Origin of the sequence: Intrasporangium sp., assembly GCF_051961875.1 — a bacterium.
Lineage (GTDB): Bacteria > Actinomycetota > Actinomycetes > Actinomycetales > Dermatophilaceae > Intrasporangium_A.
On sequence record NZ_JBQCCV010000125.1, the window covers coordinates 1 to 57671 of the forward strand.

Annotated in this window: 53 protein-coding genes and 1 pseudogene (1 of these 54 running past the window's edge); 40 read left to right on the forward strand and 14 right to left on the reverse strand. The window is 71.8% G+C overall.

Annotated elements, in window-relative coordinates; genetic code table 11:
- The 4 genes and pseudogenes from ACTHJJ_RS07110 to ACTHJJ_RS07125 form a co-directional block, all read left to right on the forward strand.
- Positions 1-479, forward strand: a pseudogene (locus tag ACTHJJ_RS07110) (DNA polymerase III subunit alpha); the annotation flags it as partial.
- 36 nt (positions 480-515) lie between these two features.
- A complete protein-coding gene (locus ACTHJJ_RS07115) occupies positions 516-1280 on the forward strand; it encodes a class I SAM-dependent methyltransferase (RefSeq protein ID WP_440302241.1) in 765 nt (254 codons plus the stop codon).
- Positions 1281-1316: 36 nt separating this feature from the next.
- On the forward strand, positions 1317-2570 hold the full coding sequence (gene dinB, locus ACTHJJ_RS07120; RefSeq protein ID WP_440302242.1) for a DNA polymerase IV: 1254 nt from the start codon (positions 1317-1319) through the stop codon (positions 2568-2570).
- An 82-nt stretch (positions 2571-2652) separates the two neighbouring features.
- The gene (locus ACTHJJ_RS07125) at positions 2653-3051 is read left to right on the forward strand and encodes a DUF3040 domain-containing protein (RefSeq protein ID WP_440302243.1); all 399 of its coding nucleotides are present in this window, start codon (positions 2653-2655) and stop codon (positions 3049-3051) included.
- Between the two features lie 37 nt (positions 3052-3088).
- Here the strand turns inward: ACTHJJ_RS07125 and ACTHJJ_RS07130 are convergent, their stop codons facing one another.
- Both ACTHJJ_RS07130 and ACTHJJ_RS07135 read right to left on the reverse strand, forming a co-directional pair.
- Positions 3089-3556 carry a DUF456 domain-containing protein gene (locus tag ACTHJJ_RS07130; RefSeq protein WP_440302244.1) on the reverse strand — a complete coding sequence of 156 codons (468 nt, stop codon included), beginning with the start codon at positions 3554-3556 and terminating at the stop codon, positions 3089-3091.
- 19 nt (positions 3557-3575) lie between these two features.
- A complete protein-coding gene (locus ACTHJJ_RS07135) occupies positions 3576-3800 on the reverse strand; it encodes a DUF7455 domain-containing protein (RefSeq protein WP_440302245.1) in 225 nt (74 codons plus the stop codon).
- A gap of 361 nt (positions 3801-4161) precedes the next feature.
- Between ACTHJJ_RS07135 and ACTHJJ_RS07140 the strand changes: the two genes are divergently transcribed.
- From ACTHJJ_RS07140 to ACTHJJ_RS07170, 7 genes are all read left to right on the forward strand, one after another.
- Positions 4162-6282: a DNA gyrase/topoisomerase IV subunit B gene (locus ACTHJJ_RS07140; RefSeq protein ID WP_440302246.1), complete on the forward strand. Its 2121-nt coding sequence runs from the start codon at positions 4162-4164 to the stop codon at positions 6280-6282.
- Positions 6283-6410: 128 nt separating this feature from the next.
- Positions 6411-7544, forward strand: coding sequence for an AAA family ATPase (locus tag ACTHJJ_RS07145; protein WP_440302247.1), 1134 nt, complete (start codon positions 6411-6413; stop codon positions 7542-7544).
- Positions 7545-7556: 12 nt separating this feature from the next.
- Positions 7557-8441, forward strand: coding sequence for a DUF58 domain-containing protein (locus ACTHJJ_RS07150; RefSeq protein ID WP_440302248.1), 885 nt, complete (start codon positions 7557-7559; stop codon positions 8439-8441).
- Positions 8431-8907: a hypothetical protein gene (locus tag ACTHJJ_RS07155; RefSeq protein WP_440302249.1), complete on the forward strand. Its 477-nt coding sequence runs from the start codon at positions 8431-8433 to the stop codon at positions 8905-8907. The genes ACTHJJ_RS07150 and ACTHJJ_RS07155 overlap by 11 nt, the downstream gene beginning before the upstream one ends.
- Before the next feature lie 2 nt (positions 8908-8909).
- A complete protein-coding gene (locus ACTHJJ_RS07160) occupies positions 8910-9872 on the forward strand; it encodes a VWA domain-containing protein (protein ID WP_440302250.1) in 963 nt (320 codons plus the stop codon).
- Complete coding sequence (locus ACTHJJ_RS07165) at positions 9869-10876, forward strand: vWA domain-containing protein (RefSeq protein WP_440302251.1); 1008 nt, start codon at positions 9869-9871, stop codon at positions 10874-10876. The genes ACTHJJ_RS07160 and ACTHJJ_RS07165 overlap by 4 nt, the downstream gene beginning before the upstream one ends.
- Positions 10873-11751: a tetratricopeptide repeat protein gene (locus ACTHJJ_RS07170; protein ID WP_440302252.1), complete on the forward strand. Its 879-nt coding sequence runs from the start codon at positions 10873-10875 to the stop codon at positions 11749-11751. Before ACTHJJ_RS07165 ends, ACTHJJ_RS07170 begins: the two co-directional genes overlap by 4 nt.
- 6 nt (positions 11752-11757) lie before the next feature.
- Here ACTHJJ_RS07170 and ACTHJJ_RS07175 read toward each other — a convergent pair whose 3' ends face one another.
- Positions 11758-12750 (reverse strand): sucrase ferredoxin, encoded by a 993-nt coding sequence (locus ACTHJJ_RS07175; RefSeq protein ID WP_440302253.1) that lies wholly within the window; start codon positions 12748-12750, stop codon positions 11758-11760.
- On the reverse strand, positions 12747-15200 hold the full coding sequence (locus ACTHJJ_RS07180) for a DNA gyrase/topoisomerase IV subunit A (RefSeq protein ID WP_440302254.1): 2454 nt from the start codon (positions 15198-15200) through the stop codon (positions 12747-12749). The genes ACTHJJ_RS07175 and ACTHJJ_RS07180 overlap by 4 nt, the downstream gene beginning before the upstream one ends.
- A 195-nt stretch (positions 15201-15395) precedes the next feature.
- Here ACTHJJ_RS07180 and ACTHJJ_RS07185 point away from each other — a divergent pair, with 195 nt between their 5' ends.
- Positions 15396-15842: a CBS domain-containing protein gene (locus ACTHJJ_RS07185; protein WP_440302255.1), complete on the forward strand. Its 447-nt coding sequence runs from the start codon at positions 15396-15398 to the stop codon at positions 15840-15842.
- A 6-nt stretch (positions 15843-15848) separates the two neighbouring features.
- Here ACTHJJ_RS07185 and ACTHJJ_RS07190 read toward each other — a convergent pair whose 3' ends face one another.
- On the reverse strand, positions 15849-16457 hold the full coding sequence (locus tag ACTHJJ_RS07190) for a nitroreductase family protein (RefSeq protein ID WP_440302256.1): 609 nt from the start codon (positions 16455-16457) through the stop codon (positions 15849-15851).
- Positions 16458-16511: 54 nt separating this feature from the next.
- Between ACTHJJ_RS07190 and ACTHJJ_RS07195 the strand changes: the two genes are divergently transcribed.
- From ACTHJJ_RS07195 to ACTHJJ_RS07210, 4 genes are read left to right on the forward strand one after another with little or no spacing between them, the layout of a single operon-like run.
- The gene (locus ACTHJJ_RS07195) at positions 16512-19208 is read left to right on the forward strand and encodes a bifunctional acetate--CoA ligase family protein/GNAT family N-acetyltransferase (protein WP_440302257.1); all 2697 of its coding nucleotides are present in this window, start codon (positions 16512-16514) and stop codon (positions 19206-19208) included.
- Between the two features lie 23 nt (positions 19209-19231).
- On the forward strand, positions 19232-19834 hold the full coding sequence (locus tag ACTHJJ_RS07200) for a DUF5998 family protein (RefSeq protein ID WP_440302258.1): 603 nt from the start codon (positions 19232-19234) through the stop codon (positions 19832-19834).
- The gene (locus ACTHJJ_RS07205; protein WP_440302259.1) at positions 19831-20985 is read left to right on the forward strand and encodes an alkaline phosphatase family protein; all 1155 of its coding nucleotides are present in this window, start codon (positions 19831-19833) and stop codon (positions 20983-20985) included. The genes ACTHJJ_RS07200 and ACTHJJ_RS07205 overlap by 4 nt, the downstream gene beginning before the upstream one ends.
- Before the next feature lie 11 nt (positions 20986-20996).
- Positions 20997-21701, forward strand: coding sequence for a thymidine kinase (locus ACTHJJ_RS07210; RefSeq protein ID WP_440302260.1), 705 nt, complete (start codon positions 20997-20999; stop codon positions 21699-21701).
- Between the two features lie 39 nt (positions 21702-21740).
- On the opposite strand, the gene sepH is transcribed toward ACTHJJ_RS07210, so the two are convergent.
- A complete protein-coding gene (gene sepH, locus ACTHJJ_RS07215) occupies positions 21741-23069 on the reverse strand; it encodes a septation protein SepH (protein WP_440302261.1) in 1329 nt (442 codons plus the stop codon).
- 98 nt (positions 23070-23167) lie between these two features.
- Here sepH and ACTHJJ_RS07220 point away from each other — a divergent pair, with 98 nt between their 5' ends.
- The 7 genes from ACTHJJ_RS07220 (at position 23168) to ACTHJJ_RS07250 (ending at position 27963) form a co-directional block, all read left to right on the forward strand.
- The gene (locus tag ACTHJJ_RS07220; RefSeq protein WP_440302262.1) at positions 23168-24247 is read left to right on the forward strand and encodes a ferrochelatase; all 1080 of its coding nucleotides are present in this window, start codon (positions 23168-23170) and stop codon (positions 24245-24247) included.
- 20 nt (positions 24248-24267) lie between these two features.
- Positions 24268-25098, forward strand: coding sequence for an inositol monophosphatase family protein (locus tag ACTHJJ_RS07225; RefSeq protein ID WP_440302263.1), 831 nt, complete (start codon positions 24268-24270; stop codon positions 25096-25098).
- Between the two features lie 162 nt (positions 25099-25260).
- Positions 25261-25560, forward strand: a complete 300-nt coding sequence (locus ACTHJJ_RS07230) for a DUF4193 domain-containing protein (RefSeq protein WP_034713644.1) — start codon at positions 25261-25263, stop codon at positions 25558-25560.
- A gap of 65 nt (positions 25561-25625) precedes the next feature.
- Entirely contained in the window at positions 25626-26078 is a 453-nt protein-coding gene (gene dut, locus ACTHJJ_RS07235; RefSeq protein WP_440302264.1) for a dUTP diphosphatase, read from the forward strand.
- A gap of 21 nt (positions 26079-26099) precedes the next feature.
- On the forward strand, positions 26100-26837 hold the full coding sequence (locus ACTHJJ_RS07240; RefSeq protein WP_440302265.1) for a DUF3710 domain-containing protein: 738 nt from the start codon (positions 26100-26102) through the stop codon (positions 26835-26837).
- 3 nt (positions 26838-26840) lie between these two features.
- Positions 26841-27233, forward strand: coding sequence for an OB-fold nucleic acid binding domain-containing protein (locus tag ACTHJJ_RS07245; RefSeq protein ID WP_440302266.1), 393 nt, complete (start codon positions 26841-26843; stop codon positions 27231-27233).
- The gene (locus ACTHJJ_RS07250; RefSeq protein WP_440302267.1) at positions 27223-27963 is read left to right on the forward strand and encodes a DUF3159 domain-containing protein; all 741 of its coding nucleotides are present in this window, start codon (positions 27223-27225) and stop codon (positions 27961-27963) included. The genes ACTHJJ_RS07245 and ACTHJJ_RS07250 overlap by 11 nt, the downstream gene beginning before the upstream one ends.
- 45 nt (positions 27964-28008) lie before the next feature.
- Here ACTHJJ_RS07250 and ACTHJJ_RS07255 read toward each other — a convergent pair whose 3' ends face one another.
- The gene (locus ACTHJJ_RS07255; protein WP_440302268.1) at positions 28009-28692 is read right to left on the reverse strand and encodes a potassium channel family protein; all 684 of its coding nucleotides are present in this window, start codon (positions 28690-28692) and stop codon (positions 28009-28011) included.
- Positions 28693-28706: 14 nt separating this feature from the next.
- Positions 28707-29369, reverse strand: coding sequence for a potassium channel family protein (locus ACTHJJ_RS07260; protein ID WP_440302269.1), 663 nt, complete (start codon positions 29367-29369; stop codon positions 28707-28709).
- Positions 29370-29493: 124 nt separating this feature from the next.
- Here ACTHJJ_RS07260 and ACTHJJ_RS07265 point away from each other — a divergent pair, with 124 nt between their 5' ends.
- The 14 genes from ACTHJJ_RS07265 to ACTHJJ_RS07330 all read left to right on the forward strand — a co-directional run bounded on the left by ACTHJJ_RS07265 (position 29494) and on the right by ACTHJJ_RS07330 (position 46250).
- Positions 29494-31455 carry an APC family permease gene (locus ACTHJJ_RS07265; RefSeq protein ID WP_440302359.1) on the forward strand — a complete coding sequence of 654 codons (1962 nt, stop codon included), beginning with the start codon at positions 29494-29496 and terminating at the stop codon, positions 31453-31455.
- Positions 31452-32708 (forward strand): class I SAM-dependent RNA methyltransferase, encoded by a 1257-nt coding sequence (locus ACTHJJ_RS07270; protein WP_440302270.1) that lies wholly within the window; start codon positions 31452-31454, stop codon positions 32706-32708. The genes ACTHJJ_RS07265 and ACTHJJ_RS07270 overlap by 4 nt, the downstream gene beginning before the upstream one ends.
- Before the next feature lie 64 nt (positions 32709-32772).
- Positions 32773-33177, forward strand: coding sequence for an acyl-CoA thioesterase (locus ACTHJJ_RS07275; protein ID WP_440302271.1), 405 nt, complete (start codon positions 32773-32775; stop codon positions 33175-33177).
- Between the two features lie 149 nt (positions 33178-33326).
- Entirely contained in the window at positions 33327-36149 is a 2823-nt protein-coding gene (gene acnA / locus ACTHJJ_RS07280) for an aconitate hydratase AcnA (RefSeq protein WP_440302272.1), read from the forward strand.
- A gap of 158 nt (positions 36150-36307) precedes the next feature.
- Positions 36308-36790 carry a metallophosphoesterase family protein gene (locus ACTHJJ_RS07285; protein WP_440302360.1) on the forward strand — a complete coding sequence of 161 codons (483 nt, stop codon included), beginning with the start codon at positions 36308-36310 and terminating at the stop codon, positions 36788-36790.
- Between the two features lie 107 nt (positions 36791-36897).
- A complete protein-coding gene (locus ACTHJJ_RS07290; protein WP_440302273.1) occupies positions 36898-38007 on the forward strand; it encodes a peptidase C39 family protein in 1110 nt (369 codons plus the stop codon).
- Between the two features lie 19 nt (positions 38008-38026).
- Positions 38027-38395, forward strand: coding sequence for a hypothetical protein (locus ACTHJJ_RS07295; protein WP_440302274.1), 369 nt, complete (start codon positions 38027-38029; stop codon positions 38393-38395).
- Positions 38396-38504: 109 nt separating this feature from the next.
- Positions 38505-40373 carry a 1-deoxy-D-xylulose-5-phosphate synthase gene (dxs, locus tag ACTHJJ_RS07300; RefSeq protein ID WP_440302361.1) on the forward strand — a complete coding sequence of 623 codons (1869 nt, stop codon included), beginning with the start codon at positions 38505-38507 and terminating at the stop codon, positions 40371-40373.
- A 188-nt stretch (positions 40374-40561) separates the two neighbouring features.
- Complete coding sequence (locus tag ACTHJJ_RS07305) at positions 40562-41782, forward strand: substrate-binding domain-containing protein (RefSeq protein WP_440302275.1); 1221 nt, start codon at positions 40562-40564, stop codon at positions 41780-41782.
- Positions 41779-42513: an ABC transporter ATP-binding protein gene (locus tag ACTHJJ_RS07310; RefSeq protein ID WP_440302276.1), complete on the forward strand. Its 735-nt coding sequence runs from the start codon at positions 41779-41781 to the stop codon at positions 42511-42513. The genes ACTHJJ_RS07305 and ACTHJJ_RS07310 overlap by 4 nt, the downstream gene beginning before the upstream one ends.
- Positions 42510-43238, forward strand: a complete 729-nt coding sequence (locus ACTHJJ_RS07315) for an ABC transporter ATP-binding protein (protein ID WP_440302277.1) — start codon at positions 42510-42512, stop codon at positions 43236-43238. Before ACTHJJ_RS07310 ends, ACTHJJ_RS07315 begins: the two co-directional genes overlap by 4 nt.
- Positions 43235-44122 carry a branched-chain amino acid ABC transporter permease gene (locus ACTHJJ_RS07320; RefSeq protein ID WP_440302278.1) on the forward strand — a complete coding sequence of 296 codons (888 nt, stop codon included), beginning with the start codon at positions 43235-43237 and terminating at the stop codon, positions 44120-44122. The genes ACTHJJ_RS07315 and ACTHJJ_RS07320 overlap by 4 nt, the downstream gene beginning before the upstream one ends.
- A gap of 68 nt (positions 44123-44190) precedes the next feature.
- Positions 44191-45312 (forward strand): branched-chain amino acid ABC transporter permease, encoded by a 1122-nt coding sequence (locus ACTHJJ_RS07325; protein WP_440302279.1) that lies wholly within the window; start codon positions 44191-44193, stop codon positions 45310-45312.
- Positions 45312-46250 (forward strand): alpha/beta fold hydrolase, encoded by a 939-nt coding sequence (locus ACTHJJ_RS07330; RefSeq protein ID WP_440302280.1) that lies wholly within the window; start codon positions 45312-45314, stop codon positions 46248-46250. Before ACTHJJ_RS07325 ends, ACTHJJ_RS07330 begins: the two co-directional genes overlap by 1 nt.
- Here ACTHJJ_RS07330 and ACTHJJ_RS07335 read toward each other — a convergent pair.
- The 5 genes from ACTHJJ_RS07335 to ACTHJJ_RS07355 form a co-directional block, all read right to left on the reverse strand.
- Positions 46237-48072: a helix-turn-helix domain-containing protein gene (locus tag ACTHJJ_RS07335; protein ID WP_440302281.1), complete on the reverse strand. Its 1836-nt coding sequence runs from the start codon at positions 48070-48072 to the stop codon at positions 46237-46239. The two genes, ACTHJJ_RS07330 and ACTHJJ_RS07335, sit on opposite strands and share 14 nt — an antisense overlap.
- 59 nt (positions 48073-48131) lie before the next feature.
- Complete coding sequence (locus ACTHJJ_RS07340) at positions 48132-48920, reverse strand: 3-hydroxybutyrate dehydrogenase (RefSeq protein ID WP_440302282.1); 789 nt, start codon at positions 48918-48920, stop codon at positions 48132-48134.
- Between the two features lie 306 nt (positions 48921-49226).
- Positions 49227-50759, reverse strand: coding sequence for a helix-turn-helix domain-containing protein (locus ACTHJJ_RS07345; RefSeq protein WP_440302283.1), 1533 nt, complete (start codon positions 50757-50759; stop codon positions 49227-49229).
- A 51-nt stretch (positions 50760-50810) separates the two neighbouring features.
- Entirely contained in the window at positions 50811-52067 is a 1257-nt protein-coding gene (locus tag ACTHJJ_RS07350; protein ID WP_440302284.1) for an HRDC domain-containing protein, read from the reverse strand.
- Positions 52064-52648, reverse strand: coding sequence for a DUF3000 domain-containing protein (locus ACTHJJ_RS07355; RefSeq protein ID WP_440302285.1), 585 nt, complete (start codon positions 52646-52648; stop codon positions 52064-52066). Before ACTHJJ_RS07355 ends, ACTHJJ_RS07350 begins: the two co-directional genes overlap by 4 nt.
- 92 nt (positions 52649-52740) lie before the next feature.
- On the opposite strand from ACTHJJ_RS07355, the gene hemE reads away from it, so the two are divergent.
- Together hemE and murJ are read left to right on the forward strand one after the other, a co-directional pair.
- Positions 52741-53790 (forward strand): uroporphyrinogen decarboxylase, encoded by a 1050-nt coding sequence (hemE, locus tag ACTHJJ_RS07360; RefSeq protein WP_440302286.1) that lies wholly within the window; start codon positions 52741-52743, stop codon positions 53788-53790.
- Positions 53790-55463, forward strand: a complete 1674-nt coding sequence (gene murJ / locus ACTHJJ_RS07365; RefSeq protein ID WP_440302287.1) for a murein biosynthesis integral membrane protein MurJ — start codon at positions 53790-53792, stop codon at positions 55461-55463. Before hemE ends, murJ begins: the two co-directional genes overlap by 1 nt.
- Before the next feature lie 2 nt (positions 55464-55465).
- On the opposite strand, the gene ACTHJJ_RS07370 is transcribed toward murJ, so the two are convergent.
- Positions 55466-56437 carry a DUF4349 domain-containing protein gene (locus ACTHJJ_RS07370; protein WP_440302288.1) on the reverse strand — a complete coding sequence of 324 codons (972 nt, stop codon included), beginning with the start codon at positions 56435-56437 and terminating at the stop codon, positions 55466-55468.
- Positions 56438-56604: 167 nt separating this feature from the next.
- Between ACTHJJ_RS07370 and hemG the strand changes: the two genes are divergently transcribed.
- Positions 56605-57671, forward strand: partial view of a protoporphyrinogen oxidase gene (gene hemG, locus ACTHJJ_RS07375; protein ID WP_440302289.1) — the 5' portion only. It continues 319 nt past the right edge of the window; 1067 of the gene's 1386 nt are visible here — the first part of the coding sequence; it begins with the start codon at positions 56605-56607; the stop codon falls past the right edge of the window.

Below are 57671 nucleotides of genomic sequence, written 5' to 3' on the forward strand. Positions count from 1 at the left end.
GCGGCGTCTTCCTCACCCTCGACGACGCGACCGGTCCCATCGACCTGACCTTCTTCGAGGACGTCCAGGGCCCGTATGCCGCGACCGTGTTCCACTCGTGGCTGCTCCTCTGCCGCGGGGTGGTCCGCCGGACCGGCCCCAAGGGCCTGTCCATCCGGGCCACCGGCGCCTGGGAGCTGAGCGCCCTCCAGGAGGCGTGGTCACGGGGCGGGCCGACCGCACTCCATGCCGCCCTGGCCGAGGCCGAGCGGTCGGCACAGGACCGAGCCGCCGTGCTCGCCGACGCGGACGCGCACCGCACCGGCCGGCGCGTCCTCGTCCATGCCTCGGGTTATCGGCAGTCGCCCTACGCCGACGTCCGGCCGGCAGGGGCCGGCGTCCGCGGCGCCCGGCCCGTCGGCGACCTCGTGCCGGCCGGCTCGCAGGGCGCCGCTCCGCGCAAGCTGTGGCATGCCAGCCCGGGAAGCGCAGGGCACTAGGGTGAGAGCGCACCAGTCTCACCCGAGGAGGACGTCGTGGCGCAGGACCAGCGAGGTCAGCACCGGTCCGTGGCCCGTACGTCAGCGGTCGTCGCGGCGACCGAGCGGCTCGCGGCGAGCTGCACCGACCGCCTCGGCCGCCCGCTCAACGTCCTCGACCTCGGTGGCGGCACGGGCGGCGTCGCCGTTCCCCTCGCCGTCTCCGGCCACCGGGTCACCGTTGTCGACCCCAGCCCCAACGCCCTCGCCGCGCTCGGTGACCGTGCCCGCGACGCCGGCGTCTCCAGCCGGGTGCGGGGCGTCCAGGGCGACGGCGACTCCCTCGAGGCGGTCCTGTCCGGCGAGACCTTCGACCTCGTGTGCTGCCACGGCACGCTCGAGTTCGTCGACGACCCCGCCGCCACCCTCCGGGCGACCGCGGCGGCCCTCGAGCCCGGGGGCCTGCTCTCCCTCATCGTCGCCGGCCGCCTCGCCGTCGTCTTCGCCAAGGCGATCGCCGGCGAGTTCGCCCAGGCGAGGGCGGCCATCGTCGACCCGGAGGGGCGCTGGGGCGGGCAGGACCCGCTGCCGCGTCGCTTCGACCTCGACCGGCTCACCGAGCTGCTCACCACGGCCGGCTTCACGGTCGAGCAGGCCCGGGGCGCCGGCATCCTGTCGCACCTCGTGCCGGCCTCCCTCATCGACTCGGACGGCGATCGGGCCGCGCTCGACGAGCTCGACGACCTCCTCGTCAGCGGCCCGGGCCGGGAGATCCTCGGCACCCTCGGCAGTGCCCTGCACGTCATCGCCCGTCGCGACTGAGACCCGGCCGAGCCGGGTCGACCGGGAGACCCTTCCATGAGCCGACGCCAGTTCAGCGTGCCGGCCCGGAGCGAGCCCGGGCCGCCCGACGACACCGGGTGCACGATCCTCCACGTCGACATGGACGCGTTCTACGCATCCGCCTCGCTCCTGTCACGGCCGGACCTCCGCGGGCGGCCGGTCATCATCGGCGGCTCCGGCAGGTCGGTCGTGCTGTCCGCGACATACGAGGCCCGCGCCTTCGGCGTGACCTCGGCGATGCCGATGGCGCGGGCGCGGCGGCTCTGCCCGCAGGCGGTCGTCATCCCACCCGACCACCGCCGCTACGCCGCGATCTCGGACGCGATCATGGCGACCTTCTCGACCTTCACCGAGCACGTCGAGCCGCTCTCGCTCGACGAGGCGTTCCTCGACGTGTCCGGGGCGGTGCGGCGCCTCGGCCCGCCTGCCGGGATCGCCCAGATGCTGCGCGACACCATCGTCGACGAGCAGGGCATCACGTGCTCCGTCGGCGTCGGCACGACGAAGTTCGTCGCGAAGCTCGCCTCGGGCCTGGCCAAGCCGGACGGCCTGCTCGTCGTGCCCCGCGACGAGACCGTTGCGTTCCTCCACCAGCTGCCCGTCGGCGCCATCTGGGGCGTCGGGGACCGCACCGAGGAGCAGCTGCACCGGCTCGGGCTGCGCACGGTCGCCGACCTCGCCCACACCCCGGTCGAGACGCTCCAGAAGGCTCTCGGCGACGTCGCCGGCCGCCACCTGCACGAGCTGGCCTGGGGGCGTGACAGCCGTCCGGTCGAGCGCCAGCGACGGGAGAAGTCCATCGGCGCCGACGAGACCTTCGCCCACGACGTCGACGACCCGGAGGTGGTGCATCGCGAGCTCCTGCGCCTGTCCGACCGGACGGCCGCCCGGGCCCGGTCGGCGGGGATGAGCGGGCGGACCGTCTCGATCAAGGTCCGGTTCGCCGACTTCACGACGATCACCCGGGCCAAGACCCTGCGGAACCACACCGACGTCTCCCGGGAGATCCACGCCACCGCGGTCGAGCTGTTCGACCGGCTCGGCCTGCAACGTGCACGCATCCGGCTCGTCGGGGTCCGCCTCGAGGGGCTGGCACCCTCGAGCGGCACCCCCATCCAGGCGACGCTCGACGAGCCGGAGCGGGGGTGGCGCGAGGCCGACCGCGCGGTCGACCGAGCCAGCGCGCGCTTCGGGGCCGGCTCGGTGCGACCGGCGAGCCTCATGCCGGAGACCTCAGGTTCACAGGACGGCCAACCGGACCTATCCTGAAGGGGAGTCCACGTATGATTCGGGTACCTAGGGGATCAGACCGGACCTCAGAGTCGGACGCACACCAACAGGGAGGTGCCAGGTGGCACTCTCGGAACACGAGGAGGCACTCCTTCAACAGATGGAGGAGGCGCTCTACGCCGAGGACCCGCATTTCGCTTCGCGGATCCAGAAGACGAAGTCGCGTCATCTCGGTCGCGGACGCGTCGTCATCGGTGTCGTGGCTGGTGTGGCCGGGCTCGCTCTGGTCATCGTCTCCGCCATGAGCTCGCTCATCTGGCTCGGGGCCATCGGCTTCGCCGTCATGGTGGCCGGTATCGCCTACGCCGTCACTCCCTCCCGGACCGCGCTGCGGTCGGTCGCGTCCAACGGCACGGTGCCGCGCCAGGCCCGAGGCAAGGGCAAGCAGTCACCCACCCACGGCAGTTTCATGGAGCGGCTCGAAGAGCGATGGGAGAAGCGTCGCCGCGACCAGTGGTGACCGACCGACCTGACTGACCCGGATCAACTGACCCGGATCAACGCACGAGCACGACGCCGATCACCCACGTCGTCATGATGGCGAAGGCCGTCAGCAGCTCGATCCCGATGCTGAGCCCGATGGCCCGCACCGCGTGCTTCGTCGCGCCCCAGGCTTGGGCGTGGCCGCCCAGCTGCACGCGCGACATGAGGTAGATCGAGCCGACGAAGAACAGCGGCGCGCCCAGGACCGGGACCACGAAGAAGCCGGCCATCCCCGCGACGAGCGCGAGGACGGCGACCTTCATCCCGATCCCAGCCTCCCGGAGGCGACGCCCCGGGACGGTGTACTGGGTCACGAGCCCAGCGGCATACAACAGCGTCGTGACGGCGAGCACGACCCACGCCGTCCGGCCCTGCTCGGCCAGCGCCCAGACCGCACTCGCGGCCCAGACCAGGAACAGGCCGGGCAGGACCGGCACGACGATCCCGATGGTCCCCACCACCATGGCGAGGCCCACCGCCACCGTGACGGGGGTCAGCGCCTCACCGCTCGTCGACCGGTGCGCTTCCCGGGGTCTCGGACAGCCGGGCGCTCTCGTCGTGGATCTCGACGGCCTGGCCCTGCAGGGCGGGCAGGTGCTCGCGACCGTGGTGAGCGCAGAAGAGCAGCTCGCCACCGGATACGAGGCGAGCACGAATGTAGGCCTGCGCGCCACACCGGTCACAGCGGTCCGCCGCGGTCAGCTCGGGTGCCAGTGCTGTGTTCATCTCGTTCTCGCCTTCTCTCTTCCCTCGGGGCCTACCCGCGAGGGAGACCCTTCCATGTACATCTGACGCCCGAGGGGACTCTCACGTTGGCCGAACGGCCGTCCGATCCTGCGCCATCGCACGTCGTGGACGTTCCAACAGTGAAACACGTTCAATCCTTCCCGGGGCGCAGGCTCGTCGGTTGAGACGCCCTGACACCCGGATCGTTACCCAGTGGGGCGGTCCCCACCCCGACGATGACCGCCCCTCGGTGGGAGCGCTGCCGCGAGCCTTCTCATGCCTGTCGCCGTGGCTCGTTAGCATGCTGTCGCCGGCCGGTGCGCGAGCCCGTCCGGGAAGCGCACGAAAGAGGAAACGACCCTTGGCATCCGCCGCCCGCCCCGCCTCGACCAACGGCGACTACACCGCCCGCCACCTGCAGGTCCTCGAGGGACTCGAAGCCGTCCGCAAGCGACCCGGCATGTACATCGGGTCCACCGACCAGCGTGGCCTCATGCACTGCCTCTGGGAGATCATCGACAACGCCGTCGACGAGGCCCTCACCGACGTCTGCACGGAGATCGAGGTCGTGCTCGGAGCCGACGGCTCGATCGTGGTGCACGACAACGGCCGCGGCATCCCCGTCGACATCGAGCCGCGGACCGGCCTCTCCGGTGTCGAGGTGGTCTTCACGAAGCTCCACGCGGGTGGCAAGTTCGGCGGCGGCTCGTATGCCGCATCTGGTGGCCTGCACGGTGTCGGCGCCTCGGTCGTCAACGCCCTGTCCGCGCGTCTCGACGTCGAGGTCGACCGCGACGGCAAGACCTACGGCATGAGCTTCCGCCGCGGCGAGCCGGGCAGCTTCCAGGACCCGGTCGGGGTCCACTCGCCGGACGCCCCCTTCACCCCCTTCGAGACGAAGCGGGCCCTGCCCGTCGTCGGCAAGGTCAAGAAGGGCGTCACCGGCTCGCGGGTCCGGTTCTGGCCCGACCGGCAGATCTTCCTCAAGGACGCCGAGCTCGACTATGACGCCCTGGCTGCCCGCGTGCGGCAGACCTCCTTCCTGGTGCCGGGGTTGCGGCTCGTGCTGCGCGACGAGCGGCCCGGTCGGCCCGCTGACGCGCCCGCCGAGGAGGTCTTCCAGCACGACGGTGGGATCACCGAGTACGTCGACTACCTCGCCCCGGACCCGGGCATCACCGACGTCTGGCGCCTCTCGGGCTCGGGCCACTTCACCGAGACCGTGCCGGTCCTCGACGAGCGTGGCCACATGACCCCGACGGAGGTCGAGCGCGAGTGCGGCGTCGACGTCGCGCTCCGCTGGGGGCAGGGCTACGACACGAGGGTCCAGTCCTTCGTCAACATCATCTCCACCCCCAAGGGCGGCACCCACGTCACCGGCTTCGAGCAGGCACTGGTCAAGGTCTTCCGCAAGCAGCTCGAGGTCAACGCCCGCCGGCTCAAGGTCGGCGGCGACAAGCCGGAGAAGGACGACATCCTCGCCGGCCTGACCGCCGTGGTCACGGTCCGTCTCGCCGAGCCGCAGTTCGAGGGGCAGACCAAGGAGGTGCTCGGCACGTCCGCGGTGCGCAACATCGTCGGCAGGGTCATCGAGAAGGAGCTCACCGCGCGGATCACCTCGAGCAAGCGCGGCGACAAGGACCAGTCGACCCGGCTGCTCGAGAAGGTCGTCTCCGAGATGAAGACGCGCATCAGTGCGCGGCTGCACAAGGAGACGCAGCGTCGCAAGAACGCCCTCGAGTCCTCGACGCTGCCGGCGAAGCTGCGCGACTGCCGCACCCACGACGTCGAGCGCTCGGAGCTGTTCATCGTCGAGGGCGACTCGGCGATGGGCACCGCCAAGGAGGCGCGCAACTCCGAGTTCCAGGCGCTGCTGCCGATCCGTGGCAAGATCCTCAACGTCCAGAAGGCCTCGATCCAGGACATGCTCAAGAACGCTGAGTGCGCCTCGATCATCCAGGTCATCGGTGCCGGCTCGGGCCGCACCTTCGACCTCGCGGGAGCCCGCTACGGCAAGGTCATCATCATGACCGACGCCGACGTCGACGGCGCCCACATCCGCACGCTGCTGCTCACCCTCTTCTTCCGCTACATGCGACCGCTGGTCGAGGCCGGCCGGGTCTTCGCCGCCATGCCTCCGCTCCATCGCATCGAGGTCATCAACAACGGCGCCAAGAAGAACGACCTGATCTACACCTACAACGAGCAGGAGATGCGCCGCACGGTCAGCACCCTCGAGAAGCGCGGCAAGAAGATCAAGCAGCCACTCCAGCGCTACAAGGGCCTTGGTGAGATGGACGCGGACCAGCTCGCCGACACGACGATGGACCCGCGGCACCGGACCCTGCGCCGGGTCACCATGCGCGACCTCGAGGCCGCCGAGCGCACCTTCGAGCTGCTCATGGGCAGCGACGTCGCACCCCGCAAGGACTTCATCATCGAGTCGGCGGCCGAGGTCGACCGGGAGCGAATCGACGCGTGAGCGCCCCACGGGCGCGTCGCCTGTCTACGATGGCGCTCTGAGAGCGGTGCGCTCGCGAGCCGGCTGACCCACTGGCCTGGCGCCCCTCGACGACGGAGGTACGGATACCTCCGAGAAGGGGGAGCGACGTGCAGGGGAACGAGTCGGCAGGCCTCATGCCGCCACTCCATGAGCAGGACCCGGCGCCGGTGGAGGACTCCCCGGCGGCGCCCATCGATGACGCGTCCCTGCCCGCGGCGCCCCCGCCGCCCGGCCCGGTCGCGCCCGCGGGCGGTGCCAGCCGCTACCTGGAGCGGGACGAGCTCGAGTGGGCGACCACGACCATCGGCACCGTCTCGGACGCGTTCGACGCCAAGGTCGTAGGCCAGGAGCGGCTCCAGGAGACCCTTCTCGTCGCGCTGCTCACCGGCGGGCACGTGCTGCTCGAGAGCGTGCCCGGGCTGGCCAAGACGACTGCGGCCCAGACCATCGCCGAGGCCGTGCGTGGCACGTTCCACCGGATCCAGTGCACGCCTGACCTGCTGCCGAGCGACATCGTCGGCACGCAGGTCTACAACCAGGGCACCGGGCGGTTCGACACCCAGCTCGGCCCGGTCCACGCCAACTTCGTCCTGCTCGACGAGATCAACCGGTCGAGCGCCAAGACCCAGTCGGCGATGCTCGAGGCGATGCAGGAGCGGCAGACCTCGATCGGGGACCGGACCTATCGGCTGCCGGACCCGTTCCTCGTCCTCGCCACCCAGAACCCCATCGAGCAGGAGGGCACCTACGCGCTGCCGGAGGCCCAGCTCGACCGGTTCATGCTCAAGGACGTCCTCGACTACCCCTCGCCCGCCGAGGAGGCCGACATGCTGCGCCGGATCGACTCAGGCGTCTACGCCCGGCCGCCCCGGCCGGTGGTCGACCTCGATGACGTGCTCTGCCTGCAGGCCCTGACCCGGCGGGTCTACATCGACCCGGCGATCACCAACTACGTCGTCGGGATCACCTACGTGACGCGGCACCCCGCGGACTACATCCAGGCCCGGCTCGCGTCATACGTGCAGTTCGGGGCGAGCCCCCGGGCGAGCATCGCGTTCAGCAGCGCGGCGCGCGCCCGCGCGCTCGTGCTGGGACGCAACCACGTGGTCCCGGACGACATCAAGGCGCTCGCACACCGCGTCCTGCGACACCGGGTCGTCCTCGGTTTCGAGGCGGCCGCCGACGAGGTCCGGGTCGAGACGATCATCGACGCCATGATCGCCGGGATCCGCACCCCGTAGGCGGCGACCGGCATGGCGACCACCCACCTGCTCCGCGTCAAGAGCGCGCTGTTCGTGCACGCCCGCCGCCCGGCCCGCAGCCTGCTCGAGGGCGAGTACGCGTCACTCTTCCACGGCCGCAGCCTCGACTACGACGACCTGCGCGGCTACGTCCCGGGCGACGAGGTGCGCGACATCGACTGGAAGGCGACGGCCCGACACGACGCGCCGCTCGTCAAGCGCTACGTCGCGACGCGCAAGCACCACCTGCTGCTCGTCGCCGACACCGGCCGCGGGATGGCGGCGACCGCCCCGAGCGGCGAGCCCAAGAAGGATGTCGCGATCCTCGCCGCCGGCCTGCTGGGCTACCTGGCCTTGCGGCACGGCGACCTCGTCGGGCTCGTGCGCGGGACGGCGGAGCACACCGAGGCGCACGAGCTGCGCGGCACGGAGGGACACCTGGAGGTGCTGCTGCGCGCCATCGACGCGGCCACCGACCTGGAGGGGGAGCAGAGCGACGTCGCGGCCCAGCTGCAGTGGGTGGTCCGGCACGTGCGCCGCCGGACCATCCTGCTCGTCCTCGCCGACGACCGCGACCTCGGTCCCGAGCTGGAGGCGCTGCTGCGGCGCCTACGGGCGCAGCACGAGATCCTCTGGCTCACGGTCGAGGACGCCGACCCGACGCTCGTACCGGCGGCCGTCGGCACGTACGACGTGGCCGACGGGTACGCCCTGCCCGCCGAGGTCCGCCTGGATCCCCGCGTGCGGGAGGCGTATTCCGCTGAGCGGGTGAGGCGCGTCGAGGCGACGGCCACGCTGCTGGCCCGGTTGGGCATCGCCCACGGCCGCGTTGCGTCGGCCGAGGGGGTCGTTCCCGCTGTCCTCGCGCTGCTCGAGAGGCAGCGTCATGCTCGCTGACGCCGCACCGCCCGGCTTCTACGCACCCGACCCGTACCAGGAGCGCTGGCTCTGGGTCGGCGTCGCGCTCGTCGGCCTCGTCATGCTCTGGTACGGCTTCGTCTGGTGGGCGACCCGTGAGCGGCCCCTCCGCCAGGTCCCCGGTCCGGGCACCACCATCGAGGCGCTGCGCCGGGACTACCTGCGGCAGATCGACGCGGTCCTGCGGCGCGCCCGCTCCGGCGACGTGAGCGACCGACAGGCGCACCAGCAGCTGAGCGTGCTGGTGCGCCACTTCGTGCAGGAGATGTCGGGCATCGCGGCGCCCACCATGACGCTGACGGACCTCACCGAGTCGGGCGACCGCCTCGTCACCGTCGCCGAGACGGTCGCCACGCTCTATCCCGGGGAGTTCGGCACGCACCGGGCCGAGACCCTCGAGGGTTCCGCGGCCCTGGCCCGGCAGGTGGTGACCGGGTGGAGCTGAGGGTGCCGGAGCTGCTGACGTGGGGCCTGTTCCTCATGGCGCTGCTCGCCGCCGCGGTGCTGTGGCGGGACCTGCGCCGCCGTCGGGGTGCCCACCGGCCCGTCGCCAACTCCGAGGCGCTGACCCGGCTCCCCGCGTTCCGCGCCGCGCTCCGGGCCCACCGGGTCCGGATCGCGGTGCTTGCCGGCGCTGCCGCCGTGCTGGCGGTCGCCGGCCTGCTGGGCGCCGCGCGCCCCGTCGACACCACTGTGGAGCGGCCGCAGTCCCGCAGCCGGGACATCATGCTGTGCCTCGACGTGTCCGGGTCGATGGCGAGCTACGACGCCGCGCTCGTCGGGACCTTCAGGCGGCTCGTGACCGACTTCGAGGGCGAGCGCATCGGCCTCGTCATCTTCAACGGCTCCGCCGCGACGGTCTTCCCGCTCACGGACGACTACGACTACATCAACGACGAGCTCGACGCCGCGGAGCAGGCCCTGACGGGCGGCGCCTCGGAGGACTCGTTCCTGGCCGGGACGTTCAACGGCTGGGGCACCTCGCTGATCGGGGACGGCCTGGCCACCTGCGTCACGAGCTTCGACCGGGCCGACACGCAGCGGGCCCGGTCGATCGTCCTCGCCACCGACAACGAGGTGGCCGGACGCCCCCTCGTCTCGTTCCCGGACGCCGGCGAGCTCGCCCGTGCCAAGGCCGTCCGGGTGTACGGGCTCAGCCCGATGCCGGACGGATCGTCCCGTGCGTCCCTCCAGATGCGGGAGGTCGTGGTCGGGACCGGGGGGCGCTACTACTGGATGAGTGACGGTGATGCGATCGGCGGCATCGTGGAGTCGGTCCAGGCGCAGGAGGCCACCGTCATCGAGTCGGCGGCTCACCGCCTGCGCACGGACAACCCGGCACTGCCGGTGACCGCCGCGTCCCTGGCCTTCGTCGCGCTCGTCGCCGCCGGCCGCAGGTGGCGGTCATGACGTTCCTGCCGCTGCTGCCCTGGCCGGTTGTGCTCGTGATGCTCGCCGCCGCCCTCGCTGCCGTGTGGTGGAACCCGCCCGGCGGCGGTGCGCCGGGGGAGACGCCGGGGCGGCACGGCCGGCTGACCGCAGCCGCCGTCCTCCTGGCCGTCGCAGCCCTCCGACCGGCGCTGCCCGGGGCCAGCGCCGACGCGATGGCGACGAACCTCAACGTCTACTTCGTCGTGGACACCACGAGCAGCATGGTCGCCGAGGACTACGGCTGGCAGCGGCCCCGACTCGAGGGGGTGCGATCAGACGTCCTGGCCATCGCCGCCGCACTGCCGGGCGCCCGGTACGGCATTGTCACCTTCGACGCGGACGCCCGGGTGCGACTGCCGCTCACGACCGACACGACCGCACTCGAGGCCGCCGTCGAGACGCTTGCACCGGAGCCGTCCGAGTTCTCCCATGGGTCGTCCGTGAGCGAGGCCAATGAGCGGCTCGCCGCCCTTCTCGAGACCGCCGACCAGCGGCACCCGGATCGTGGGCGGATCGTCTTCTACATGGGGGATGGCGAGCAGACCGCCACCGGCGAGCCTGCTCCGTTCACGCTCGCACCGGGCCTCGTCCAGGGCGGGGCCGTCCTGGGTTACGGCACGTCGCAGGGCGGCCGCATGAAGGGCACGCTGTCACGGTACGGCGCGAACTCGGACTACATCCGCGACCCGAGCACGGGGGAGGACGCGGTCTCGGTCATCGACGAAAGCATGCTGCGCCGGCTCGCGCAGCAGCTCGGCGTCGGCTACCTGCACCGTGGCGCCGGCGAGTCGGTCGACGGCCTCGTCGCGGGTATCGACCCCGCTCGCTTCGGCACAGCCGAGGAGAAGGAACGAGCCGCGGCGCGCGCCCGGGAGGAGCTCTCCTGGGTCGCCTTGCTCGGCGTGGCGGGTCTCGGGGCCTGGGAGCTCGGGGGGGCCGCGGCCACCCTCCTGCGAAGCCGCCGGCCGGAGGTACGGACGTGACGACCGAGGTCGCCGAGACGGAGGCCGCCGCCGGTGCCGGAGCGCCGGCCGGTGGTCGGCGCCGACGGCGGTGGACCGGATCCCGCTCCCGGTCCGGCCCGCGGGCCCGCGGCGAGCGTCGCCCGCGAGGGCGCAAGCGCCTCCGTAGACGCATGCTCCTGGCGTCGGCTCCCGTCGTGCTCGCGGCCCTGCTCCTTGCCGCCAAGCTCGTCAGCCTCAACCTGGTCCACGGGCACACGCTCGAGGCATATCGGGCCGGGCAGGAGGCCCTGACCCTCGAGTGGGCGGAGCGTCAGGGCTGGGTCAATGTCGTGGAGCCGTTCCGGGCGTCATTCGCGATGGGCGACGCCTACCTGCTCGTGTCCCGCTACGACGAGGCGCGGCCGTGGTTCGAGAAGGCCCTGGAGCAGGTCCCCAAGGGTGGCATCGACGAGTGCAAGGTGCGGGTCAACCTCGGGCTGACGTACGAGCGGCTCGGCGACGAGGCGAAGGCCGGGGAACGCACCCTCGAGTGGCAGCAGTTCTACGCCAAGGGCCTCGAGACGACGCGACAGCGGCCGCCGCTCTGCGACGTGCCCGAGCAGGGCGGCCAGACCGGTCACCAGCTCCAGGAGACGCAACAGCGCCTGGAGGACAAGAGCCAGGAGCAGCAGCCCTCGCCGCCCGACTCCGGGCCATCCGACCAGCCGGGGCCGGTACCAGCGCCGGCCCCCACCCCCGCACCCACGCCAGACCCGGAGCAGGTCCCGAGCGACGGGCTGCAGCGCCAGCTGCAGGAGCTGCAGAAGCGCAACACCATGGAACGCGACCGGATGCTCGGCAACGGGCACGTCCCACCGGGGCCGGGAGGCAACAGCTACCCGAAGCCCTGGTGACGACCGTCAGCCGGCCAGCGTCACCTCATACTCGTGCACCTCGACGGGTGCCTTGCCGCACGACTCCGGTCGCTGCTGACCGGTGTGGCGCCGGCTGACCCGGACCTGCCACTCGCGGCCGTCGACATGCCGGACGCGCGCACGGCCCACAGACCCGTCGCTGCTCTCGTCCACGCCCTCGCCAGCGCCGACGGCCTCGGTGGTCAGGCAGGCCAGCCGGGTCTCGGCGACGAGGTCACGGATGAAGGACTCTGCCGCCTGCAGCCCGGCCGGGAGCGCGGAGCGGCCACGGTCGTGGGTGGGTCCGAGCAGGGCACGGGGGACCTCGCTCCTCAGGCTCGCCTCGAGCGCCAGGGCCACCGTCTCGACGTCGAGCCGGGCGAGCGCCTGGCCCCATGGCAGCAGGACGCCGGTCGGAGCGAAGCGGTGGCCGCCGGTGTGGGAGACCTCCCACACCCGGTCGGGGTCGAGGCCTGCGGCGGCCGCGGCGAGAGGACGGCCACGGACGGCACAGCACAGGTCGCACCGGCCGTTCGTGCAGATGAGGAGCGCGGGCGGGCTCGGACGAGCGCCCGGGAGGGACGCGGCGACCGCCTCGACGCGCCCGGCGGCGAGCGCGGTCCAGTCGAGCGAGAGCAGGTCCTCCGCGCCGGCGACGTCGCCGGCGAGCAGCCACGCATCGGCGCCGGCTCCGCCCGTGTGGGCGACGAGGACCCGGTGTCGCCCGTGCCGGTCCACGTGCGGGCCGGGCCGGCGCATGAGCATGAAACGGCCCCCGGCGCCGGCCGCCCGGCCGTCGAGCTCGATGCCGACCTCGCGCGGCAGGTGCGACTCCTCGGCGGCCTTGCGCCCCCAGGGGCCGGGCTGCTCGATGACCACGAAGAACCCAGCCCGGGCGGCGGTGCCGTAGGCGCTCGTGCCGTCGTGCTGCCAGAGGATGGAGCACGCGTCGGGGGCGGACGTGGCGTGGCCGACCGTGGCGGGGTGCCGGTCGGTCACGCCGTCACGTCCGTCCTGACCGGTGAGGCGATGCGGCCGATGACTTGGGTCGTCGGGGTTCCCGAGCCGTCGCGGCGGCCGTCGGCCGGCGGCAGGTCGATCGCGACCCCGTTGGGGGCGCTCGCACGCAGGGGCGTGTTGCCGGCGTGGGCGAGGATGAGCCGGTCCTCGCCCTTGAGGAAGCGGTGGCATCGCACGCCGCCCGTGCCGCGTCCCTTCGCGGGGTACTCGGCATAGGGAGCGACCTTGAGCGAGCCTCCCTCGGTGCCGGGGAGCGCGTCGGACGACCCGGCCGACGTCACGACGGATGCCTCCTGGCGCGGGTCGACGACGCCGAAGAAGACCGCCTCGGCACCCGACGCGAGCCGGATCCCGGCCATGCCGCCCGCGCTGCGTCCCTGCGGGCGCACGCTGCCCGCGCCGAACCGCAGCAGCTGGGCGTCGCTGCTGACGAAGACGAGGTCGAGCGCGTCGTCCCCGGCGACCCCGGCGCCGATGACCCGGTCGCCGTCCTTGAGGGCGATGACCTCCCAGCTCGCGCTCTTCGGCGCCTCGGACGTCACCCTCTTGATGACGCCCTGGGCGGTGCCGAGCGCGAGGACGGGGGCAGCCTCACCGAGCGGCACGATCGTCACCGGCTCCTCGCCGCCCGTCAGGTCGACGTATGCCGCGAGCGGCGCCCCGCCGGACAGGCTCGGTGCCCCGTTGGTCGGGGGCAGGGTCGGCAGGTCGAGCGCCGAGAGGCGGACCATGCGCCCCGCGGTCGTGACCAGGCCGAACTCGCCGCGGTTGGTCGTGCGGACCGCCCCGATGATCGCGTCGTGCTTGGCCCGGCCACCCTCCGAGCTCGGGGGCTCGCCGTTGGAGGTGCGGGCGAGCAGGCCCGTCGATGACAGGAGCACCCAACACGGGTCGTCGGAGACCTCGAGGGGCGTCGTCGCGGCGGCCTGGCCCGAGCTCTCCAGCAGGACCGTGCGGCGGGGCGTGCCGTGCGCCTTGGCCACCTCGGCCAGCTCGCTCGAGACGAGCCCCCGGAGCAGCTTCTCGTTCTCCAGCAGCGCCCGGAGGGACTCGATCTCGCGCTCGAGGTCGCTCTTCTCGGACTCGAGCTCGATCCGGGAGAACTTCGTGAGGCGGCGCAGCTGCAGGTCGAGGATGTAGGTCGCCTGCGCCTCGGACAGGTCGAAGACCTCCATGAGGCGGGTGCGGGCCGTGGCTGCGTCGTCGGAGGAGCGGATCAGCTGGATGACCTCGTCGATGTCGAGGATCGCGATGAGCAGCCCCTCGACGAGGTGCAGCCGCTCCTCGCGCTTGGCCAGCCGGAACGCCGAGCGACGTCGCACCACCTCGGTGCGGAAGTCGACGTAGACGCGCAGGAGGTCCTTGAGGCCCATGGTGCGCGGCTGCCCGTCGACGAGGGCGACGTTGTTGATGCCGAAGTTCTCCTCCATCGGCGTCAGCTTGTAGAGCTGCTCGAGGACGGCCTCGGGGTTGAAGCCGTTCTTGATCTCGATGACGAGGCGCATGCCGTTCTGCCGGTCGGACAGGTCCTTGAGGTCCGAGACACCCTGCAGCCGCTTGCCGTCCGCGAGGTCCTTGATCTTCTCGAAGAGCTTCTCCGGGCCGACGAGGTAGGGCAGCTCGGTGACGATGATGCCCTTGCGCCGCGGGGTGACCGACTCGATCCGGGTGGTGGCCCGCGTGCGGAAGCTGCCCCGCCCCGTCAGGTAGGCGTCGCGGATGCCCTCGAGCCCGACGATCCGGCCGCCGCCGGGCAGGTCGGGGCCGGGGACGAACTTCATCAGGTCTTCGAGCGAGCAGTCCGGGTGGTCGATGAGGTGCCGGGCGGCGCCGATCACCTCGACGAGGTTGTGGGGCGGCATGTTCGTCGCCATGCCGACGGCGATCCCGGAGGCTCCGTTGACGAGCAGGTTCGGGTAGGCGGCGGGCAGCACCCCCGGCTGCAGCTGGGTGTCGTCGTAGTTCGGGACGTAGTCGACGGTGTCCTCGTCCAGCCCGGAGACCATGAGCAGCGCTGCCGGGGCGAGGCGGGCCTCGGTGTAGCGCGCGGCCGCCGGCCCGTCGTCGAGCGAGCCGAAGTTGCCGTGCCCGTCGATGAGGGGGAGCCGGAGGGTGAAGGGCTGGGCCATCCGCACGAGGGCGTCGTAGATCGCCTGGTCACCGTGCGGGTGGTACTTGCCCATCACCTCGCCGATGATCCGCTGGCTCTTGACGTGCCCTCGGTCGGGCCGCAGGCCGAGCTCGTTGGCGCCGTAGAGGATGCGCCGCTGCACCGGCTTGAGCCCGTCCCGTGCGTCGGGGAGGGCCCGTGAGTAGATGACGGAGTAGGAGTACTCGAGGAAGGCGTTCTGCATCTCCTCCTCGACGTCGATCCCGACGATCTTCTCCTCGAAGTCCTCCGGTGGTGCGGTCGTGGTGCGGCGGGCCATGCCGAGTCGTGCTCCTTGGGGTCGGCGTGCGAACACCTCATCATCCCCCAGCCCGGCGACACCCACGGCACTGCCACGCCGTCGCGCCCGGCGGTCCGCGGGCCGGTTCCCCTGCACTGGGTAGGAGTAGCGTCGAGGGAAGGCCTGTCGCCGCGGCGGTCAGAGCCGCGGGGCCGCCCGGTGAGGAGGAACCCGATGCCCAGCGCACGTGACCTGATGACCAGTCCCGCCCAGTGCCTGAACGAGGGGGACACCCTGGTTGCCGCCGCCCAGGCCCTCCGCTCCGCCGGCGTCGGGTCCATGCCGATCAAGGACGCCTCCGGCGAGCTCGCGGGCATGATCACCGACCGCGACATCGTCGTGCGCGGCATCGCGGAGGGGTTCGACCCCACGACCTCGACGGTCGGCGAGATCAGCACGCAGACGGTGGTCGTGGTGAACGTCGACGACGACGAGCAGGCCGTGCTCAACGCGTTCGTCCAGAACCAGGTGCGTCGTCTCCCTGTCGTCGACGGTCAGGACGTCGTCGGCATGATCTCCCAGGCCGACATCGCCCGCTCCATGGGCCAGCAGGACACCGGCGGCGTCGTCCAGGCGATCAGCCAGGAGACGGGGGAGCGCAGCGCGCAGCAGGGGACCTGACGCGCGCTACTGCTGTCCGAACCGGCCCCAGTGGCTGACCTCCGCGCCGGTGCGCCGGTGCCGGCGCAGGCTCGGGCTCTTAGGCCCAGGCACGGCATATCCGATGGAGACCACTCCGACGATCGAGCGGGTCGCCGGGATCTCGAGGGCCTCGTGGACGGCGGGATGCCGGTCGGCCGGCACCCCGAAGAAGAGGCTGCCGAGGCCGGCGTCGACGGCGGTCAGCAGGACGAGCAGCCCGGCCATCCCCGTGTCGATGTCCCAGTACGGCACCGGCCAGTGGCTCTCGCTCCGGTCGGTCCACCCCTTGTCGGGCTGGGCGTAGCGGTCGAGGTAGGCGTCCTTGTGGGACAGGCAGAGGATGAGCACGGGGGCTGCCTGTATGCCGCTCAGCCAGGGATCGGGCTCCTCGCCCGGTTCCGTCGTGGCGGCCCAGAAGCGGTCGCGCTCGTCGTCGGTCCGCAGGACGAGGAAGTCCCAGCCCTGGCTGAAGCCGGCGCTGGGGGCGCGGACTGCGTTGTCGAGACAACGCGCGAGCACGTCGTCGGGGACGGGGCGGTCGGGGTCGTAGCGGCGCACCATGCGGCGACGGCGGACCACCTCTTGGAACTCCATGGGCACACCCTTGCATGCCGCCCCGCCCACACCGCGGCGTGACACGATGGCGCCATGCCCGACGCCGAGACGAGGTCTGCTGCGGATCAGGTCGGCACGCTCGTGCCTGCGCCCCCCGAGGAGTGGGAGGCCGACGTAGTGCTGCGGGACGGGTCGGTGGCGCACCTGCGGCCGATCACGCCCGACGACGCGGACGCGCTGCGCCGCTTCCACAACGCGCAGTCGGCGGAGTCGATCTACCTCCGCTTCTTCGCCCCGCTCAAGGAGCTGAGCGACCGGGACGTCCACCGCTTCACCCACGTCGACTACCAGGACCGGGTGGCGCTCGTCGCCACGGTCGGCGACGACATCATCGGCGTGGGCCGGTACGACCGACTCGAGGGCAGCGGCTCGGCCGAGGTGGCGTTCAACATCTCCGACCGGTTCCAGGGCCGGGGGATCGGGTCCGTGCTCCTGGAGCACCTCGCCGCGATCGCCCGTGAGTTCGGCATCGAGAAGTTCACCGCCGAGGTGCTCCCGCAGAACCGCAAGATGCTCATGGTCTTCAAGGACGCCGGCTACGAGGTCGCCCACCGGGTCGAGGACGGGGTCGTCGAGCTGTCCTTCGCGATCGAGCCGACGGAGCACTCCAAGGCCGTCGGGCTCTCCCGGGAGCATCGTGCCGAGTCGCGCAGCATGCACACGATCCTCTTCCCGGAGCGCGTGGCGCTCGTCGGCGCGAGCCGCCGGGAAGGGTCGGTCGGGGCCATGCTCCTGGCCAACATCCTGCGATCCGGCTTCCGGGGGGACCTGGTCGCGATCCACCCCGAGGTCGACGAGCTGCAGGGCGTGCCGGCCTATCGCTCCATCGAGGACGCCCCGGGTCCCATCGATCTCGCCGTCGTCGTGGTGCCCGCCGAGCAGGTCCACGGTGTCGTCCGCGCGTGCGGACGTGCAGGCGTCAAGGCGCTGCTCGTGCTCTCGTCCGGTTTCGGTGAAGCGGGTGAAGAGGGCGCCCGGCTCCAGGAGCAGCTGCGCCGAGAGGTGCGACTCGCCGGGATGCGCCTCGTCGGCCCGAACAGCTTCGGCCTCATCAACACCGACCCGGACGTGCGGCTCAACGCGAGCCTGGCCCCCGTGGTGCCCCCGCCCGGCCGGCTCGGGCTCTTCGCCCAGAGCGGCGCCCTCGGCATCGCGGTCCTCGCGTCGGCGGCCCGGCGGGGTCTCGGGATCTCCGTGTTCGCCTCGGCCGGCAACCGCGCCGACGTCTCGGGCAACGACCTCATGCAGTACTGGATCGACGACACCGACACGCACACGGTCGGCCTCTACCTCGAGTCGATGGGCAACCCGCGCAAGTTCTCCCGCATCGCCCGCCAGCTCGCCATGGTCAAGCCGGTCGTCGTCGTCTCGTCCGGGGTGTCGAGCTTCGCGGCGCCGCCCGGGCATCGCACGCGGCGGACCCACGTGCCGCCCCAGGCCTTCGACGCCCTGCTCCGGCAAGCCGGCGTCATCCGCGTCGAGAACATCCACCAGCTCTTCGACGTGGCCCAGCTGACCCTCCATCAGCCGCTGCCGGCGGGCCAGCGCGTCGCGATCGTCGGCAACTCCGACGCGCTCGGCTCGATCAGCGCGTCCGCCTGCCTCAGCTGGGGCCTCGAGGTGACTCACGGGCCGGTCTCCCTGCTCCCACAGGCCAGCGCCGAGGAGTTCGCGACGGCTCTCGAGGCGGCCTTCGCGGACCCGCACGTCGACAGCGTCGTCGCCGGGTTCATCCCGCCGCTGCTCACCCTCGACGAGGACGTCACCGCCGCGGTCCGGTCGGTGGTCGCCCGGCACCAGAAGCCCTGCGTCGCGACCTTCCTCGGCATGCGAGGGGTCGAAGGCGGTCTCGGTTACGAGGAGGCCGACGGCACTGAGCGGATCGTCCCCTCGTACACGATGCCGGAGGACGGCATCCGGGCGCTCAACGCGGTCACCCGCTATGCGCAGTGGCGGGCGCGGGACCGTGGCGCCCCTGTGGTGCCGTCCGGCATCGACCGCCCGCGCGCGGAGGCGTTCATCGACCGGATCCTCGCCGGCAGTCCCGAGGGCCGGCCCCTCACCCGGAACGAGTCGGGGGAGCTGCTCGAGAGCTACGGCATCCGCCTCTGGCCCGCCGTCGCCGTCCAGTCCGCCGACGAGGCCGTGGCGGCCGCCGAGCGGTTGACCTACCCGGTCATCCTCAAGTCGACGTCGCCCGTCGTGCGGCACCAACCGGGGATCGCCGGAGTCCGGGGCGACCTCGGCGACGCCGAGGCCGTCCGCGACGCGTACGAGTCGCTGAGCCACCGTCTCGGGGCCCTGGGGGAGGGCACCTTCGTGGTGCAGCGGATGGCCGTGCCGGGAGTGTCGTGCGTGCTGACCGCGCAGGAGGACCCGCTCTTCGGTCCGGTTGTGAGCTTCTCGGTCGCCGGGCCGCCGACCGAGCTGCTCGACGACATCGCCCACCGCATCCCGCCGCTCACCGACGTCGACGTGCGCGACCTCATCTCCGGGGTCAAGGCGGCACCCCTGCTGGCCGGTCACCGTGGCGCCGCCCCGGTCCACCGGGCCGCGTTGCGCGACCTCGTCGCCCGGCTGTCCGTCCTCGCCGACGACCACCCCGAGCTGGCCACCGTGGAGCTCAACCCGGTCAACGCGTGGACGGGTGGGGTCGACACGCTCGGTGCCGAGATCGTGGTGCGCCCCGCCCTCGTCCGCAAGGATCCCGGTCGTCGCCGGATGACGTGAGCAGGAGTGCAAGGATGGGGCCCATGCGCCGTGTCTCCCAGGAGCAGGATCGGGCCCTTCCGGAGGACCTCACCCTCGCCGTCACCCACGCCGGGTACTACCCGTCCCTCGTCTGCGACGTCGTCGAGTCGGCCGTCGCGGGGGACGAGGTCATCTCCCACCTGGTCCACCAGGAGACGACCTTCGACGACGAGACCGTCCGGCGCCACGTCACCGTCCTGGTCGTGACACCGCAGCGGCTCGTCATCGCGCACGCCGACGACTTCTCCGAGCCGGGCGCCCCCGCGACGGCGACTGCGACGACCGAGACCGTGCCGCTCGCGGCACTGCGCGGCGTGATGGTCACCCACGTCGTCGCACACCCCGAGTCGTTCACCCCGGGCACGCACAGCCGCGACATCACGCTCACGATCGGGTGGGGGGCCGTCAGCCGGGTCGACCTGCTGCCCGCGCAGTGCGCCGACCCGGAGTGCACCGCCGACCACGGCTTCGAGGGAACCGTGGCCTCCGACGACATCAGCCTGCGGATCAGTGCGGCCGCGGACGGCGAGAGTGCCGTCGACGCGGCGCTCGCGTTCGCCCGCACCCTGTCCGCCAGCATCGGTGGTGGGGTGGCCCGGCGGTGACGTCCGGGCCGGGCGTGCCCGACTGGTCGGCGGCCACGCTCGCGTCGGTGCTCCCGTCGGTGGCCGACTCGCTCGGCGTGTCAGGGTTCGCCGGAGCCGACCGCTTCGGGCTGCCGCCCGCGCCGCGCAGCGTCGTCGTCCTCGTCGACGGGCTCGGCTACGACCTGCTCGCCCAGCGCAGCGGCCACGCCCCCTTCCTGCGCCAGCACCTCGCGGCAGCCAAGCGGATCCCGTGCGGCTTCCCGACGACGACGGCCACCTCGATGGGCTCCTTCGGGACCGGCCTGCCGTCGGGGTCGCACGGCCTCGTCGGCTTCCAGGTGCTCGACCCGGCCACCGACCGCCTCCTCAACGAGCTGTCGTGGGAGGACGGTCCGGATCCCTTTCGCTGGCAGCCCCGGCGCACCGTCTTCCAGGCAGCGCAGGACGACGGCGTCAGCGTCACCCGGGTCGGCCCGCACTACTTCGACGGGTCCGGGCTGACGAACGCGGCGCTGCGCGGCGGCCGGTTCGTGGCGGCGCGGCACCTCGGCGAGCGGGTGACCGCCAGCGTGGAGCGGGTGGCAGCGGCCCGCCGATCACTCGTCTACCTCTACTGGGGCGACGTCGACAAGATCGGCCACGTCCACGGCTGCCAGTCCTGGCAGTGGGGCGACGAGGTCGAGTCGGTCGACCGGGCCCTGGCCTCCCTCGCCGAACGGGTCCCGGACGACACGTCGATCGTCATCACGGCCGACCACGGCATGGTGGACGTGCCGTTCGACCAGCGCCTCGACCTGGCCCACGAACCCGAGCTCATGGACGGCATACGGCACCTCGGTGGCGAGCCGCGCAATCTGCAGCTCTACCTGCGACCGGGCACCGCCGAGACGGTGGCGCAGGCCTGGCGGGAGCGGCTCGGCAGCCTTGCCCGGGTCATGACGAGGGAGCAGGCCGTCGACGAGGGCTGGTTCGGTGCCACCGTCCCGGAGGTGCTGCCGCGGATCGGGGACCTCGTGGTGACGATGCAGGACCGCTTCGCCGTGGTCCACTCGGGCCTCATGCGCAAGGAGATCCTCGCATTGCTCGGGGTGCACGGCTCGACGAGCGAGGAAGAGCTCGCCGTGCCCGTCATCGTCGTGCCGCCCCGCCGGGCTGCACTGGGTCGCTAGGCTGCCGCCTCGTGGCTGAGCTCCTCTTCTTCACCGGGACCATGGACAGCGGCAAGTCGACCCTCGCCCTGCAGATGGACCACAACCACGCCGCTCGTGGCCGCACCGGGCTCATCTTCAGCCAGCACGACCGCGCCGGCGCCAACATGCTCTCGTCACGACTCGGCCTCTCGACCGGCGCGATCGAGGTCGATGACGACCTCGACTTCTGGGAGGTCATCGTCGAGCGCGCGACCGCGGGCCAGCACATCGACTACCTGATCTGCGACGAGGCCCAGTTCTACAGCTCGGCGCAGGTCGAGCAGCTGGCCCGGGTGGTCGACGAGATGGACATCGACGTGTTCGCCTTCGGCATCACGAGCGACTTCCGGACCGAGCTGTTCCCGGGCAGCAAGCGTCTCGTCGAGCTCGCCGACCGGGTCCAGGTGCTCCAGGTCGAGGCCCTGTGCTGGTGCGGGCGCCGCGCCACCATCAATGCACGCGTCGTCGACGGGACCATGGTCGTCGAGGGGGAGCAGGTCGTCGTGGGCGACGTGGCCTCCGCCGAGGTCGGGATCGTCGAGTACGAGGTGCTCTGCCGCCGGCACTACATGCGCCGTATGACGTCCCACGCCGCCCGCGCGGCCTCCCCCTCGCCCGCGCTGCTGCCCTTCGACCTCGACGTCTGCCCGCTGCCGCCCCAGCCGGTCACGCAGCCGGGCGCAGCTTCCGACTGAGCCGCTCGAACCCGTCTCGCTCGATCGTCGCGACTCGGGTCAGTCGGGCTTCTTGCCGAACATGATGTCGTCCCAGCTCGGCACGCTGGGCCGACCCGACTTGCGGGCCGCAGGTCGCTTCTGAGCCGGCCCCGGGCGTCGCGGCTCGGGGGCCGCCACCTGGTCCGAGTCGTTCCCGCTGGCGGTGGGCAGGTCCTTCGTGGCCACCTCCGTCAAGGGGCGCTGGCTGCCGTTGCGGGTCGCGACGGGTTCCGGCGTCGCCTCCGGCTCGGGGTCCCGCGACCGCGCGGGGTCGGGCGTCGCCTCCCGTTGCGGCGAGGGGTCGGGGGCGTCTTCGGCTTCCGCGGCCGCAAGGGAGTCCGGCGCCGAGGCGGCTGTCTCCGGGAGGTCGTCGTCACCGCCGGTCAGCTCGCCGCGCCGGTCCTCCTCGGCCGGCTCCGCGAAAACGGCGTCGGGGTCGTCCTCGGGGTGCGGGTGCGCGGCCGGCGGGTCGCCCGCCTCCTCGAGGGAGACGGCCAGCGGCGTGAGTGGCAGTGCCTCGTCGGGGGCGGCGTCGATGCCCGGGGCGTCCGTCGCGCGCGGTCGGCGCCGGCGGCCGCGGCGTGCACTCCGCTCGCGCATCGCCGCCATGAGGTCGATCGACTCGCCGTCACGCCGGCGCCGGTCGGGAGCGTCGAGCCCACCCTCGGCCTCGACGTCGTAGACCTCGCTCGGGCGGGCGTCGCGCAGGTGCGGCGCCGGGATCGGACCCGCGGGCTCGACGTCCTCGTCGGCGCTGAGCCAGCGTGCCTCGTCGTCGAGGGCCTGCACCGTGCGCGCCAGCAGGTCGAAGGACCATTCCGCCTGCCGCTGCCGCCCGCCGGCGTTGAAGAAGACGATGACGGTCCAGCGGCCCTTGTGGTCGCGCCGCGAGTCCCAGCGGGCCGTGCTCGAGTCGATCTGCCGAGACCGGAGGCGCTCGTCGACACGGCTGCCGAGCAGGCCCGCGCTGGGCCCGCCGCCGGCGGACCGGAGCCGCACCTGCCGCCCCAGCATCGCCACGTGCTCACGCTCGGCGAGGATCGGCCCCTCGTAACGGCGCACCTTCTCGACCGTCCAGCCGGCGCGCTCCGAAGTCTCCTCCGCCGTGAGACCGCCGCGGATCATGGCCTGGACGTCCTTGGGGCGCAGCCCTCCGTCCATCTCGATCTGCAGCTGCCCGAGGCGGGGCCGGTCCCGCCGCACCGCTGCCCGCAGCGGCTCATCGAGCGGCACCCGGTAGCGGTTGCCGCCGTCGTCCCCGAGGATCAGGTGCGCCCCGTCCTCGTGGACTCCGATGAGCCGAAGGTCCTGCATCGATGGGTCTCCCGGGTCGGTCGTCAGGTCCATGCCCCACCGAGCATGCCACCCGGCCCCGGCCCGAGAAAGCGTCCACGCCGCACCGGACCGGTTTCTCGCGCCTGCACGCGGCCTGAGACAGTGAGGTCATGGACCCCTACGACGCCATCCTCCTCGTCAGTTTCGGTGGCCCCGAGGCACCCGACGAGGTCATGCCCTTCCTGCGCCGCGTGACGAGCGGGCGAGGCATCCCGGACGAGCGGCTCGTCGAGGTCGGCCAGCACTACTACCACTTCGGTGGTCGTAGCCCCATCAACGATCAGAACCGCGCCCTGCTCGCCGCGCTCCGCGCCGAGCTCGACTCCCGCGGCGAGGAGATCCCCGTCCTCTGGGGCAACCGCAACAGCGCCCCCTTCATCACCGACGCGCTGCGCGAGGCGTATGCCGCTGGGCACCGTCGCGTCGTCGCGGTGACGACGAGCGCGTACTCCTCCTACTCCTCGTGCCGCCAGTACCGCGAGAACCTGGCGGACGCGGTGGCGCAGCTCGCCGAGGACGGCATCGAGATCACCGTCGACAAGATCGCGCCCTACGCCCCCCGCCCCGGCTTCAAGCAGGCGAACCTCCAGCGGCTCGTCGAGTCGATACGCGCGATCGACGGCGCTCCCGACGCCGAGGTCGCCCTGCTGTTCGTCACGCACTCCATCCCGACGGCGATGGACGAGACCTCCGGTCCCGGTGACGGCGATGGCGACCTCTACCAGCGCCAGCACCTGGCTCTCGCGTCGGCGCTGACCGAGGAGAGCAACGAGATCCTCGGTCGCGACCTCACCGGCGAGCTCGTCTTCTGCTCCCGGTCCGGGCCGCCCAGCCAGCCCTGGCTCGAGCCCGACGTCAACGACCGGATCAAGGAGCTCGCCGGGGAGGGGGTGCGCACCGTCGTGCTCGCCCCCATCGGGTTCGTGTCCGACCACATGGAGGTCGTCTTCGACCTGGACACGGAGGCGGCCGAGACCGCCGAGGGAGCCGGCGTCCGCCTCGTCCGCGTCCCCACCGTCGGGACGCTGCCCACCTTCGTGCATGACCTCGTCGACGCGGTCGAGGACCGTGCCGCAGAGGCGCGCGGCGAGGCCGTGCCCGACTTCCCCGGCCGGATGCCGTCGGTCTGCGCTCCCGGATGCTGCCCGAACCTCCGCGCGGCCCGGCCCGCCCTGTGCGGGCGGGATTGAGGGGGCACGGGATGGAGGGCATGATCGACCCTGACGCGTTGGTCGAGCTCGAGCGGCTCTGCGTCGAGTTCGCTTCTCGGGCAGGGCGGTTCATCCACGACGAGCGGCCCCAGCGGGTTCGCGTCGCCGACACGAAGTCGAGCGAGACAGACGTCGTGACCGTCATGGACCGCCGCTCGGAGGAGCTGCTGCACGGCCTCATCCGGGCGGCGCGGCCGGACGACGGCATCCTCGGCGAGGAGGGCGCGCAGGTGTCCGGGCGGTCCGGCCTCACCTGGGTCGTCGACCCGATCGACGGCACCGTCAACTACCTCTACGACATCCCGGCCTATGCCGTCTCCGTCGCCGTCGTCGTCGGCAACCCCAGTGTGCCGGGCGAGTGGCGGCCGGTGGCCGGCGCGGTCTCGGACCCCTGCCGGGGAACGGTCCACCACGCCCGCCGCGGGGGCGGCGCCTGGACCCGGCCGGACCGCGGCGTACCCGGCGAGCCGAGCCGTCTTGCTGTCTCCACCGAGGACGCGCTGGCCCGCGCCCTCCTAGCCACCGGCTTCGGCTACGAGGCGAAGGTCCGCGCCCGTCAGGCCGAGGTGCTGCTCGGTGTCCTGCCTCAGGTGCGTGACCTCCGCCGGATCGGGAGCGCCGCGCTCGACCTGGTTCGCGTCGCCGAAGGTACCGTTGATGCCTTCGCCGAGTCGGGCCTCAAGGCCTGGGACATGGCGGCGGGTTGGCTCGTCGTGGAGGAGGCCGGAGGGCGGGTGGTCGGGGTCGGGGACCACCCGGAGCCGGAGCTCACTGTCGCCGCGGGACCCGCCCTTGTCGAGCCGGTCCGCAGGCTGTTCACCGGCCGCTGAGCGACCCGTGATGACGGCCGGTGAAACGGATGTGACACCGGGTCCGCTTTGGGGCACAATCCGCCCACGAAACACTGTGTTTTGCTGCCCACGCGGCGGGAACAAAAGGTGGGGGATGCGACGTTGCTCCCACGCATGAGTTGAGGGAGTGAGAAGGCGACCATGGCTACTGATTACGACGCACCCCGCAAGACCGACGACGACCTCTCCGAGGATTCGCTGGAGGAGCTGAAGTCCCGTCGCGTCGACAAGAGCTCTTCGAGCGTCGACGTCGACGAGACCGAGCAGGCCGAGGGCTTCGAGCTGCCCGGTGCGGACCTCTCCGGTGAGGAGCTGTCGGTCCGGGTCCTGCCGAAGCAGGCGGACGAGTTCACCTGTTCGCGCTGTTTCCTGGTCCACCACCGCAGCCAGCTGGCCAAGGAGGTCGGTGGCCAGATGATCTGCACGGACTGCGCAGCCTGAGCGCCACAGCACAAGCAGTAGGGTCGGTCCCCGTGACCGACCCTTGCGCTTGTTCGGAGCAGGACGTGCAGATCCTCCGGATCGACCCCGAGCTGCCGCTGCCGGCGTATGCCCATCCGGGTGATGCCGGCGCGGACCTGCTCTCCCGGGTGGACGTCACGCTCGCGCCGGGGGAGCGGTCCCTCGTGCCGACGGGGGTGGCGCTGGCCCTGCCGGACGGGCACGTCGGCTTCGTCGTGCCCCGGTCGGGCCTCGCGACCCGGCACGGCGTCACCACGGTCAACGCGCCGGGCACGGTCGACGCGGGGTACCGGGGGGAGATCATGGTCAACCTGATCAACCTCGACCCGGTCGAGACCTTCACGATCCGTCGGGGCGACCGCATCGCCCAGCTCGTCGTCCAGCCGGTCGTCCGGGCCCGCTTCCTCGAGGTGGATTCGCTCGACGCCACCCAGCGGGGCGACACTGGACACGGGTCGACGGGCGGCTTCGGCGCCACCACGACCACACACGCGTAACACAAAGGACGGAACACCAACGTGGGACTCTTCAAGCGAGACAAGTCCGCGGGCCAGCAGCAGGACGACGCGCTCGCCCCGGAGGAGCGGCTCGACGACAGCCCCGTCGGCTCGGACGTCACGAGCGACGCGCCGTCGAGCCACGGACCGTGGGACCGCGGCGAGGTTTCCGACACGTCGGAGTACCTCAACCTCGGGTCGATCTGGCTCAAGGGTGTGCCCGGGATGGAGCTCCGGCTCGAGGTCAACGAACAGGAGCAGCAGATCACCGGCGTCACGGCAGTCCTCGGTGAGTCGGCTGTCCAGCTGCAGGCCTTCGCCGCCCCGCGCACCGAAGGCGTCTGGATCGAGATCCGCAACGAGATCGCAGGGACGATCACCGACTCGGGTGGGACCGCAGAGGTCGTCACGGGCGAGTTCGGTGAGGAGCTGCAGACCCGCATGCCACAGGCCGGACCCGACGGCCGGACGATGTTCGTGCCGGCCCGGTTCATCGGCGTCGACGGCCCGCGCTGGTTCCTCCGGGCGGTCGTCAGCGGTCGTGCGGCGATCGAGCCGGCCGCCGCCGATGCCATCCACGACGTGGTCCGGACGGTCGTGGTCGACCGGGGCGACGAGGCGATGCCGCCGCGTGAGCTGCTCCCGCTCCGGCTCCCGGACGCGGCGACGACCGACGTGCGGGTCGACCCGGCTGCTGCCCCGCGCCTGGACGACCTCAACCCGTTCGAGCGCGGTCCTGAGATAACCGAGGTCCGGTGAGGCATGACGCCCGAACCCCGAAACGCGCTCGGGCGCCTCGCCAAGCGGATGCTCCGTAGCTCCGCCGAGATCGACTCCGATGCCCTAGCGCAGGAGAGCAGCGACGTCGGTCTGCAGCACATCGGTGAGCTCGCGCCGCGCACGCTCGTGAGCGTGCGCGGCGAGGTCAGGTCCGTCACCTTGCGCCCGGCGGACGAGGTGGCGGCGCTCGACGCCGAGCTGTGGGACGGCACCGACGTCCTGCACCTCATCTGGCTGGGGCGGCGCAGCATCCCCGGCATCGCGCCGGGTGTGAAGCTGCAGGCGACCGGACGGGTCACCCGCCACCACGAGGTCCTGACGATCTTCAACCCGTCCTACGAGATCATCGGCCCGGATGGCCACCATGGCGGCTGAGCAGGAGCCGGCCGATCCGCTCGCACCCCAGCCCGCCTCTGGCGACGCTGAGGGCCGACCCGAGACGCGGGACCTGCGGCGCTACTCGACCGTCGAGGAGCTGCTCAAGGAGAAGCTGTCGGAAGCGATCGGCGGCTGGCGCGGGGCGGTCGAGAGCGCCATACCGACGCTGTTGTTCGCCGTCGTGTGGTCGGTGCGCCGCGACCTGCGCGAGGCGCTCCTCGCCGCCGGAGCGGCGGCACTCGTCTTCCTCGTCCTCCGCGTCCTCCAGCGCCAGGACGTCCGCTTCATCCTGTATGCCGCTGCCGGGGTCGGCATCTCCGCGTTCTTCGCGCTTCGCTCCGGTCGCGCCGAGGACGCCTTCCTGCCCGGCATGATCCAGAACGCCGGCCTGCTCGTGCTGCTCGTCGTGACGAACCTGCTCCGCTGGCCCGTCTTCGGCTTCGTCGTCGGCGTGGCGGAGCCGGAGGTGTTCGCCCAGGATCCGACCTGGTGGCGCAAGCACCGGGGGATCATCACCGTCGCCTGCCGGCTCGCCTGGGTGCTCGTCGCGCTCAACGTGGTGAGGCTCGGCATCATGGTCCCGCTCTACTTCGCGGAGCAGGTCGCGGCCCTGGCGGTGGCGAAGGTCGCGCTCGGCTGGCCCGCCTACCTCGTCGCCCTCACCGCGATGGGGGCGATCCTCGTGCGGGGCCGCACCCCGATCGACACCACCGCAGCCGGCTCCTGAGCCGACCGTCTCGGCCGTCAGGCCGGGGCGGCCGGCCGGGACGGGTCAGGCGTGGGCCGTGCGCGGACGGACGTCGGGGGCGAGGAGCCGCTGCAGGTCGGCCTCCTGCTCGCTCGTCGTGATGAAGAGCAGCTCGTCGCCGCCCTCCATCGCGTCGTCCAGCGTCGGCGCGATCGGTCGTTGCCGCCGGATGATCGCGACGAGCACGGTGTCCTCCGGCCACGTCACGTCACCGATGCGCCGGCCCACGAACTCGCTGCGATCGGGCAGGGTGATCTCGACCATCGAGGCCCGCCCCTGCTGGAACTCGAAGATCCGGACGAGGTCGCCGATGCTGACGGCCTCCTCGATGAGGGCCGTCATGAGACGCGGTGTCGAGACCGCGACGTCGACACCCCAGGACTCGTCGAACATCCACTCGTTCTTGGGGTTGTTGACGCGGGCCACCGTCCGGGGCACCCCGAACTCGGTCTTGGCGAGCAGGGACACGACGAGGTTGGCCTTGTCGTCGCCGGTCGCGGCGACGACGACGTCGGACTCCTCGAGCCGGGCCTCCTCGAGCGCGGACAGCTCGCAGGCGTCGGCGAGCAGCCAAGAGGCCTCGGGGACCCGCGACGCCTGGACGTCGTCGGCGTCCTTGTCGATGAGCAGCACCTGGTGGCCGCTCGCGAGCAGCTCCCTGGCGATGGACCGGCCCACGCTGCCGGCCCCGGCGATCACGACACGCATCGGACTCCTCAGACTCAGGTGGTGACGGGCGGCTGGTCGCAGATGCGCTCGACCCGCGCCATCTCGGTGCGGCGCACGGCGAGGTGGACGAGGTCGCCGGCCTGGACGACCGTCTCCGGCTCGGGGAGCACGCCCTCACCGAGCCGGGTCAGGTAGGCCACGCGGCTGCCGGTGAGCTGCTCGACGTCGGTGAGCGGAAGGCCGACCCACTCGTCGGCCAGGGGGACCTCGGCGATGACGATCTTGCCGCTCGGGTCGGTCAGCTCCGGCATCGCCCCCTGGGGCAGGAGCCGCTGGATCATCTGGTCGGCCGCCCAGCGGACGGTCGCGACGGTCGGGATGCCGAGGCGCTGGTAGACCATCGCGCGCTGGGGGTCGTAGATCCGCGCCGCGACGTGCTCGACGCCGAACGTCTCGCGTGCCACGCGCGCGGCGAGGATGTTGGAGTTGTCGCCACTGCTCACGGCGGCGAAGGCGTAGGCCTCCTTGATGCCCGCGGCGACGAGGGTGTCCCGGTCGAAGCCGATCCCGGTCACGGTCTGGCCCTCGAACTCTGCGCCGAGGCGCCGGAAGGCCGACGGGTCGGCGTCGATGACGGCCACGTCGTGGCCGATGCGACCGAGCGTGCGGGCGAGGGTCGACCCCACACGGCCACAGCCCATGATGACGAAGTGCACGATCGCGACGCTACACCAGCCACGCACGCGGCTCACGTGTGCGCGAACGTGTGCTGAGCGGCATACAGTGTCCTGCGTGCCAGGCTCAGGTTCGCTGCTGAAGCGCGTCCTCGTCGGACGTGCGATGCGAAGCGACAGGCTGGGCGAGACGCTCCTGCCGAAGCGCCTCGCCCTGCCCATCTTCGCGAGCGACGCGCTCTCGTCCGTCGCGTACGCCCCCGACGAGATCCTCCTCACCCTCGGGGTCGCCGGAGGGGCCTTCGCGACGACCCACAGCTGGCAGGTCACGCTCGGCGTCATCGCCGTCATGGTGGTCGTCGTCGCCTCGTACCGGCAGAACGTGCACGCGTATCCCTCGGGCGGCGGGGACTACGAGGTCGCGACCGTCAACCTCGGCCCGAAGGCCGGGCTCACCGTCGCGAGCGCCCTCCTCGTCGACTACGTCCTGACCGTCGCGGTGTCGATCTCCTCGGGGGTCGCGAACGCGGCGACCGTCCTCGACTTCGTCCGCGGCCGGGAGGTCATCGTCGCGGTCGTGCTCATCGCCCTGCTGACGGCGATGAACCTGCGGGGGGTGCGCGAGTCGGGCCGAGCGTTCGCCGTGCCGGTCTACGCCTTCATGCTCGGGATCATCGGGATGGGCCTCTACGGGCTCGTCCAGCACCTCACCGGGACGCTCCCCGCGGCCGAGAGCGGGTCGCTCACGCTCGTGCCCGAGGGCAGCCAAGAGCTCACGGGCTTCGCAGCCTTCTTCCTCATCCTGCGGGCGTTCTCGTCGGGGAGCGCCGCCCTGACCGGTGTCGAGGCGATCTCGAACGGGGTGCCGGCCTTCCGCAAGCCCAAGAGCCACAACGCCGCGACCACCCTGCTCATGATGGGCACGCTCTCGGTCGTGATGCTCAGCTCGATCATCGCGCTCAGCCACTGGACCGGCGTCAAGATCGCCGACGACCCGTCGAGGCAGCTGCTGCGGAACGGTGTGCCGGTCGGGGACAGCTACGTCCAGGACACGACCATCGGCCAGCTCGCCACGACGGTCTTCGCGAACTTCCCGATCGGCATCGCCTTCGTCTCCATCGTGACCGGCCTGATCCTCATCCTCGCGGCGAACACCGCCTTCAACGGCTTCCCGGTGCTCGCCTCGATCCTCGCCCGGGACGGCTACCTGCCGCGGCAGCTGCACACCCGAGGCGACCGGCTCGCCTTCTCCAACGGCATCCTCATCCTGTCGGGCGCCGCGATCGTGCTCGTCATCGTCTTCCGGGCCAGCGTGACCGCGCTCATCCAGCTCTACATCGTCGGTGTCTTCGTCTCCTTCACGACGAGCCAGATCGGCATGATCCGGCACTGGACGCGGCACCTGCGCCTCGAGCGCGACGCCAAGGTCCGGCACCGGATGCAGCGTTCCCGGATCATCAACTCCATCGGCGCCGTGATGTCGGGGACCGTGCTCGTCGTCGTGCTCATCACGAAGTTCCAGGCGGGCGCGCGGTACGCCATCGCGGCGATGATCGTCCTCTACGTGCTGATGCTCGGGATCAAGCGGCACTACAACCGGGTGCAGACCGAGCTCGCCGTGGACTGGGAGTCGGACCGGCCCATCCTGCCCTCGCACGTCCACGCCATCGTCTGTGTCTCCAAGATCCACAAGCCGACCCTGCGCGCCCTCGCCTACGCCCGGGCCAGCCGGCCCTCCTTCCTCGAAGCCGTGACGGTCGACGTCGACCCGGAGGAGACGCGCGAGCTGCTCGCCGAATGGGCCCGGCACGACATCCCCGTGCCCCTCAAGGTCCTCGCCTCGCCCTACCGGCAGATCACCCGTCCGATCCTCGACTATGTGAGGTCGATCCGGAGCGACAGCCCGAGGGACGTGGTCACCGTCTACCTGCCCGAGTATGTGCTCGGCAAGTGGTGGGAGCAGCTGCTCCACAACCAGAGCGCCCTGCGCCTCAAGGCCCGGCTGCTCTTCACCCCGGGCGTCATGGTCGTGAGCGTGCCGTGGCAGCTCGCGTCCTCCGCCGGGGCCGAGCGGGCCTGGATCGACGAGCCGCCGATCAGTGGCTCGGTCCGTGGGGGCGGGCGATGAGCGCCCAGGGCCGGCGTCCGCGCCCGCGGCAGGGTGACGCACCGTCGCTCGTCGGCTCGGAGTGGGAGCTCGAGGTCGGGCCGGTCGCCCACGGTGGCCACTGCGTGGCGCGGCACGAGGGCCAGGTGGTCTTCGTCCGGCACACGCTGCCCGGCGAGCGGGTCCGCGCCAGAGTGACCGAGGGCCGGGTCGGGGACCGGTTCGTGCGTGCGGATGCCGTGGAGGTCCTCGTCGCATCGCCACACCGCGTCGAGCGGCCGTGTCCGTATGCCGTCCCCGGGCAGTGCGGCGGCTGCGACTTCCAGCACGTGGCCATGCCGCACCAGCGCGAGCTCAAGGCGGCGGTCGTTCGCGAGCAGTTCGCCCGGATCGCGCACCTCGACGTCGACGTGGAGGTGCGGCCCGTCCCAGGGGACCGGGACGGCCTCCGGTGGCGCACCCGGGTCGAGTTCGCGGTCGACGAGTCGGGACGCGCTGGCCTGCGGGAGTACCGGTCCCGGCGGGTCGTGGCGATCGACGACTGCCTCATCGCCACCGACGGCGTGCTCGCTTCCGGGGTCCTCGACACGGACTGGACCGGGGTCGACTCCGTCGACGTGGTCGACGCCGCCCATCCGGAGGAACCGGTGCTCGTGCCCGTCGCCGGCGGCGAGGCCGCCGACGGGGGACTCGTCGGTGAGCTGGCCCGGGACGGCGACTGGACGGGGGAGTACGTCGTCGCGGCGCGCGGCTTCTGGCAGGTCCACCCGGGCGCGGCGACGACGTTCCTGACGAGGGTCGTCGCCCACCTCGATGTGCGGCCCGGTGACCACGTGCTGGACCTCTATGCCGGGTCCGGCCTGTTCACCCTGCGGCTCGGCGAGCTCGTCGGCCCCGCCGGTGCCGTGCTCGGCATCGAGGGCGACGACCGGGCCGTGAAGAACGGCATCGACAACTGCGCCGACCTGACGACGGTCGAGTGGCGGGCCAACCGCGTCGACCGTGAGCTGACCTCGCTCGTGGCGCAGGGCATCACCGCCGACCTCGTCGTGCTCGACCCGCCACGGACCGGGGCGGGCAAGGACGTCGTGACCTCGGTCGCCGCGATGACGCCCCGCCGGGTCGTCTACGTCGCCTGTGACCCCGCGGCCCTGGCCCGGGACGTCGACGCCTTCGCCTCGCACGGCTACCGGATGTCGCATCTAGAGGCGTGGGACGCGTTCCCGATGACGCACCACGTCGAGTGCATCGCCGTGCTCGAACCGGCCGAGTAGCCCGGGCTCGCGGGCTGGTACGTTCCTGTCCGCAGCCCCACCTCGTCGTCGAGAGGACACCGACGTGTCGTTCAGCTATCCCGTCGCGGTCAAGTTCTCCGAGATCGACATGGCCGGGGTCGTCTTCAACTCGCACTACCTCACCTGGTGCGAGGACGCGAAGTGGGCCTTCCTCGACAGCGTCGGCTTCGGCCCGTACCGGTTCGCCCAGGAACGGGCCAACGCCCTCGTCCGCCACGCCGAGATCGACTGGGTGGCCAGCCTGCAGCCGCTCGACCGGGCCGAGATCCGGGTCTCGGTCACGAGCGTCGGGGCGTCCTCGTTCACGCTGTGCCACGAGATCTGGCGGGCCGGCGCCGACCCCATCCTCACCGCGACGTGCGTCATCACCTATGTCTGGGTCGACTCGGACACGGGGGCCAAGGCCGACATGGACCCGGCCCTGCGCCGCGCCCTCGCCCCCGCCTGAGCCAACCGCCGTGCGGAAGCACGCTGGGCGGCATACCTCCTCGTTTGGGAGAGGACCCACGGCGCCACCGGGGCTGACAAGCGATGGCCCATGTGGTTAGATATCTTGATATCAAGATAAATCGATCCTGACGCTGGAAGGAGCCCGACGTGGGCAGTGTTGACAGCTTCAAGACCAAGGGGACGCTCGAGGTCGGGGACAGGTCCTACGAGATCTTCCGCCTCGCGGGCGTCGAGGGGCAGGAGACGCTCCCGTACAGCCTCAAGGTCCTCCTCGAGAACCTGCTCCGGACGGAGGACGGCGCGAACATCACCGCCGACCACATCCGGGCGGTCGGCTCCTGGGACGAGAGCGCCGAGCCGGACACGGAGATCCAGTTCACCCCGGCCCGCGTCATCATGCAGGACTTCACCGGTGTGCCGTGCATCGTCGACCTCGCGACGATGCGCGAGGCGATGGCCGACCTCGGCGGCGACGCGAAGAAGATCAACCCGCTCGCTCCGGCCGAGCTCGTCATCGACCACTCCGTCATCATCGACGTGTTCGGCCGTCCCGACGCGTTCGCCAAGAACGTCGAGATCGAGTACGAGCGCAACCGCGAGCGCTACCAGTTCCTGCGCTGGGGCCAGACCGCCTTCGACGACTTCAAGGTCGTCCCGCCGGGCACCGGCATCGTCCACCAGGTCAACATCGAGCACCTCGCTCGGACCGTCATGACCCGCGAGGGCGATGCGGGCGTCGTGCAGGCCTACCCCGACACGTGCGTCGGCACCGACTCGCACACGACGATGGTCAACGGGCTCGGCGTGCTCGGCTGGGGCGTCGGCGGCATCGAGGCCGAGGCGGCCATGCTCGGTCAGCCCGTCTCGATGCTCATCCCGCGCGTCGTCGGCTTCAAGCTGTCCGGCTCCATCCCCTCCGGCGCGACGGCGACCGACGTCGTCCTCACGATCACCGAGATGCTCCGCGAGCACGGCGTGGTCGGCAAGTTCGTCGAGTTCTACGGCGAGGGCGTGGCCCAGGTGCCGCTCGCGAACCGCGCGACGATCGGCAACATGAGCCCCGAGTTCGGCTCGACCTGCGCGATCTTCCCGATCGACGACGTCACCCTCGACTACCTGCGCCTCACCGGCCGCTCCACCGAGCAGGTCGCCCTCGTCGAGGCGTACGCCAAGGAGCAGGGGATGTGGCTCGACCCGTCCCGCGAGGCCCGCTACTCCGAGCGCCTCGAGCTCGACCTGTCGACGGTCGTGCCCTCGATCGCCGGGCCGAAGCGGCCCCAGGACCGCATCGAGCTCTCCCGGGCCAAGGAGCAGTTCCGCAACGACCTCAAGAACTACGTCGTGCAGGGCAACACGATCGAGAAGAGCTCGCTCGACCGGGAGCTCATGGCGACGTTCCCGGCGTCGGACGCGCCGACCTACGACGCCGACCAGGTCTCGGAGGCGGCCGGCAAGCCCACCCGCTCGCCCGCCGCGACGAACGGCCGGGCCAGCAACCCCGTGTCGGTGACGCTCGACGGACAGGACGTGGCGATCGACCACGGCCACGTCGCGATCGCCTCGATCACGAGCTGCACCAACACCTCGAACCCCTCGGTGATGATGGCGGCCGCGATGCTCGCCAAGAACGCCGTGGAGAAGGGCCTCGGTGTCGCGCCCTGGGTCAAGACCTCGATGGCGCCCGGCTCGAAGGTCGTCACGGGCTACTACGAGAAGGCCGGCATGTGGCCCTACCTCGAGAAGCTCGGGTTCCACCTCGTCGGCTACGGCTGCACGACGTGCATCGGCAACTCCGGGCCGATCATCGAGGAGGTCTCGCAGGCCGTCGCCGACGGTGACCTCGCCGTCGTGTCGGTCCTCTCCGGCAACCGCAACTTCGAGGGCCGGATCAACCCGGACGTCAAGATGAACTACCTGGCGAGCCCGCCGCTCGTCATCGCCTACGCCCTCGCCGGCACGATGGACTTCGACTTCGAGGCCGACGCGCTCGGCAAGGACTCGGACGGCAACGACGTCTTCCTCCGCGACATCTGGCCCTCCCCTGAGGACGTCGAGCGCACCATCGCGGCGAGCATCAGCACGGAGATGTTCAGCGAGGACTACGCCGACGTGTTCGCCGGCGACGAGCGCTGGCAGTCGCTGCCCACCCCGCAGGGTGACACCTTCGAGTGGGACGGCGAGTCGACCTACGTCCGCAAGCCCCCGTACTTCGAGGGCATGACGATGGAGCCGGCCCCGGTCTGCGACATCGACGGCGCCCGGGTCCTCGCCAAGCTCGGCGACTCGGTGACGACCGACCACATCAGCCCGGCCGGCTCGATCAAGGCCGACAGCCCCGCGGGCAAGTACCTCGCCGAGCACGGCGTCGAGCGCAAGGACTTCAACTCCTACGGCTCGCGCCGTGGCAACCACGAGGTCATGATCCGCGGCACGTTCGCGAACATCCGCCTGAAGAACCAGCTCCTCGACGGCGTCGAGGGCGGCTTCACCCGCAACTTCCTGGCAGGCGGCGAGCAGACGAGCATCTATGACGCGTCGATGGCCTACCAGGCCGCCGGTGTGCCGCTCGTCGTCCTCGCCGGCAAGGAGTACGGCTCGGGCTCGTCGCGCGACTGGGCGGCCAAGGGCACGACCCTGCTCGGCGTCAAGGCGGTCATCGCCGAGAGCTACGAGCGCATCCACCGCTCCAACCTCATCGGCATGGGCGTCATCCCGCTGCAGTTCCCGGCGGGGGAGAGCGCGGACTCGCTCGGCCTGGACGGCACCGAGACCTTCTCGATCAGCGGCATCACCGCCCTCAACGAGGGCACGACGCCGCGGACGGTCCACGTGACGGCGACCAAGGGGTCCGGCGAGACGGTCGAGTTCGATGCGGTGGTCCGGATCGACACCCCCGGCGAGGCGGACTACTACCGCAACGGCGGGATCCTGCAGTACGTCCTCCGCTCACTCGTCGGAGCCAAGGCGTGAAGGCCTGACGGACACCCGGGGGCCCCGGGCGATCGCGCTGGCGATCGCTCGGGGCCCTTCCGGTCCCCGGTATGGCGGTCAGCGGGCCGATGCTCGCCCGCGCGGTCCGGCATGTGGCGGGCTAGCGTGGCGGAGTGAACGGCATACGGCTCGTCATCATGGCGGACACGCACGTGCCCAAGCGCGCCAGGGTCCTGCCGGCGGAGCTGTGGGAGCAGGCCGAGGCGGCCGACGCCGTGGTGCACGCCGGCGACTGGGTCGAGGTCGCGCTGCTGGACGAGCTCGAGGCCAGGTCGCGCCGGCTGATCGGGGTCTGGGGCAACAACGACGGTGCTGAGCTCCGTTCCCGGCTGCCCGAGGTGGCCCGGGAGGAGCTGGCGGGGGTGCGCCTCGCCGTCGTGCACGAGACGGGCCAGGCCACGGGGCGCGAGCAGCGCTGCGACGCGGCCTTCCCCGACGCCGACGTGCTGGTGTTCGGGCACAGCCACATCCCGTGGGACACGGTGACGCCGCGCGGCCTGCGGCTGCTCAACCCGGGCTCGCCGACCGACCGGCGGCGGCAGCCGCACTGCACCTACCTGACGGCGTTCGCGACAGCGGGCGAGCTCACCGACGTCGAGCTGCACCGGCTGCCGCGCTGAGGCTGGATGCCACCGGCTGCGGCGCCGTGAGGCAGCGACGTTCCAACCTGTGGTCGTTCTCGTTGGTCGCCGCGACGGCGAGGAGTCCGTCGTGACATCCTGTGCCCGTGACGCGTCCCCGCTTGTGGATCTGGGAGCCCCCAGAGGACTGGGCCCCGCAGCCGCCCAGCGAGAGTGTCGACGGCGTGCCCGTCGCCAGCCGGGTCTGGACCTCACCCGTGACGGAATCACCTTTTGCTGCAACCGAGCTCATTGCCTCGTGGAATGCCACCACACCGCTCTGTGCCTGGCTCGTGGTCGAGGGCCGGGTCCTCGGAGACGAGGCGTGGTCGGCCTGGTTCACCCTCGCGCGGTGGTCGGCCGGCGACCCGGAGGCCGGGTCGCCGGTGCGGCGGACCAGTCTGCTCGGCCAGGACCTGCCCGAGGGGAAGGTCGACACCGACACCTTCATTGCCCGAAACCCCTTCCGCCAGTTCCAGGTTCGCGTCAGCGCTTACACCGGACGCCCTGACGAGTGGCCCGATGTCAGGCTCGTCGCAGCCCTCGTCAGTGCTCCCGACCCGGTCGGTGAGGACAGCGCCCCGCCGTCGCCCACCGTGACGGAGCTCGGTGTCCCGCCCCTGTCGCAACGACGTCACGCCGGCACCTTCCCGCACTGGGACGGCGGGGGCGGCTCCTGGTGCTCGCCGACCGCGACGACGATGCTGCTCGGGTACTGGGGGCGCACACCGAGCGCCGAGGAGACGGCCTGGGTCGGTCACGACGTCGACCCCGAGGTCGTCCACGCGGTGCGCTCCGTCTTCGACGACGCGTACGGCGGCGCGGGCAACTGGGCATTCAACATCGCGTATGCCGCCGAGCGCGGGCTGCGCGGCTATGTGACCCGCCTCCGCGGGCTGGGGGAGGCGGAGCAGTTCCTCCGGGCCGGGATCCCGCTCGCGGTGTCCGTCCGGTTCACGCCGGAGGACCTACCGGGCGCGGTGTACCGGACGGAGGGCCACCTGCTGACGATCATCGGGTTCACCCCCGACGGCGACGTCGTCTGCAACGACCCCGGGTCACGCGGGGAAGCGAGCCCCGAGGCGGTGCGCATCGTGTTCCCGCGTGAGGCCTTCGAGCAGGCCTGGTGGGCCGGCAGCGGCGGCATCGCCTACGTCATCCACCCGCGGGACGTGTCCCTGCCAGCGGCGCCGACCCCGGAGCCGAACTGGGGCTGACGTGCCCGACACTGGTGGCATGACCGCCCACGTCCCTCCCGGCTGGCCCGAGGGCGTCCCCCCGGCCCACACCCCGGGGTGGGAGCACCGGGCCGTCCTCTGGCTGCTCGACCAGTGCCCGCCCGACTACCGCGCTCACGATGCCTGGCGGCGTCACCCGATCGCCCTGGCGTGGCTGGCGGGCAAGCACCTCGACGGCCAGGTCGAGGCGATGCGCGTGGCGTGGCGGGAGGCCCGGGTCGCGCTCGGTCCGCACCTGCCGCCCGAGGCGCTGCCCGAGGTGATGTCGCAGATCGAGGCCGAGGGGATCCGGCTGCTCGCTGCGTCGCGGTCGGTCCGGCTGCTCCTCGAGGCGCTGGAGGGCAAGGTGTTCGCACCCCGCCTGTGACCGGTGGGTCACGCGGCTCCCGGCTGAGCGGCATACGGTGTGACCCCCGGGGCGGATGGGGGACGCCGTAGACTCGACCGATGACATGCACGAGAGGACGACGCACAGCGTGAGCCTGCTGGAGACGATCACCGGCCCGGCGGACCTGCGGGCCCTGCCCGCGGAGCGGATGCCGGAGCTGGCCGAGGAGATCCGGGCGTTCCTGGTGGGCGAGGTGAGCAAGACCGGGGGCCATCTCGGACCCAACCTGGGGGTCGTCGAGCTCACCATCGCGCTGCACCGGGTGTTCGACTCGCCGCGCGATGCGATCGTCTTCGACACCGGCCACCAGTCCTACGTGCACAAGCTGCTCACCGGCCGGCACGACTTCAGCAAGCTGAAGAAGCAGGGAGGGCTCTCCGGCTACCCGAGCCGGGCGGAGTCCGAGCACGACATCGTCGAGAACTCACACGCGTCGACCGCCCTCTCCTGGGCTGACGGCATCGCGAAGGGAAGGCGGCTGCGCGGCGAGCGCGGCCGGCACACGGTGGCGGTGATCGGCGACGGGGCCCTGACCGGCGGGATGGCGTGGGAGGCGATGAACAACATCGCCGTGGACAAGGACCTCCCGCTCGTCGTCGTCGTCAACGACAACGAGCGTTCCTATGCCCCGACGATCGGTGGGCTCGCCGAGCACCTCGCGACGCTGCGGACGACCCGCGGCTACGAGCGGGTCCTCGCGTGGGGCAAGCGCTCGCTCGCGCGCACCCCTCTCGTCGGCGATGCGGTGTTCGACACCCTCCACGGGGTCAAGAAGGGGCTCAAGGACATCGTCGCCCCGCAGGGCATGTTCGAAGACCTCGGCCTCAAGTACTACGGGCCGGTCGACGGGCATGACGAGCAGGCCGTCGAGCGGGCGCTGCGCCAGGCACGTGAGTTCGGCGGCCCCGTCATCGTCCACGTCATCACCCAGAAGGGCCGCGGCTACCAGCCCGCGCTCGACGACATGGCCGACCACATGCACGGCATCGGCAAGATCAACCCCGAGACGGGCCTGCCGTTCGAGGTCGCCGGTCGGATCTGGACCGATGAGTTCAACGACGAGATGGTGCGCCTCGGCGCCGAGCGGGACGACCTCGTGGCGCTCACCGCGGCGATGCTCATCCCCGTCGGGCTGGACGGCTTCGCCGCCGCCTACCCCGAGCGGGTCTTCGACGTCGGCATCGCCGAGCAGCACGCCGTGACCATGGCCTCCGGACTCGCCTACACCGGACTGCACCCCGTGGTGGCCCTCTACGCGACGTTCCTCAACCGCGCGTTCGACCAGATGCTGATGGACTGCGCGCTGCATCGGGCCGGCGTGACGTTCGTGCTGGACCGGGCCGGCATCACCGGCAGCGACGGCCCGTCGCACAACGGTATGTGGGACATGACCCTGATGTCGGTCGTCCCCGGGCTGCGGCTCGCAGCCCCCCGCGACGGCGACCAGGTCCGGCAGCAGCTGCGCGAGGCGGTCGCCGTCACCGACGGCCCGACCGTGATCCGCTTCCCCAAGGGCGATGTCGCCGAGCCGGTCCGGGCCGTCCGCCAGGAGGGCGACGTCGACGTCCTCTTCGAGACCGGCACGGACGACGTCGACCTTCTCGTCGTCGGAGTGGGCGCCTTCGCCGGGTTGGCCGTCGACGTGGGGGAGAAGATCGCCGCGCTCGGTCACTCCGTGCGCGTCGTCGACCCGAGGTGGGTCCTGCCGGTCAGCCCCTCGGTCGTCGACCTCGCTGGGCATGCCGGTGCCGTGACCGTCATCGAGGACAACCTCGTCAGCGGCGGAGTGGGGGCCGCCGTGACCCACGCGCTGCGTGAGTCGGGACGCGACGTGCCGGTCCACCTGCACGGCATCCCCAAGCGTTTCCTCGACCACGCCTCCCGGGGCCAGCTGCTCGAGGAGCTCGGCCTCACGGCCGAGGCCATCGTCGCCGACCTCCAGCGGCGGCTCTCCTGACACCGGCGCCCCCCGATGGGCGGGGCGCTCCGGCGTGGAGGCGGCCCACATGCGCGATCCGCCATTGTGGTGTGCACCACTACGGATACCGCCAGTGGCCGGAACTACGGTCACCGGCAGCGGTTGGGTGACAACGGAATCTCGTTGCAGCAAGGGCGCGAGCACCCGGCCGGAGCTGGAGGACGTCCGTGTCGAAGCGTTGGAGCCTCGCCCTCGCGAGCAGCCTGATCACCCTGTCCCTCGCGGCCTGCGGCAGCCCCGGCCAGCCCGGCAGCGCCGCCAACGAGACGCCCGGGGGCGGCCAGGGGGCCGCCTCCGGCGAGCCCTACAAGGTCGGCCTCGTCTACTCGAAGAGCGGACCGCTCGCCACCTACGGTGAGCAGTACCGGCAGGCGCTCACCGTCGGCATCGACTACGCCACCAAGGGCGCCGGCGCGGTGGGCGGCCACAAGATCGAGATCAGCGAGCAGGACGACGCGGGCGACCCGGCCAAGGCCGTCGCCGCCGCCACCGACCTGATCGGCAAGGGCAACAAGATCATCGCCGGCTCCACCGCCTCCGGCGTCGCCCTCCAGGTCGCACCGATCGCCGCGGACAACAAGGTGCTCTTCATCTCCGGTCCCGCGGCCGTCGACGCCGTCACGGGCGCGAACAAGTACACCTTCCGCTCCGGCCGCCAGACCTGGCAGGACGTCGCGACAGCCGGCGCGATGCTGGGCGACGTCAGCGGGAAGAGGATCACCGTCCTGGCCCAGGACAGCGCGTTCGGCAAGGCCAACATCGCCGCGGTGACGGCAGTGCTCGGCGGCAAGGGCGGCAAGGTCGACTCCGTCGCCGTCCCGGCCGCCGCCACCGACTTCACGCCGTTCGCGACGAAGATCAAGGAGTCCAAGCCCGACCTGCTGTTCGTGGCCTGGGCCGGCACCAACGCGACGGCGATGTGGACGACGCTCGAACAGCAGGCAGTCTTCGACGCGACGAAGGTCGTGACCGGCCTCGACATCAAGCCGACCCACCCACTGTTCGGTGCGGCCGGAACGAAGATCGACTTCCTCTCCCACTTCTTCGATGGCGCAGCCGACAACGCCGTCTACCAGGCGCTCGACAAGGGCATGAAGGCGCAGAACGCATCCGTCGACCTGTTCACCAACGACGGCTTCGTCGCGGGTCAGATGATCGTCCACGCGCTCGAGGCGAGCGGCGACGACGCCGACAAGATGGTGGCGGCCCTCGAGGGCTGGAAGTTCGAGGGCCCCAAGGGGCAGATGGAGATCCGCGCGGAGGACCACGCCCTGCTCCAGCCGATGTTCACCGCCAGCCTCAAGAAGGAGGGCGACAATGTTGTCCCCGTCCTCGGCAAGACGCTGGACGCCGCCACGGTCGCCCCGCCGGTCACGCCGTTCAAGTGATCGAGGCAACCGCAGTCGGCTGGCGGGTCGGCGGGGCGCGGATCCTCGACGACGTCTGCCTGTCCGTCGGGGCCGGTGAGCTGCTCGGCATCATCGGCCCGAACGGGGCGGGCAAGTCCTCCCTCGTCAACATCCTCTCCGGAGTGCGCCGCCCGACCACGGGGCGAATCGCGCTGGGGGACAGGGACGTCACGAGGACCAGCGCCACGAAGCGCGCGCGTATGGGGCTGGCCCGCTCGTTCCAGACGTCGGCGCTCTTCGACGGCCTCACCGCCGGCGAGAACGTCCGCCTCGCCATCCAGGCGTCCGGCGAGCGGCCCTTCTCGCCCTTCCGCCGCGCCGCGGGTGACGGGGCCGAGCAGATCGACGCGCTCCTGACAAGGGTCCGTATGCCGGGCCGCGCGGGCACCCTCGCGCGTGACCTCTCGCACGGGGACCGGCGCAAGCTCGAGCTCGCCATGGCCCTCGCGTCCGACCCCTCGGTCCTCCTTCTCGACGAGCCCATGGCCGGTGTCTCGGCCGAGGACGTCGACGGCCTGGCCGACATCATCGGCGAGGTCCGCGACAGGGGGGTCGCCGTGGCGATGGTCGAGCACCACATGCACGTCGTCCTGGGCCTCGCCGACCGGGTCGCGGTCCTGCACCACGGGCAGGTCCTCGCGACAGGGTCGCCCGACGAGGTCACCGCGGATGAGCGCGTCCAGCAGGCCTACCTCGGGGAGGCATTGTGAGCACAGACAAGCCAGCCGCGATCCTGCGGGTCGAGGACCTCCACGTGCGCTACGGCGGGTCACACATCCTGCAGGGCGTCTCGTTCGACGTCGCGTCGACGGGCGTCACCGCGCTGCTCGGGCGCAACGGCGTCGGCAAGACGACCACCCTCAAGGCGATCCTCGGCCTCGCACCGCGCACGGGACGGATCGTCGCGGCGGGCACGGATATCCAGAAGCAGGCGACGACGCGCATCGTGCGCGATGGCATCGGCTACGTCCCCGAGAACCGGGAGGTCTTCGCAGGCCTGACTGTCGAGGAGAACCTGCGCCTCGTCGACCGCGAGCGCGGCATCGACACGCCGGCCGTCCGACGGCTCTTCCCGGACCTCGTGAAGCGCCGCGGCCAGCGTGCCGGCACCCTTTCCGGGGGCCAGCAGCAGATGGTCGCGCTCGCCCGCGTCCTGCTCCGGCCGACCAGGCTGCTGCTGATCGACGAGCCGACCAAGGGCCTGGCGCCCAAGCTCGTCACCGAGGTCGCCGACGTGCTCGCCGAGGTCGCCCGCTCGACGCCCATCCTGCTCGTCGAGCAGAACCTGCCGCTCGTGCGGCGCATCGCCGACGACGTCGTCGTCCTCGACGCGGGCCGCGTCGTCCACCGCGGCTCGGCCGCGGACCTGATCGCCGATGCGGAGCGCACCCGCGAGCTGCTCGGCGTCTCCATGCGCAAGGAGGGCGCGGCGTGAACGACCTGCTCCTGCTCGTCGCCACGGGGCTCGGCCTCGGGGCGCTCTACTTCCTCGCCGCGAGCGGGCTCAGCCTCATCTACGGCCTCATGGGTGTGCTCAACTTCGCCCACGGCGCGTTCATGATGGCCGGCTCCTACGCCGGCTGGTGGACGATGACCTCGCTGCTGCCCGCGTCGACGGCTGTCGCCGCGCGGCTCGCCGCCGCCATCGCCGTCGCCCTCCTCGTCGGCGCCCTCGTCGGGTTCCTCGTCGAGGTCGTCCTCATCCGACCGCTCTACCGACACCACATCCAGCAGGTCCTCGTCACCGTCGGGCTCTCCCTCGCCAGCATCGCTGCGGCCCAAGGCATCTGGGGAGCCGACCCGAAGCCCCTGCCCAAGCCGCAGTGGATGACGCAGACCACGGAGCTGTTCGGGGCCCGCCTCCCGAACGACCGCTTCGTCTTCATCCTCGCCGCCCTCGCGCTGTTCCTCGGGCTGCTCGCGCTGCTCCACCTGACTCAGTTCGGCCTCGTGATCCGCGCGGGCGTGGAGAACCGCACCATGGTTGAGGCGCTCGGCATCAACGTCCGACGCACCTTCACCATCGTCTTCGCGATCGGGGGTGCCGCCGCAAGTGTCGCCGGCCTGCTCTACTCGCAGTACAGCGGGACCGTCTCGCCCGCCCAGGGTGGCTCGTTGCTCATCTACGCGTTCATCGTCGTCGTCATCGGCGGCATGGGATCGCTACCCGGCACCGCCGTCGCGGCCGTCGCGGTGGGACTGGTCCAGCAGCTCGCGAACTACTACGCCGCCAGCGGGGTCGGCGACCTGTCCGTCGTCCTCCTGCTCGCCCTTGTCCTGCTCCTGCGGCCCAGCGCCATGAAGGGGGCGATGGCATGAGCGCCGACTGGAGGGAGGACACGAACGAGGAACGAGTGAGGCCCGGAGCGCACGGAAGGGGCGCGACAATGAGCATGAGCTCCCCGACCCTCTCCAGCACGGCAGAGACGGGCCAGACCGCGACGAGCGGCGCCGCGCGCCACCCGCTGCACAGCTACAGGAGGCGACTGGTCCTCCGGCTGCTCCCGGCCGTCGTCATCGTCGCGGTCCTCGCCTACCTGCCCTATGTGCCGACCGAGCTGCCCGGGCTCTTGCCCGGCCGGGTCAACGGCCCGGGGTCGATGCAGCTGCTCGCCACGTGCCTCGTCATGGCCGGCATCGCCCTCAGCTACGACGTCATCTTCGGGCGGACGGGGCTGCTCAGCTTCGGCCACGCACTCTTCGTCGCGGCCGGCAGCTACCTGCTGACGATCGCGCTCTCGACGTGGTCGCTGCCCCTGTGGGCCTCGATCCCGGTCGCGCTCGGGCTCACCACGCTCCTCGCCCTGGTGGTGGGCGCGGTCGCACTGCGCGTCGGTGGTATCGCCTTCGCCATGGTCACCCTCGCCTTCGCGCAGGCGGCCTCGATCATCGTCCTGCGCAACCCGGGCGAGGTGACCGGCGGCGAGGAGGGCAAGAGCCTCAACCGGCACGCGATCCCGGACCTGCTCGTCGGTGTCGCCAACGCGCCCTACCGCTACTGGCTCGCGCTCGCGTTCGCCGTGTTCGCGGCCGTCGTCGTCACGCTCCTCGTCCGGTCCCGGGCCGGTCACGCCATGGCCGCCGTCCGCGAGAACGAGGGCCGCGCCGCCGTCCTTGGGCTGCCGGTCTACCGGGTCAAGCTGCTCGCGATCGTCGTCGGCGCCTTCCTCGGCGGTCTGGGCGGCATCGTGCACGCACTCGTCCTCGGCGGCGCCAACCCGCACCTCACGACCACCGAGTTCACCCTCGGCCTGCTCGTCATGGTCGTCCTCGGCGGCGCGGGCCGCACGTGGGGCGCCCTCCTCGGCGGGTTCCTCTACCACTACGCGGATGCCCGGCTCGTCGAGGTGAGCGGCTCGTCGCTGCTGCAGTCGCTGCCCGACGTCGTGGGACGGGTGCTGGCGCAGCCGCTCTTCATCCTCGGCATCTTCTTCGTCGTCGTCGTGTACTTCGCCCCGACCGGCCTCGCCGGACTGGGCGCCCGTCTGTTCCGGAAAGGACGTGCCTGATGACCACCGAACCCGCCTTCGTGATGGAACTGCCCGTCGGGAGTGTCGCGATCCACGACCTCACCGTCGGCACACCGGCCGACGACGCCCCGGTCGTGCTCGCCGTGCACGGCATCACCGCCAACGGCCTGTCCTGGCGTGAGGTGGCCGACGAGGTCGACCGTCGCCACGGCTCCGCGGTGCGCTTCCTCGCGCCCGACCTCCGAGGCCGGGCGGCGAGCGCCGCGGCGGCCGGTCCCTATGGGCTGCAGACGCACGTGGCCGACCTCGCCACGATCGCCTCCATCTTCGGGGCCCAGCCCGTGCTCGTCGGGCACTCGATGGGCGCCTTCATCGCCGGGCTCGCCGTCGCCACCCATCCCGATCGCTTCGCGGGAGCCGTCCTCGTCGACGGCGGCCTCGCCTTCCCGGCCCCCGAGGGGCTCGACATCGACGCGGCCCTCAAGGCCGTCATCGGCCCGGCTATGGACCGGTTGTCGATGCGGTTTGCCAGCCCCGCGGCATACGTCGAGTTCTGGAGCGAGCACCCCGCGCTCGGGCCGGCGCTGCACGGCCCGGCGGGGGACGCCCTGCGCGCCTATCTCGAGCACGACCTCGTGCCCGCCGACGGGCAGTGGCGCAGCAGCTGCGTCATCGAGGCGGTCCGGGCCGACGGCGCCGACGTCCTCACCGACGCCGAGACCCACGGTGCCGTGGCACGCGCCGCCGCGGACGGCACCGGCATGGACTTCGTCTGGGCCCACCGCGGACTGCTCGACGAGGCCCAGGGCCTCTACGACAAGGACCGCCTCGCTGCCCTCGGCGTGCCGGACGAGGTCACCGTGCAGGACGTCGACGCGAACCACTACACGGTCATCCTGGAAGAGCCCGGCGTGACCGCGATCGCGGACGCGATCGACCGCCGGCTCGCGGCCGTCCCGCCCCTCAGCGAGGCGTGAGGAGCAGGTCCCGCAGGCGGAGGGCGAGCTGGATCTCGAGGGCGCGGTCGGGCCGCTGCCAGGTGTCCCCGAGCAGCGCCGAGATCCGCTCCAGCCGCTGGGAGACCGTGTTGACGTGCACGTGCAGCTGCCCGGCCGCATGGCGCGGGCTCGCACCCGCCGCGAAGTATGCCGTGAGCGTGCCGAGCAGGTCCGTCCCCCGGCGCTCGTCGTAGTCCACGATGGGGCCGAGCACCCGCTCGACGTACTCTCCGATGTCCGGCTCGGAGCTCACGATGAGCCCGGCGAACCCGAGCTCCGTCGCCGCGCCACCCATGCCCCGGCGTCCCAGCGCGAGGAGCGCCCGGACTGTCCGGACGCCCTCGGCATGCGCCTCCGGGACGGCCGTGACGCCGGTGATCGGCCCCACGCCCGCCACCGTGGTCTCCGAACGACGGCTCAGCAGGGCCGCCATCGACTTCGCCAGAGCATCGGGGTCCTCACCGGGCACCAGGGCCACGACCGCCCCGTCGTGGGCTCCGACGAGGGCGTCCTCGCCGGCCAGGGTGCTCGTCGAGAGCAGGAGGCTGCGCGTCGTCGTGCCGACATCCCCGCGGACCACGAGGAGGCAGAAGGGGCGGTGCGGGTCGAAGCCGGCCGACCGCGCCAGAGAGACCCGGTCGTCGACCGTCCCGCGGGGGCTGACGAGGTCGGAGACAAGGCGGTTGCGCTCCTGCTGACGTGAGTCGGCCGCCGCGCGCTCGAAGAGCAGGACGAGTGCCGTGACGACCGCGGCGCGCTCCACGGTGCGACGGTCCGGATCGCTCAGTGACTCGACGCCGCCGACAAGGAGCGTGCCGAGCCGGTCGCGCATTGCGCTCACCGGAGCGACATAGACGCCGTCGACCTCGAAGAGCCGCCCCGTGCCCCAGGCCTCCTCGGTCGGCACGCCGAGGTCCTCGGGGACCGGCCCGGACTGGCTGCGCCGTTCGCCGGTCTCGTCGGCGAGCACCGCCCAGCCGCCCAGCAGCTCGGACAGCGACTTCGTGATGCCATCCACGCCGCCTCCCTCGAGGACGAGGGAGGCGAAGCGGTCGTGGGCCGCCGCAGCCTTCTCGACACCGGCGGCATACTGCCGGACCGTCTCGTGTGCTTGGGACAGGGCCTTCACGGCCTGCTCCGCGTCCGCCCGGGCGCGGGTCTGCACGAGGGTCACGGCGGCCAGCGTGGCGAGGCTGCCGAGGAGGGCGACCTCCTCGCGGGTGAACGGGCGGGGGGAACGGTTTGCGGCGAAGAGGACCCCGACGAAGTGCGACTCGACGATGAGCGGGGTGCCGCAGATCGCGATGATGCCCTCGTCGCCCACGCCGGAGTCGATGCTGGCCGTGTGGGCGAAGCGCTCGTCGTTCGTGTAGTCGGCCGTCCAGTACGGCTTGTGCGTCGAGGCGACGAGACCGCCGAGGCCGTCCCCGAGGGCGAGGCGGAGCGCCTGGAACCGTGCCGAGATCGAGCCGTCGGTGGCTCGCATGAAGGTGTCGCCGCGCTCCGGATCGTAGAGCGTGAGGTAGGCGAGGTCGGTCCGCATGAGGATCCGGGCGCGACGGACGATCGCGTCGAGGACCCCGGCGGGGTCGCTCTCGGTCGCCAGCTCGCGGGCGATGTCGAGCAGGGCCGACAGTGCGGCTTCACGGTCGAGGTGTGCGTCGCGCTCGTGGGTGATCCGCAGCGCCAGCTCACGGGCCCTCGTCGGGGCGGGAGCTGCGACGACGTCACCGACCGAGGCACCGGAGGCGACGAGGTCCAGCAGATGCAGCAGCTGGTCTCGTTCCTCAGCGTCCGGCACGGTGCCGATCCTAGGAGGGCCCGGGGTCACGGGGCGCGTGTGGTCGGGTCCGTCCGGCATCAGTGGGCGGTCCAGCCGCCGTCCATCGTGAACGATGAGCCCGTCACGGACGCTGCCGCAGGCCCGCACAGGAAGAGGCTGAGGGCGGCGACCTCGCTCGGCTCGACCAGCCGCTTGACGGCAACGGGGGAGAGCATGACGGTCTCCACGACCTCGGACTCCGGGATGCCGTGCGTGACTGCCTGGTCGTGGATCTGCTTCTCGACGAGCGGTGTCCGGACGTAGGCGGGGTTGACGCAGTTGGACGTCACCCCGTGGGCCGCACCCTCGAGCGCGGTGACCTTGGACAGGCCCTCGAGTCCGTGCTTGGCGGTCACGTAGGCCGACTTGAACTCGCTCGCCCGCAGCCCGTGGACGCTGGAGACGTTGATGACCCGGCCCCACCCTCGCGCGTACATGTGGGGGAGCGACTGCCGGATGAGCCGGAACGGCGAGGCGAGCATCAGGGCGATGATGAAGTCGAACTTCTCGAGCGGGAAGTCCTGGATCGGGGACACGTGCTGGATGCCCGCGTTGTTGACGAGGATGTCGATGTCGGTCGGCAGGGCGCCGAGGCCGTCGAGGTCTGACAGGTCCGCGACGACCGGCTCGATGCCTGGTTCGCGCGTGAGCGCTTCGAGACCGGCCGCGTCGAGGTCGACGGCGTGGACCCGGGCGCCGGCGTGCGCGAGGGCCGTGGCGATGGCCGCACCGATGCCGCTCGCCGCGCCCGTCACCAACGCGGTCCGGTTGCGAAGGTCGACCGTGTCGAGCGCGGGTAGGTGTGCGGAGAGGGGGGCGTCGGCCATGCGGGAAGACTAAGGACGGCCAGACCCCGTGCTCATGTGGTGACCCGACACATTCCGACCGGATCCATGTGGGCGGTCACGCCTCTCAGGACGAGGCGGAACCAAGGCCCCCAACCTCCGCTGCATCCTCGTCAGATGTCGCGCCTTCGGCGACACTTCCTCGACTCCGCTGCGGCCGGGCGCCTCCCCTTGCCGCGCTTCCTCGACTCCGCTGCGGCCGGGCGCCTCGCAAGCTCGGCCCCCTACCTCCGCTACATCTTCGTCAGCACGGAGCAAGCTCGGCCCCCAACCTCCGCTGCATCCTCGTCAGATGTCGCGGAAGACCTCGACCGTCGCGCCCAGCGCATTAAGGCGCTCGGCCAGGTCCTCGTAGCCCCGGTTGATCACGTAGACGTTTCGGAGCACCGACGTGCCCGGTGTCGCGAGCATGGCGAGGAGGATCACGACGGCCGGGCGCAGCGCCGGCGGACAGCCCACCTCGGCGGCCCGCCAGCGCGTGGGCCCCTCGACGATGACGCGGTGCGGGTCGAGCAGCTGGACGCGCGCCCCGAGCTTGGTCAGCTCGGTGAGGTAGATGGCACGGTTCTCGTAGACCCAGTCGTGGATCATCGTCGATCCCTGCGCCACCGCCCCGATGAGGGCGAAGAACGGCAGGTTGTCGATGTTGAGGCCTGGGAACGGCATCGGGTGGATCTTGTCGGTCGGTGCGTGCAGCGGGCCCGGGATCGTGGTCACGTCGACGAGACGGGTGCGGCCGTTGGCCGACCGGTACTCGTCCGAGATCCGGTACTTCATCCCCATGCCCTCGAGGGTCGCCAGCTCGATCTCGATGAACTCGATCGGGACCCGCTCGATGGTGATCTCGGAGTCGGTGACGACGGCCGCGGCGATGAGGCTCATCGCCTCGATCGGGTCCTCGCTGGGGGAGTACTCGACGTCGACGTCGATGTCGGCGACGCCGGTGACGGTGAGCGTCGTCGTCCCGATGCCCTCGATGGTGACGCCGAGCCTCTCCAGGAAGAAGCACAGGTCCTGGACCATGTAGTTGGGGCTCGCGTTGCGGATGATCGTGGTGCCGGGGTTGCGGGCGGCGGCCATGAGGACGTTCTCGGTGACCGTGTCGCCGCGCTCGGTGAGGATGATCGGGCGGGTCGGGCGGACCGAGGGATCGCAGGTGGCCTCGTAGGCGCCGTGGGTCGCCGTCACGTGGAGCCCGAAGTACCGGAGCGCCGCGAGGTGCGGCTCCACCGTGCGGGTGCCGAGGTCACAGCCCCCGGCGTACGGCAGCTTGAAGCTCGGGTGCTCGTGCAGGAGCGGCCCGAGGAACATGATGACCGTGCGGGTCCGGCGGGCCGCGTCGACGTCGATGGCCTCGAGGTCGAGGTGCTCGGGCGGCACGATCTCGAGGTCGTTGCTGTCCGGCAGCCACCGGGTGCGCACACCGATCGAGGCGAGGACCTCGAGGATCCGGTTGACCTCCTCGATCCGGGCGAGGTTGCGCAGCGTGGTGCGACCCCGGTTGAGCAGCGCGGCGCAGAGCAGGGCCACTGCCGCGTTCTTCGAGGTCTTGACGTCGATCGAGCCCGAGAGCTTGCGGCCACCGACGATGCGAAGGTGCTGCGCTCCTGGGTAGCCGACCGAGACGAACTCGGAGTCGAGCGCGTCACCGATCCGCGCGAGCATCTCGAGGCTCATGTTCTGCTTGCCGGCCTCGATGCGGGTCACCGCACTCTGAGACGTGCCGAGCAGCTCGGCGAGCTCGGCCTGGGTGAGGCCCTTGTGGCGTCGGGCGTCCCGGATGAGGCCGCCGATCCGTTTCAGATAACGCTGATGTGGCACGGGGGAAGAGTAACTCATATATGAGTTACCAGCGAGTCGACGGGCGGGTGCTCAGCCGGCGTGCGGGACGGGGTTCTCGTTGCTGGCGAGGGCGATGAGCGGCGCAGTGATCGTAACCTGCCACTCCCGGGCGCCCGCTGTCCGGAGCGCCTGGGCGACCTCCTCGGTCGTGGGCGCGGGCGGCGCCTCCCAGAGGTACCGGCGCAGCAGCTCAGGCGTCAGGAGGTTCTCGACCGGGACGGCGAGCTCCTCCGACACCGCACCGATGAGCTCACGGGACCGCGCGAGCCGCGCCGCCGCGATCGGGTCGCGGTCTGCCCAGGACCGAGGTGGTGGTGGACCGGTGTGCGGCAGGTTGAGCTGCGGCAGCTCGTCCTCGCGGAGCGCGAAGGCGGCCCGGATGGCGTCGACGATCAGGTCCTCGTTGCGGCGGATCGACCGCGCGAGACGCGGCTCCTTCGACGCCACGGCGAGGGGCGGTCGGGTGTCGCGTTGGTGCTCGAGCGCGAGCTCCGCGATGGCGGCGTCCGGCAGGATCCGCCCGGGGGACACGTCGCGGCGCTGCGCCAGGGCGTCGCGGTCCTGCCACAGCTCTCGGACGATCGCGAGGCCGCGCCGGGTGCGCACCTTGTGCACTCCAGAAGTGCGCCGCCACGGGTCCACTCGGGGCTCCGGACCCGTGAAGGAGAGCAGGTGGGAGAACTCCTGCCGAGCCCAGCCAAGCTTGCCCTGCCGCTCGAGGTCCTCCGCTACGGCGTCGCGAAGGTCACCGAGCACCTCGACGTCGAGGGCGGCATACCGCAACCACGGCTCGGGCAGTGGCCGTGAGCTCCAGTCGACCGCGCTGTGCTCCTTGGCGAGGCGGAAGCCGAGGTAGTGCTCCACCATGGCGCCGAGCCCGACGCGGGGCAGGCCCGCGAGGCGCCCGCCGAGCTCGGTATCGAAGAGCAGCCGGGGCCGCAGCCCGACCTCGGCGAGGCACACGAGGTCCTGGGTCGCGGCATGGAGGATCCACTCGCCGTCCCCGATCGCGGCATCGACGACGGTGAGGTCGGGGCAGGCGACGGGGTCGATGAGCCAGGTCCCCGACCCCTTGCGGCGCAGCTGCACGAGGTAGGCGTGCTGGCCGTAGCGGTAGCCGGAGGCCCGTTCGGCGTCGAGCCCGATGGGGCCGCGCCCGCAGCGCACCGCGTCGGCAGCCTCGGAAAGCCCGGACGGGTCGGAGACGATGTCGGGGACCCCCTCGACGGGAGCGGCGCGCAGCTCGAGCTGCTCCGAGACGCCCGTCGGCTGGTCGGCGCCACTCACCGGCGCGGGCCCGGCAACGGGACGACGCCGTCGGGCAGTGGGGGGATGCCGGCGATCGTGCAGAGCATGTCGCCCCATGCGCGCAGGTGGTCGGTGAGCGCCTCGTCCGTGGGGGTCCACGAGGCGCGGATCTCCATCTCGACGCTGGCGCCCCGGTCCGCGAGACCGCCGAAACCCTCGCTCACCACGCGGGTCACCGTGCCGGCCTCGGCGGTCCAGTGCAGGCCGCGTCCTTGGAGACCGTCGACGAGCCAGGACCAGCCGACGGCACCGAGCATCGGGTCGGAGGCGAGCTCGGGCTCGAGCTCCGCACGGGCGAACGTGACGATCCGCCAGGCCCCGTCCCAGGCGTCCGGAAAGGACGGGTCGTGGAGCAGGACGAAGCGCCCGGTCGCGAGCTCGCCCTCGGGGTCGGTCGGGTCGAGCACGTCGCCGGTCAGCGCCGCCGCATGCGGGGCGATCCGGCTGGGCGCCGGAACCTCGGTGAGCCGCACCTCGGGACGCAGCCGCACATCGCGGAGGGCGGCCAGCACCCTCGCGAAATCCGCGCCGTGCGCGCCCGGCAGCGTCCTCGTGTGCACCTGACGAGGGTATGCCGCGCACCTCGGTTCTGTCCGGAGGCCACGCCGAGCGGGTGGCTCGGTGCGCTCCCCGCGCGTGGCAGGATGAGGCGGTGCCCTCACTAGCCCCTCCTCGTACCCGGTCCAGCGACCTCGTGCGTGCAGCCCGCCGCGAGCCGGTGTCGCGGACGCCGGTCTGGTTCATGCGTCAGGCCGGACGGTCCCTGCCCGAGTACCGGGCCGTCCGCGAGGGGACCACGATGCTCGAGGCCTGTACGCGCCCCGAGCTCGTCGCGGAGATCACCGTCCAACCGGTCCGGCGCCACGGCGTCGACGCGGCGATCTTCTTCAGCGACATCGTCGTGCCGCTCAAGGCGGTGGGACTCGACCTCGACATCGTCGCCGGCGTGGGTCCGGTCGTCGCCGAGCCGATCCGCTCGCGCGCCGACCTCGACCGGCTGCCGGAGCTGACGAGTGAGCACGTCCCGTACATCACCGACGCGGTCCGGCTCCTCGTCGCCGAGCTCGGCGACACCCCGCTCATCGGGTTCGCCGGGGCACCGTTCACGCTCGCGTCCTACCTCGTGGAGGGCGGGCCGTCGAAGAACCACGTCCGCACCAAGGCGCTGATGCACGGCGACCCCGACCTGTGGCACGCGCTCTGCGATCGGCTGGCCCAGATCTCCGGCGCGTTCCTGCGTGTCCAGGCAGAGGCCGGCGCGAGCGTGGTCCAGCTCTTCGACTCCTGGGTCGGGGCGCTGTCGCGGGCCGACTACAGCCGCTACGTCCAGCCGCACTCGGCCAAGGCGCTCGCGGCCGTCGCCGACCTCGACGTCCCGCGGATCCACTTCGGCGTCGGCACCGGCGAGCTGCTCCCGCTCATGGGCGCCACGGGCGCCGAGGTCGTCGGCGTCGACTACCGGGTCAGTCTCACGGACGCGAGCGACCGGATCGGGCCCGACCACGCGGTGCAGGGCAACCTCGACCCGGCGCTGCTCTTCGCGCCCTGGGACGTGCTGCGCGACATCGTCGTCGACATCGTCGAGCAGGGACGGCGCACCCCCGGCCACATCTTCAACCTCGGCCATGGAGTCCTGCCGGACGTCGACCCGGACGTCCTCACCCGCGTCACCGAGCTCGTCCACGAGGTGTCCACGCGCTGATGGCCGGCGGGTCCCTCGCCCGATCGAGCCTCGTCATGGTCGGCGGCTCCTTCGCGTCACGCGCCCTGGGCGTCGTGCGCGGGGCGCTGATGACGGCGATCATCGGCACCCTCGCCGCCGGTGACGCCTTTGGGCTCGCCAACACCCTGCCCAACGTCCTCTACCTACTCGCCGCGGGCGGCATCCTCAACGCCGTCCTCGTCCCGGCGCTGTCGCGGGCCATGAAGCTCGAGGACGGTGGCCAGGAGTTCACGGACCGGGTCATCACGGTGGCCCTCACCGGGATGGCCGTCCTGACCGGCGTCATCATGCTCGGTGCCGGCTTCTTCGTCTGGCTCCTGAGCGGGGACCGGGGCCCGCAGTTCAGCAGCCTGGCGCTGGCCTTCACCCTGATGTGCCTGCCGCAGGTCTTCTTCTACGGCGTGTATGCCCTGCTCGGGCAGATCCTCAACGCCCGTGAGCGGTTCGGGGCCTTCGCCTGGGCGCCGTTCGTGGCGAACGTCGTCGCGATCGCGGGGCTCGTCGTCTTCATGGTCATCTACCCGGACCCGCACCAGGTCGACGGCGGTGGGCGGCGCCTGCCGCGGCCGCCCGAGGCGTGGACCGGCGGGATGATCTGGCTCTTCGCCGGCACGGCCACGCTGTCGGTGGTCGCCCAGGCGCTCTGGCTCGTCCCGGCGCTGCGCCGCGCCGGGTTCACATACCGGCCGCGGTGGGGCCTGCGCGGCGTCGGGCTGGGCGGGGTGAGCCGGCTCGCCCTCTGGGCCTTCGGCGGCCTGGCGGTGTCGCAGCTCGGCTTCTTCATCAACACCGCGGTCCTCAACCACGCCGCGGGATTCGGCACGGCGAGCCACCCGATCCGCGGGCCACTGCTCTACCAGGTGGCCTTCACGATCTTCATGCTGCCGCACGCCTTCATCGCGGTCTCGATCATCACGGCGCTCTTCCCCCGCCTCTCCCGTGACGCGGCCGATGGAGACACGCCCGCCCTGCTCCGCGACTTCCGCCGGGGCCTGACGCTGCCGCTCGTTGCGAACCTGCCGGTCATGGTCTTCATGATCATCTGCGCGCGGCCGCTCGTCGCGCTGCTCAACCCCGGCATCGACACGGTGTCGATCGAGCTCGGCGGCTATGCCCTGACGGTCATGGTCCTCGGCATCATCCCGTTCGGCATCGACCTGCTCTGCTACCGGACCTTCTTCGCCCTCGACGACGGCCGGGCCCCTCTCCTCATGCAGGTCGTCCTGACCGGCGCGACTGCCGTCGCCGGCGTGCTGACCTACCTCGCGCCACCCCAGTGGGCGCTGGGCATCGTGGCCGCGGGCATGACCGTGGGCAACGTGCTCAGCTCGGGGACCGGCCTGGTGCTGCTCAGGCGCCGCCTCGGCCCGCTCGGCCTGACGCAGGTCCTGGTGTCGACAGCCCGGATCGGTGTCGCGGCCGTCGCCGCCGCCCTCCTCGGCGGTGGGGCCTTCGCCGTTGTCTCGCCCATCGTCGGCGACCTCGCCGAGATGAGCACGTGGCAGCGGGTCTTCGGCAACGGCCTCGTGCTGGCGCTGGCCGGACTCGTGTTCGTCGTGGTCTACCTCGGCGCCGCGGCGGTCCTGCAGGTCCCCGAGGTCCGTGAGGTGGCCGCACTCGCCCGCCGCAAGACCGTCCGCACCCGGCAATAGCGTCAGTCCGCGGGATTCCCGGCAGCCGGACCAGGGGCGGTGGCGCGGCGGCGCACCCACCAGCGACGCCCGAGCACGCCGGCGACGAGCAGCAGGACGAGCCAGGGGAGCAGCACCGCGAGGCCGGTGACGATGACGGCGAGCGAGTCGAGCATGGCGGTCCAGGCCGCGTGCAGCTGGGCGACGAAGCCGCTCGTGGCCGGCGCGGGCTGGGTCGCGCTCGTCCAGAGGCTCACCGTCACGTCCGACGTCGTGGTGCGCCGCTCCAGCGTCGCGAGCCGACTCTCGAGCGAGTCAAGGTCCGCCTGTCGCCGGGTCACCTCGTTCTCGATCGCGATGATCTGCGACACGTTGGTGGCCTTGACCAGCAGGGCGCGGGCCTGCGCGACGGCGTCACGCATGGGACCGATCCGCGCCGACGTGTCGACGTAGCTGTCCGTCAGGTCCTCGCTCTCCGAGGACCGGTACGAGACCGTGCCGATCCGGGACAGCTCCGCCACGACACCGTCCAGCTTCTCGGCGGGAACCCGGACCGTGAGGCGTGCCTCGTTCACGGCGACCGCCGGCACCGACACACCCGCCCCGGACTCACTTGCCGGCGGCCCGCCGGTCGGGTCGGGTGCCGTGACGACGTTCTCCGAGAGCACCTGTCCACCAGCCGCGGCGGTGACCGACCGGACGCTGCCGCTCGCCGCAACGAGATCGGTCACCTTGATGCCGAGCCAGGCGGAGCGCGCCAGCTTGGGTCCGACCACGGGAGCCGCGGCCGCACCGTTCGCCGACCCTTGCGAGAGGGTCGGCCCCGGTTTCGTCACATCGCCAGTGGTCCCCGGCGCGCCCTCCTGGCCCGCGCCCCCACCCAGTGCAGGCTGCCGCAGCGCTGGGGCGGAACCGCTACTGCTGCCGGCGCTGCTCGCATCCGAGCCCACCCGGAACTGCAGCCCGATGACGAACGCGACTGCGACGAGCACCACCACCGCCGCCGCCCATGTTGCGCGCGAGCGGGGCAAACCGCTCGGACCTCGACGGATGACGGTCATCGTCCTGCCTCCATCCCCGGGCGCCCTGTGGCGGCCCTTCACCCGTGCAGACACCGAGGGCGGCTCGATCGTTGCCCGGGCCCGGGTGAAAGAGTGGCGACATGAGTCTGCGTGTTGGGGTCGTCGGTGGTGGGATCAGCGGGCTCGCGGCGGCTTGGGAGCTGGTCCAGGCCGACCCCGGCACGTCGGTCACCGTCTTCGAGGGATCCCCGCAGCTCGGGGGTCGGCTCCGACGGGCCCCTGTGGCGGGGGCGCTCGTCGACGTCGGCGCAGAGTCGGTCCTCTTTCGACGTCCCGAGGCCGTCCAGCTCATCAAGGAGCTCGGTCTGGGCGACCGGCTCACCCACCCCGCACCCGTCGGTGCCTCCATCGTGTCCGGCGGCGCGCGTTGGCCGATGCCGAAGGGGACCCTCATGGGCATCCCCGCCGACCCCGACTCCGTCTCCGGGCTGCTCAGCCCCGCGGAGGTGGAGCGGGCCCGCCACGAGGTCATCACCGGCCCCACCGGCGGGGATGTGGCGATCGGCCGACTCGTCGAGGAGCGGCTCGGTCCCGCGGTCACGGACAAGCTCGTCGAGCCACTCCTGGCGGGCGTGTACGCCGGTCACTCCCGCGCCATCTCCGCCGAGTCGGCCGTCCCCAGCCTGTATGCCGCTGGGCTGGCCGGGACGTCCCTCCTCGAGGCCGCGCGTGAGGCGGTCGCGCCGTCGCAGGGCGCCACGGCCGACCCGCGTCCGGTGTTCGCCACGCTCCAGGGCGGGCTCGGCTCGCTGCCGGGCCTGCTCGCCGAGGCGCTGGTCGCCAAGGGCGTCGAGATCCACCTGGGGACGATGGTCCGCCGGCTGAGCGGCGGTCCGGGCGCCTGGACCCTCACGACCGGGCCGACGATCGACGAGGTGAGCTGGACCTTCGACCGGGTCCTCGTCGCCACTCCCGGCGCACCGGCCGCCCGGCTACTCCGGACCGTCGCGCCCGACGCGGCGGCCCCGCTCTCGAGGATCGACTACGCCTCGATGGCGATCGTCACCTTCGCCTTCCCCGGACCGGTCGACGAGCCGTTCGCCGGCAGCAGCGGGTTCCTCGTGCCACCGACCGAGCCGCTCTCGATCAAGGCCTCGACGTTCAGCTCGGTCAAGTGGCCGTGGCTCGCCGAGACACGGCCGGACCT

Excerpts from the sequence above, each read along its gene's own strand:
- ACTHJJ_RS07325 (WP_440302279.1), top strand. The coding sequence starts at position 44,191 with ATGAGCATGAGCTCCCCGACCCTCTCCAGCACGGCAGAGACGGGCCAG.
- ACTHJJ_RS07220 (WP_440302262.1), top strand. The coding sequence starts at position 23,168 with ATGGACCCCTACGACGCCATCCTCCTCGTCAGTTTCGGTGGCCCCGAG.
- ACTHJJ_RS07245 (WP_440302266.1), top strand. The coding sequence starts at position 26,841 with ATGACGCCCGAACCCCGAAACGCGCTCGGGCGCCTCGCCAAGCGGATG.
- ACTHJJ_RS07180 (WP_440302254.1), bottom strand. The coding sequence starts at position 15,200 with ATGGCCCGCCGCACCACGACCGCACCACCGGAGGACTTCGAGGAGAAG.
- ACTHJJ_RS07230 (WP_034713644.1), top strand. The coding sequence starts at position 25,261 with ATGGCTACTGATTACGACGCACCCCGCAAGACCGACGACGACCTCTCC.
- ACTHJJ_RS07185 (WP_440302255.1), top strand. The coding sequence starts at position 15,396 with ATGCCCAGCGCACGTGACCTGATGACCAGTCCCGCCCAGTGCCTGAAC.
- murJ (WP_440302287.1), top strand. The coding sequence starts at position 53,790 with ATGGCCGGCGGGTCCCTCGCCCGATCGAGCCTCGTCATGGTCGGCGGC.
- ACTHJJ_RS07225 (WP_440302263.1), top strand. The coding sequence starts at position 24,268 with ATGATCGACCCTGACGCGTTGGTCGAGCTCGAGCGGCTCTGCGTCGAG.
- ACTHJJ_RS07265 (WP_440302359.1), top strand. The coding sequence starts at position 29,494 with ATGCGAAGCGACAGGCTGGGCGAGACGCTCCTGCCGAAGCGCCTCGCC.
- ACTHJJ_RS07295 (WP_440302274.1), top strand. The coding sequence starts at position 38,027 with ATGACCGCCCACGTCCCTCCCGGCTGGCCCGAGGGCGTCCCCCCGGCC.
- ACTHJJ_RS07155 (WP_440302249.1), top strand. The coding sequence starts at position 8,431 with ATGCTCGCTGACGCCGCACCGCCCGGCTTCTACGCACCCGACCCGTAC.
- dinB (WP_440302242.1), top strand. The coding sequence starts at position 1,317 with ATGAGCCGACGCCAGTTCAGCGTGCCGGCCCGGAGCGAGCCCGGGCCG.
- ACTHJJ_RS07190 (WP_440302256.1), bottom strand. The coding sequence starts at position 16,457 with ATGGAGTTCCAAGAGGTGGTCCGCCGTCGCCGCATGGTGCGCCGCTAC.
- ACTHJJ_RS07150 (WP_440302248.1), top strand. The coding sequence starts at position 7,557 with ATGGCGACCACCCACCTGCTCCGCGTCAAGAGCGCGCTGTTCGTGCAC.
- ACTHJJ_RS07250 (WP_440302267.1), top strand. The coding sequence starts at position 27,223 with ATGGCGGCTGAGCAGGAGCCGGCCGATCCGCTCGCACCCCAGCCCGCC.
- ACTHJJ_RS07255 (WP_440302268.1), bottom strand. The coding sequence starts at position 28,692 with ATGCGTGTCGTGATCGCCGGGGCCGGCAGCGTGGGCCGGTCCATCGCC.
- ACTHJJ_RS07330 (WP_440302280.1), top strand. The coding sequence starts at position 45,312 with ATGACCACCGAACCCGCCTTCGTGATGGAACTGCCCGTCGGGAGTGTC.
- ACTHJJ_RS07285 (WP_440302360.1), top strand. The coding sequence starts at position 36,308 with ATGGCGGACACGCACGTGCCCAAGCGCGCCAGGGTCCTGCCGGCGGAG.
- ACTHJJ_RS07135 (WP_440302245.1), bottom strand. The coding sequence starts at position 3,800 with ATGAACACAGCACTGGCACCCGAGCTGACCGCGGCGGACCGCTGTGAC.
- ACTHJJ_RS07340 (WP_440302282.1), bottom strand. The coding sequence starts at position 48,920 with ATGGCCGACGCCCCCCTCTCCGCACACCTACCCGCGCTCGACACGGTC.
- sepH (WP_440302261.1), bottom strand. The coding sequence starts at position 23,069 with ATGGACCTGACGACCGACCCGGGAGACCCATCGATGCAGGACCTTCGG.
- ACTHJJ_RS07195 (WP_440302257.1), top strand. The coding sequence starts at position 16,512 with ATGCCCGACGCCGAGACGAGGTCTGCTGCGGATCAGGTCGGCACGCTC.
- ACTHJJ_RS07270 (WP_440302270.1), top strand. The coding sequence starts at position 31,452 with ATGAGCGCCCAGGGCCGGCGTCCGCGCCCGCGGCAGGGTGACGCACCG.
- ACTHJJ_RS07200 (WP_440302258.1), top strand. The coding sequence starts at position 19,232 with ATGCGCCGTGTCTCCCAGGAGCAGGATCGGGCCCTTCCGGAGGACCTC.
- ACTHJJ_RS07165 (WP_440302251.1), top strand. The coding sequence starts at position 9,869 with ATGACGTTCCTGCCGCTGCTGCCCTGGCCGGTTGTGCTCGTGATGCTC.